Here is a 40,944-nt window from a genome sequence, read left to right on the forward strand (position 1 = left end):
CGGCCGGGGCGGCCTCGTCGACGGCTGCGGGTCCGCCCGCCCGCGCGGGCGCGCCGGCGGGCGCCGGTCCACCGTCCGGAGGCTGGTCGGTGGATCCGATGACCACGCAGAGTGAGGTCGTCCACGCCCGTCGACGTGTGCATCCCCTCAGGCCCGGTCGGATGCGGATGGGCCGCTCCCGCGACAACGAGATCATGGTCGGTGACCTGCTCTCGTCCCGCCATCACGCCGAGCTGCGGATCTCCCTCGGCGCGGTGGAGGTCGTCGACCTCGACTCGGCGAACGGCACCTTCGTCAACGGTCTGCGGGTCGGGCGCGCACCGGTGCTGCAACGCGACGTCCTTGCGATCGGCCACCACCTGTTCCAGCTCGAGGGCGACAGCCTCGTCGAGTACGTCGACTCCGGCGACGTCGCCTTCGAGGTGCAGGACCTGTCGGTGTTTGCCGGCAGCAAGCAGCTCATGCACGACCTGACCTTCCGGCTGCCCGGCCGTTCGCTGCTCGGTGTCGTCGGGCCCAGCGGCGCGGGCAAGTCGACCCTGCTCAACGCCCTCACCGGTTTCCGCCCGGCCGACCGCGGCGCGGTCCGCTACGCCGGACGTGACCTCTACGCCGAGTACGACGAACTGCGCCGCCGCATCGGCTACGTGCCGCAGGCCGACCCCCTGCACGACCAGCTCACCGTGCGCGAGGCGCTGCTGTACGGCTCGGAACTGCGCTTCCCCAAGGACACCACCGCGCAGGAACGACGTGACCGAGTCGAGGAAGTGATCGGCCAGCTCGGGCTCACCGCCCACGCCGACACCCGCGTCAACCGGCTCTCCGGCGGTCAGAAGAAGCGCACCAGCGTCGCGTTGGAGCTGCTCACCCGTCCGTCACTGCTGTTCCTGGACGAGCCGACCTCCGGGCTCGATCCGGCCAACGACCAGTCGGTCATGGAGACCCTGCGGGGGCTGGCCAAGGGCGGCGGCGAGGGATCGACCGACGAGACCGGGCGCACCGTCATCGTCGTCACGCACAGCGTGCTCTTCCTGGACCTGTGTGACTTCATCCTCGTGCTGGCGCCCGGCGGCCACGTCGCCTATTTCGGGCCGGCCGACGGTGCGCTGCGGTTCTTCGGCAAGAAGGACTTCCGCGAGTTCGCCGCGGTCTTCCGGGAGCTCGAGGCCACCCCCGGCGCCGAGATGGCCCGCCGTTTCCGCGACTCGGAGTTCTTCGTACCCTCGGCCGTGGTGGCGCCCGCGGTGCGCCGCGCCCCACCGGAGCTGCCGAGCATCCGCCAACAGCCGGTCTTCTCCCAGCTGTACACCCTGACCCGGCGGTACTGGCGGGTCGTGCTCGCCGACCGGTCCTACCTACGCCTGATCATCGCCTATCCCTTCATCCTCGGCATCGTCCCGCGGGTGCTCAAAGCACCGGACGGCCTGGGCCCTCTGCCCCAGGCCCCCAACACCGACGCGACGAAGGTGCTCGTCGTACTGGTGCTGTGCGCCTGCTTCATGGGAATGGCGAACGCCGTCCGGGAAATCGTCAAAGAACGGCCGATCTATCGACGAGAACGCACGATCGGCCTGTCCCGCACGGCCTATCTCGGTTCGAAAATCATCCTGTTGACGGCGATCACCACCGCGCAGTGTGTCGTGTTCACCCTCATCGCGGTGACCGGCCGCACGCCGCCGGAGGCCGTCGTGCTCGGCTCGCCCCTGGCGGAATGTCTGATCGCCGTCATCGTCGCGGCGCTCGCCTCGATGATGATCGGCCTGTTCGTGTCCAGCCTGATCGACAACGCTGACAAGGCGATGCCGATTTTGGTCCTGGTCACCATGGGCCAGCTGGTGTTCTCCGGCGGTCTGACCTCGATGAGCAACCGCCTCGTCTTCGAACAGCTCAGCTTCCTCGCCCCGGCCCGGTGGGGATTCGCGGCCCTGGCCAGCACCGACGACCTCAACGTCGTCGCCAAGCTCGGCAATCCCGCCCTGCGCAGCGACCCGCCCGACGAGCTCTGGAAGCACACCGCCGCGACCTGGACCGCCGACGTCGTCCTCGGCATCATGATCGGCGTGGTCGCCCTGGCCCTGACCGCCCTCATGCTGCGCCGCATCGAACCCAAGGTCACCCGTGTCGGCGCTGCCCCCGTACCCCCCGCCGCCACCGGTGGCGGCGCCGGTGGTCCGGATGCCTCCTCCCCGCACCGCAACCGTCCCCAGCCGCCCACCGGTCGCCTGGCCCGCCGCTGACGGCGGAGCTCCCGCTCCCTGCTCCCTGCGGCGCGCTCCACGGCGCGGCTGGCGCGAGGATGAGAGTCGCTACCAAGCACGCTTGGATTAATTCAGTCTGTTACTTTTTTATTGCATCTCTCCTTTTTTGGTCCGATTTTTTCGTGGCCCATAAAGGGAGTGAACCTCTCGGTCGCGCATACAGCCGACGAAAGTCGTAAATCGCCCGCGATCGGATCGGCGGGTTGTGGCGGTCGAGATCATGGCGGTGGAGATCGTGGCGGTGGAGATCGTGGCGGTCTAGGGGGTGGCGGCCGGAAGGCCGCGGCCGGCGAGCAGATCGGCGACCTCCTCGCACCAGAACGCCAGCCCGCACAGTTGGTAGATGATCGGCCCGCGGGTGAGCGCCGGACGGTTGTGCTCGAACAGCACATGCCCGAGGACCTGCAGGGCCCAGCTTGCCGTGAACAGCGGTACACCGACGCTCGGTCGGGCGACCAGGAGCGGCAGGGACAGGGCGGCCCCGGGGATTCCGATCAGATGGGTCAGGCGAATGCCCCGAGTGCGATGTTCGGACCGGTAGTAGGCCATTGTGGTTGCGAAGGACGCGTCTCGGGTCGGCGCCGCGTCCGGTCTGGCCGAGGTGAGGCTTCTGGACGGAACGTTCTCCATGGTCATCACATGTCCCTCCGCAGAGGCGCTGTCGCGGGTTCCAGGCCGCGATCCGCCTGGACGCACTGCCGGGTGCGGGCTCGCACCCGGAACACCCGGATTGCCTGGCCTTCCTGGGCAGGATAGGACCGATTCGTGGACGGTGTGGGCACCACGGCGTCGGGGGAGCCGGCCAGAGCGGGCGATGACGGTGCGTCGCGCCAGCTGCTGGGAGTGCTGGCCGGGTCGACGCTGTTGCAGTGGCTCGGTGGCTTTGCCATCGCACCGATTCTTCCGTTGTACCTGGCTGACAACGATGTCTCCGCGGCCGGCGTCGGGGTGGTGATGTCGGCGTTCTTTCTCGGCGCGCTGCTGTCCCAGTACGTGGCCGGGTGGATGGCCGGCCGGCATGGCCACCGGCTGGTGCTGCTCGTCGGCCTGGCCACCTACGCCGCGGGCTGCGGTGGATTGTTCGTCGCCGAGGGGGTCATCGCGTCGTCGGCGCTGCGGGTGCTGCAGGGGGCCGGGGCCGGAGCGTTCGAGGTCGCCACGTTGACCGCGGTCGCGGTGACGGTCGCTCCGTCCGCACGAGGTCGGGCGTTCAGCGCGGTCTACACCGGTCAGCTGCTGGGGGTGACGATCGGACCGCTGCTGGGTGGCTTCGCGGGCGCGGAACACATGCGGGAGCTGTTTCTCGGCGGCGGCGCGGCGGCGGTGCTGGCGTCACTGCCCGTTCTGTGGATGCTTCCTTCCGTCACCGGTGTGCAGGGCGTGGCGGGTGCTGGAGGGATGGCCGGCGCGACGGGTGACCGTACGGGTCCGGTGCGGGTGTCCGCGGCCCAGGGCGCGACGTCGACGGCCAGCCCGAGCCGACCGGCGGGACGAGGCGGCCGGCGGTCACGGGCCGCGGGGTTGCTGACGCCAGGGGTGGTCGGGCTGCTGCTGATCGGGGCGGCCGGCGGGTTCGCGGCGGGGGTCTATGAGACCTGCTGGAGCCTGCTGATGCGTCGCGAGGGTGTGTCGGTGGAGGTCACCGGGCTCACGTTCACCCTGTTCGGCCTGCCGTATCTGCTGTTCGCGTGGCCGGCCGGGCAGCTTGCGGACCGGCTGGACCGGCGGTCGCTGATCGCGGTGTCCCTGGTGCTGCGGGCTGGCGCAGTGGCGAGCTATCCGCTCCTGCACTCGCTGCCGATCATCATCGTCGTCGGCTGTCTGGAGGCCGTCGTGCTTGCTGTGATCAATCCGGCCGAGCAGTCACTGCTGGCCCAGGAGGGCGCGGCGAGCGGAGCCACCGGACGTGCCCAGGGCCTGTTCGCGACGGTTCGGACGGGGACCACCGTGCTGGCCGCTCTGGTCTCGGGTGCGATCTTCGCTGTCGATCACCGGCTGCCGTTCGTGCTGGCCGGGTTCCTGGTTGTCGCCGCGACGATGACGCTGCCGGTGCTGTGGCGCGACCTGGTCGGCGTGGCGCGGCCCACGAGCGCTGCCGACGTCGCCTGAACCAGGCGGTCAGGACGGGATCACCGGACGTCGACGGCGGGGTGGGTGGGGCCGTCGCGCAGGGCTCGGGCAAGCAGGGCGACGGCGGCCGGGACGTCCTCGGCGCGCAGGCCGGCGTAGGACAGTCGCAGGTGAGCGGCCTCCTGCTCGCCGATGGTGTAGTACCGACCGGGGCTGACCACGACGCCGAGGCGGGCCGCCGCGGCCACGGCCGTGCGCTCGTCCACGCCGGCGGGCAGTCGGACGAACATGCTGATACCGCCGAGCGGCGGGACGAAGACACAGTCGGGCAGCTCATGGCTGACCGCTGTGACCAGCGCCGTCGCCCGTTCGCGCAACGCGGCGCCCACGGCCCGCAGCTGGGCCGCCCACCCGGGACCACTGACAAGTTCGATCACGGTGTGCTGCAGGGGGCGGGAGACGAAGAAGTCGTCGACGATCCGCATGGCGGCGATCCGGCTCATCACCGGGCCGCGGGCGATCACGGCGCTGACCCGCAGGCTCGGCGCGAGGATCTTGGTCAGGGAGACGATCGTGATGACCTGGCCGCGCTCGTCGTCGACGAACAGAGGCGGCGGGGTCTGCTCGCCGGCGAAACCGAGCCAGCGGGCGTAGTCGTCCTCGATGACGAAGGCGCCGGCGACCCGGCAGATGTCGAGGACCTCACCGCGGCGGTCCGCGGCGAGCACCCGCCCGCCCGGGTTCGCGTAGGTGGGCTGGATGACCAGCAGCCGGGCGGACGTCCGGGTGAAGGCGTCGCGCAGCAGGTCCGGGCGGATGCCGCCCGCGTCGCAGGGAACGGAGATCGGGGTGAGCCCGGCGCTGCGGGCCACGGCGAGCGCTCCCGGATAGGTCGGCGTCGCGAACAGCACCGGATGGCCGGCCGGCAGAATCGCCCGCATCGTCGCCGACAGCGCGCTCTGGCTGCCCGAGGTGATCAGAACGTGGTCGGGGTCGGCGCCGAGCTGGCGGCCGAACCAGCTGCGCAGCTCCGGCAGGCCGGCCGCGGGCGGACTCGCCCAGGCATCCGGACGACGGGCGGCGCGGCTGATGGCGGCGGCCAGCCGGGTGTCGGCGCGCAGTCCGGCGTCGAGGTAACCGGCGCCGAGCTGAAACCCGGGCGCATCGGCGAGGTGCACCACCCGGTCGATTCCGGACGGGTGCACCGGGCTCGGCCCGAGCGCGACCTGCTGCCAGTCGGTGTCGCCGGGGTGGGTCGTGCGCCGGGACGCGATGAACGTGCCCGACCCGGGCCGGGTGACCAGCCGCCCCTCGGCGACCAGCCGGCCGAGGGCGCGTTGCACCGTCACCGGGCCGACGCCAAGGCGTGCCTGCAGCGCACGGGTGCTCGGCAGCCGCTGCCCGACGGTGCCGGCGTCGGCGAGCTGTTGAAGCTCATCCACCACCCGGTCGACACTGCTATCGTTGAGCATGAGACATTATGATAGCGCTATCGGGATGGCGGGTGTGCCGCTTCCCGGCCCCGCCAGGACCGTCCGGCCGGCCGGGGCCGCTGTTGCGCGGTCGGCTGTGACGGGTGTCGGCCGCGGGGTGGTGCGGGGTGGCTGAGTTCGTGCTGCTGGCCGCGTTCGTGGTGGTGGTCGGCCTCGCTGCCGTGTTCGGTCCGGATACCCGGGACACCGGTTACTCCCTGTTCGGGGGTAAAGAGTTCGGGGGCACAGTGTTCGGGGGTGCGGGATTCGGGAGTGCCGGGCGGATCCAGCGGCGGGCGGTGCAGGAAATGCCACAGGAAGGCAACGGTGTGTGGCGCCTGACCCGGAAGGTGTCGTCCGGGTGTGCGGAGGCGGAAGCAGTGCTCGACGCAGGGATGACAGGATCCGCCCGGATGGCGGTGGTACCCCTGATCCCACAGCAGATTCACAGTTCGGGGAACTAGCGTCCGGTTCCCAGCATCCGACGCAACCAGCCCCGGGCGGGGTGCTCGGGCACAAACCCGGTGACTACCGCCGATCGACTGGCGTTAGGGTGAGCCGACCGGAGTTCGCCGCCGTGGGGGATGGGTATGGAGATCGTCTTTTTGTGCGAGCAGTATCCCCCGATCATCTGGGACGGGGCGGGTGTCTACACCCACGACATCGCGCATGCACTGGTCGCGCTTGGCCATCGGGTGCACATCGTGTGCGCCCAGGGCCGTCGGCGCACGGACGAGGACCACGACGGAGTGCTCGTCCACCGACGACCGCTCCTGCGTCTGCCGGTCAGCCGCTATCTGGGCAAGGTCGGCCGCTCGGTGCAGGGTGTGGACCATCCGCGGGACTCGATCGCGCTGCGGATCTCCCTCGCCGTGTCCTACGCCTTCTGGTTGCGCCGGTTGAACCTGCATCCGGATGTCGTCGAGACCCAGGACGGTGAGACCCGGGGCCTGCGCACCGCGCTGCGCCGGGACGCCCCGCTGGTGATCCACCTGCACACCCCGACGATGATGGACGTCCGGCTGCGGCAGGGTAAGCTGCACGGCCGCGGTGCGCTGGCCGACCGGATCGACCGCTTCTCCGCGCTGCGCGCCGACGTGCGGACGGCGCCGTCCGAGCTGATCGTCACGACGCTGCGCGACTTCGGCTGGCTGAAGAAGAAGCACGACGCCGACGTCATTCCCTATCCGTTCGATCGCAGCCCGTACACCGGGGTGATCGGGCCGCAGCAGACCGACCCGGTGCTGTTCGTCGTCGGCCGCCTGGAGTGGCGCAAGGGCCTGGATGTGCTCCTGACGGCGGCCGAGTTGCTCAAGGAGCGGGGCATGGCGCCGATCGTGGTGCTCGCCGGGCAGTCCTCGGGCGTCATCGACGGCGTGCCGACGGGTGCCTGGCTGGAACGACGCGCGGCCGAGCTGGGCGTGACCTGCCGGTTCGCGGGGCATCTGAGCCGTCCCGAGCTCGTCAAGGCCTATGAGGAGGCGCGGGTGGTGGTCGTTCCGAGCCGGTTCGAGAGCTTCTCCATCGCCGGTCTGGAAGGCATGGCCTCGGGACGCCCGGTCGTCGCGACCGCCACGACCGGCGTCGCGACCTGGGTGGCGAAGTGGGAGGGCGGGACGGTCGTACCGCCGGAGGACCCCGCGGCACTCGCGGACGCGCTCGAACCGTTCCTGCGCGACCCGGAACTCGCCGCCGCCGTCGGCGCGCGGGGCCGGGCGGGAACCGCGGAGCTCGAACCGCGTCGTATCGCCGCGGTCCGGGTGCAGGCCTACCAGAAGGCGATCGATCGCCATGGCGCTCGGCGCCGGCTGCGTCGGCCCCGCCCCGCCCAGGCCTGAGCCGACATGCGTGCCCGCGGACGCGCCCGACGGACGAGGACAGCGCAACGACGCCGGTGCCACGGTGACGCCGGTGCCACGGTGACGGCGGTGCCACGGTGACGGCGGTGCCACGGTGACGGCGACGGCCGGCCTGGCCGGCGTCGAGCTGGAACATCCGGTGCTCAACGCCGCAGGGACCTGCAAGTCGCTGCGCGATGTCGAGGCGTTCGCCCGCAGCGCGGTGGCGGCCATCGTGGTCGGGTCGATCACGCTGGCCCCGCGGGCCGGTAACGCGGGCACCGTCTACTGGCCCGGCGCGGGCTTCGCCCTCAACGCCCTGGGCCTGCCCAACCGGGGGCTCGATGTCTACGCCGGGCAGTTGGGCCAGATGGTCGAGATCGCGCACGACGCCGGTAAGCCACTGATCGTCAGCATCGCCGGCTTCGACGTGGCCGAGTACCGGCGGCTGGCCGAGGTGGTCGCCACGACCGGGGTCGACCTGATCGAGGTGAACCTGGCCTGCCCCAACGTCTGGGACGGCGGATCGCAAAAGCGCATCGCCTGCTTCGACCCCGGGCAGACGGCGGCGGTGTGCGCGCAGGTCGGGGCGGCGCTGGACGCACTGGCCGCCGACACGGGCCGCGGTGTGCCGTACGGGGTGAAGATCTCGCCGTTTTCCGACCCGGTCGCGCTCGCCGCGCTCGCCCGCGTACTCGGCGAGGCCGCGGTGGGGCCCGGTCCGAGTGGCCCGTCGTTCGTGACGGCGGTGAACACGTTCCCGAACGCGCTGGCCGTCGATGCGGCGCACCGTCCCGTCCTGACCGTCGAACTGGCCGGGCTCAGCGGCCCGGCGCTCAAACCCATCGGCCTCGGTCAGGTCCGTCAGCTGCGCCGACTGCTGCCCGATCCGGTCGCGATCGTGGGTGCCGGCGGGGTCGTCACCGGACGGGACGTCGCCGAGTACCTCCAGGCCGGCGCCGTCGCGGTGCAGGCGGCGACGGCGTTCTGGAACCGGGGTGAGGACCCGTCGGTGTTCGGCGAGATCCTGTCCGGTTGGATCGACGAGGCGGACCCCGCCTAGCCCACGGCGCTGGCCGGCGGTGGTGACGGTGGTGACGATGGCTGTGGTGACGACGGTGGCGGGAAGGCCAGCCGCAGGGTGAAGGCGGTCGCGGTGGCGCCGTGCGCGCGCAGGTGACGCACCCGGTCCTCGGCCTCCGCCGGATCCGGTCGGTGCCCGGCGAGCACCCACCACAGGGCGTTGGTCGACCGGTCGGTGGGACGGAACCAGTCCCGGCGCCGGCGTAGAAAGGCACTCCCGTCACTGCGCAGCACGGCGGAGCACAGCGCCTCCACCGACTCCCACACGGTCAGGTTCACCACGGCGGCAAGCTGCTCGGCGCAACCCAGCCGAAAGGTGTGCAGGGCGCTGGCCGGCTGCGCCGCGGCCAGGGACCAGACGAACCCGGGCTGCTCGGTGACGGCCTCGGCCGGTATCGCCAGATCGGCGGCCAGCTCGCTCGGAGACAGGGGTGCAGGGGGCTCGCGGACGCGGGCGATGTTCACCTGAGCCAGGTGATATCCCGTCATGGGGGCAGCCTAAAGATGTTGCCCCGGGTGCGCCAGCGACGCCGCCCGGTCCTCCACCGCTCGTGGGGTCAACCGCGGATGGAGATCGGCGTGCCGACCGGGATCAGGCTCGCCAGCCTCTCGATGTCGGTGTTGCGCAGGCGGATGCAGCCCATGCTGGCATCGGTGCCGACCAGGTCGGGACGGTTCGTGCCGTGCAGGCCGATGATGCCGTCGGCACCGTTGAAGTTGGTGATCACGTCGGAGAAACCGGACAGCCCGAAGGCGTACGGTCCCCATGGCCCGTTCGGGTCACCCGGCTGCAGCAGTTCGGTCAGGTAGAACGTGCCGGATGGCGTCGGGGTGTTTCCGGTGCCGATGCCCACCGGCAGCCGGGCGATCTGCCGGCCGTCGCGGATGATCGTCAGACTGTGCGCCGTGCGGTCGACCGCCAGCGCGTACGGTGTCGTGCTCAGCCGGACATCGGCGGCCCGCACCCAGCCCTGCGTCCCGTTGGGCCGCACCGGCAGCATGACCCGCAGCCAGCCGTCGGCGCGCCGTTGCCGGACCGCGAACACCAGCGGAGCGCCCTGCGGGTTCGGGTTCGTGAGCTGTCCGCCGACGCCCTCCTGGTCCGGCGCCGGATACCAGGTGATCACCGGACCGGTGGCATGGGCGACGAACCGCCGGTCCGCCTCGGCCGTCGCCGTCCCGCCCGTCGATCCAGGTCGGGCTGGCGGGCGGGACGTCACCGCGGGTGACGGGTGTGCCGGCGCCGAACGGTCGTCGACCGTGGAACCCCCACATCCCGCCAGAACGCCCAGCAACCCGAGCACCGCCAGTCTTCGAGCAGACCTCGCCACGAGTCCCTCCCTCACCCGGAGATTACTCTGAGTAATCGTCTGGTCGAGGGTGTGCGTGCCGCGCCGACGGACCCTGTCGCTCGGGAGTCCGGCTAGCGGCGACGAGCCAGGATGCGGTAGGCGTTCGCTCTGGTCCCGCGGGTCAGGTAGGGACGGGTGAGGCCGTCGAGCACCAGGCCCGCGGCGAAGGCGGGGGCGAGCGCCGCGGCGAACGCCTGCCGGCGCAGCCGCAGCCTCCTGGACCCCTCGTCGGCGGTCCCCCACGGGTTCGAGGGCGCGGGGGTACATGTCTGCAGCAGCCCGAACGGCACGGACAGTGGGTCGCCTGGCTGGTGCACCTCGCCGAAGATCGGCTCGGAGGCCTCGAACCCACGTTCGTCCAGGGCCTGGACGACGTTCGCCGCCGGCATCAGATGCTGGTGCTGGGGGATCAGCCAGCCGGGCCACGTCCGCCCGTACCAGCGGGCCGCGGGGCTCTCCGGGTTGGGCAGCTCGATGAGCAGATGGGCCCCGGGCGTAAGCACGTCGGCGGCCGCGTCCAGCTCGGCCAGTGGATCACGGGTGTGTTCCAGGTAGTGGAACATGCTCAGGACGTCGTACCGCCCCTTGAGCGTGCCGACCAGCTCGGGGAACTGGCCCCGGTAGACCTCGTCCGCCCAGCCCCGTCGGGCCGCCGCCTCGACGCCGGCGCCCATGTCCAGAAGGTCGAACGCGGTGGACGGCCACACGGTGCGGGCCGAGTTGCAGAAGTGCCCGTGGCCGCCACCGACGTCCAGCCAGCGTCGCGGAGTCGGGATGGGCTGGCGGGCCCGCTCCAGGTACACCCGGTCGTCGAACCCGAACAGCTCCTCCATGACCGACGCCCCGAGGCCGTCGTAGTAGTCGCGGTAGTAGAAGTCCAGGCCGTCGAGGGACAGTCGCGGATTCTGGAAGATGTGGCCGCAGGCGGTGCAGCGGTCCAGGCGGAACGTCCCGGGTTTGCCCTGGGTGACGTCCCGGCCCTGCCGGTGACTGACGAGATCGCCGGCGCCGCACCAGGGACACCGCGCCTGCGCGGGTTCGCGGAACCGGTCGAGGCCGCCGGCGAGATCGGCCTGGTAGGCGCGCCGGCTGCGGGCGAGCAGCGCCGGATCCGGCCGTACCGACGCGGTGAGCAGCTCCCGGCGCAGCCCGCCGAGAGATCCCGGCGCGGTCCGGGGAGGCGCTGCCGCTGCCGGTCGGTCGCTGACCGTCCGTTCCCGCAGCTGCCGCGCGCCGTCCCGGCGCCGGCGCCGGGGACTACCCGCAAGATCGGCCATCGGCACCCGGATCCGCTGACCGCCGACCAGGACGGGCTGCAGCCACGACAGGGCGAGCGCGGCGAGCGCGGCCGGGGGACAACCGCCCGCCGCCAGCAGGATCGCCCCGTCGCGCAGCACCGGAAACGCCAGCTTCGCGGGTTCCCAGACATAGGCGGCCCGCTGGGTCGCGAAGCGGTCGGTCCCGCCCTCGTCCACGACGGCCAGTCCGGGCAGGACGGCGAGGTCGGTGGTGACCGGCGCGTGCCGCTTGCCGATCCGCATCAACGTCACCAGCTCCGCCGCCGTCAGCCCGCTGACATCGGCCGTCCCGGCGTCACCGGCCGGGCCGGGGATGTCGGCCGGGCCGCGCACCGACTCCGTGGCGGCCAGGAGGCCGGCCCGGACCAGCACCTCCCGCCGGGCCAGTACGGCCACCCCGGCGCCTCGTCCGCGGGCGAGGCGCCGGGACGGAAAGGTCGCCGGATCCACCGCGCGCGCGAGATCCAGCAGCCGGTGGGCGGCAAACGTGGACGGGACGAGGTCGAGCACGTCCAGCCCGCGCCGGGCGGCGTAGGCCTGCGCGGCCTGCCGCTGCGCACCGGTGAGCCGCACGCCGGAGCACGTCAGCAGCAGGTAGGGCGATCCGTCCGGCTGTGCCGACGGGTCCACCCCGAGGTCGGCCGGATCGGTGTCGCCGGTGGTGGTCTCGATGGTCTCGAGGGTGCGCACCCGGGAATGCAGCCGGGCGGTGTTCACCCCGATCCCGATCCCGACGGCCACCGGAAGCCAGCCCCGACGTTGTGATGACACTTGGACCCTTTCCTGGCGATAGTGATAGATATGTCCGTCTATGGCGCTGGAGCTATCGCCCCGATGTGAGACAAGGCACGTGCACCGCGGGTGCGGCATCGTCGGATGTCGATGTCGATGTCGCCGCGCGCCGCGACACGCGCGAGTGCCGGACATGCCGAACTGTCATGCCGACCGTCGGGCCGGGCCGGGCCATGCTGCCCGCGCGGTCCGTGCTGCCAGCGCGGTCCATGCCGCCCGGGGGGTCGCCGTCGCTGTCGCCATCGTCGCCTCCGTCGGGGTAGCCGTCTTCACCCGGATGGACGTGGATGCGGCCCGACGGGAACTCTAAGTCAGGAAGAGCTCTCTCTCTGTAGAGAGATGGGTGGATGGGTGCCCCAGGAAGCCGGATAGCCCAGTGGCCCCAATGTGGTCTGTCGATGATCGGACCCTGTGCGGGCCGGCGTCACGGGCGGGACGACGTTGCCGGAGCCACCACAAGCCGGTTGGTCTGCGACGAGACCGTGCTCCTCGGAGGGCTGTGGGGAGGTCCGGCCGCCGGCGCTGAAACGCCGACGGTTGGGACATCGGTACTGGAGCGGGTGACCGGGATCGAACCGGCATGGCCAGCTTGGAAGGCTGGGGCTCTGCCATTGAGCTACACCCGCGAGGTGATCGATGCGAGCTTACCCCGTACTATGAGGATGCGACGCCTCGGGGCGTAGCGTAGTGGCTAGCGCGCCTGCTTTGGGTGCAGGAGATCGGGAGTTCGAGTCTCCCCGCCCCGACCGATAGCCCGATAGCCTCGGCGTGTCATCCCGTCCGACGTCGTACCAGGAGACAGCCGCGCCGTGAAGGCCACCAAGGAGACCCTCAGCCCGACCCGGGTCAAGCTCACCGTCGAGGTGCCCTTCGACGAGCTCAAGCCCTCGCTCGATGCCACCTACCGCAAGCTCGCCCGCCAGGTGCGGGTCTCGGGCTTCCGGCCGGGCAAGGTTCCGCCGCGCATCCTCGACCAGCGGCTCGGTCGCGGCGTCATTCTCGACGAGGCCGTCCAGGAGGCGCTGCCGCAGCTGTACTCCGAGGCCGTGCAGGCCGAAGAGGTCGACGTGCTGTCCCGGCCCGAGGTCGACATCACCGAGTTCGCCGATGGCGGCCAGCTGGTGTTCACCGCCGAGGTGGACGTGCGACCCGAGCTGACGTTGCCCGAGTTTTCCGACCTGTCCATCACGGTGGATGCGGCCGAGGTGACCGACGAGCAGGTCGAGGAGCAGCTCTCCGGGCTGCGTGACCGGTTCGCCCAGCTCACCCCGGTGGAGCGCCCGGTGCAGGACGGCGACTTCGTCTCGCTGGACCTGTCCGCCGAGGTGGACGGCAAGCCCGTCGAGGGCGCCGAGGCGACCGGGCTGTCCTATGAGGTCGGCAGCGGGAACCTGGTTGCCGGCATCGACGAGGCGATCATCGGTGCCGCCGACGGCGAGGCCCGCACCTTCACCACCGAGCTGCTCGGTGGTGACCAGGTCGGTCAGTCGGCGCAGGTCACCGCGACCGTCCGCGGGGTCAAGGAGAAGGAACTCCCGGCCCTCGACGACGAGTTCGCCACCATCGCCAGCGAGTTCGACACGCTCGACGAGCTGCGCGCGGACGTGGCCCGTCGGCTCGAGCAGACCCGTCGGGCCGAGCAGGTCGGGCAGGCCCGGGAGAAGCTCCTGGAGGCGCTGTTGGAGCGGGTCGAGGTGCCTGTGCCCGACTCGCTGCTGACCAGCGAGCTCGAGGCGCGCGAGCACCGGTTGACCCACGAGCTGGAGCACCTGGGCACCGATCGGGCCGGTTACCTGGCCACGCTGGAGAAGTCGGCCGAGGAGTTCGACGCCGAGGTGCGGGAGAACGCCGGCAAGGCGATCCGCTCACAGTTCATCCTCGACGCGGTCATCGACGCCGAGTCGATCGGGATCGATCAGAGCGAACTGATGGAGCAGGTCATCCTGCGTGCCCAGCGTTCCGGGGTGCAGCCGGACGTGTTCGCCCAGCAGCTCGCCCAGGGCGAGGGCCTGCAGGCCCTGATGGCCGACGTGCTGCGGACCAAGGCACTGTTCCTGCTGCTGGAGAACGTCACGGTCGTGGACGGCGAGGGCGGCCCGGTGGAGCTCGCGCTGCCGAGCCGGGCGGCCGTCGAGGGTGACGAGCCGGACGACGACGCCGCCGAGGGCAACCAGCCCGCGGACGACCCGGCCCAGGCCGCCGAGGGCGACGAGACCGCCACCGCGGCGGCGGAGGCCGACAGCGGCGCACCGGCCGGCGCCACGGCCACCGCAGAGGCCCGCGACCGCGACGTCTGACCCCTTCGCGCCGGGCACCCGCCGGGCGCCGAACGGACCCCGATCACCTCGATGGCCCCTGGACGTGTTCCAGGGGCCATCGTCGTTGTATCCCTCGACATCGTCGTTGTGCCGCTGGGCATCGTCGGTGCGTCTGGCGAGCATCGCGGTGGCGGTGTTCGCGGAGGTCGACGGGCTGCGCGCCCGGTCGGCCGACCGGTGCAGGACAGGGCAGGGCCGAACGTCGCCGAACGTCGCCAGGCGTCGCGGGGTGTTGCCGGCCGGGCGGCTGGACTGGCCGGTCCTCACGCCCAGCGCGAACATCGAGCCGGAAGAGCCGGAACTCGCGCGTGTCACAGATAGTGTCGAGCCGGTCAATCAGCCGCCCCATGTGAGGAAGCCGAGGAGCTGACCGTGAGTAACCTCGCAGTTCCGCGCCTGCCCGTCCCGGGTTCGGAGCTCCGTTCACCCGGCCAGGGTGGACCCGCCTTCGATGACCAGGTCTTCAACCGACTGCTGGCCAACCGGATCGTCTTCCTCGGCTCGGTTGTCGAGGACTCGATCGCGAACACGATCTGCGCGCAGCTGTTGCTGCTCAACGCGGAGGACCCGACCCGCGACATCTTCCTCTACATCAACTCGCCGGGCGGCTCGGTGAGCGCCGGGATGGCGATCTACGACACGATGCAGTTCGTCGAGAACGACGTCGCCACCGTGTCGCTGGGTCTTGCGGCGTCGATGGGCCAGTTCCTGCTGTGTGCCGGAGCCGCGGGCAAGCGTTACTCCCTGCCGCACGCGCGGATCATGATGCACCAGCCGTCCGGTGGGATCGGTGGCACCGCCTCTGACATCGCCATTCAGGCGGAGCAGATGCTCTACACGAAGCGGATGATGCAGGAGCGCATCGCGTTCCACACCGGCCAGCCGATCGAGCAGATCGAGCGCGACTCCGACCGCGACCGCTGGTTCACCGCCGATGAGGCCAAGGACTACGGCTTCGTCGATCACGTCGTCCAGCAGGCCCGTCAGGTCCCCAGCGAAGGCCCGGTGAGCTGAGCGGGCCCCACCGCCGCTCGAGGCCGTCGTACGCCACTCACCCGGACCGCATGTCGTCATCCGTTTCCCGGAGGCATCCACCATGTTCCACGAGACGCTCTACCAGCAGATGCGGTCCGAACAGGTCCGCCAGGGCGCCGTGGCGGCCCCGCAGGGCCGCTACGTCCTGCCGAACATCATCGAGAAGACGTCGCGCGGCGAGTACGGTATGGACCCGTACTCGAAGCTGCTCAAGGAGCGGATCGTCTTCCTCGGCGTGCAGATCGACGACGTCTCGGCGAACGACGTGATGGCGCAGCTGCTGTTCCTCGAGTCCGAGGACCCGGACCGCGACATCTCGATCTACATCAACTCGCCCGGTGGCTCGTTCACGTCGCTGACCGCGATCTACGACACGATGCAGTTCGTGCGGCCCGACATCTCGACGATCTGCATGGGCCAGGCCGCGTCGGCCGCCGCGGTGCTGCTCGCCGCCGGTACCCCCGGCAAGCGGTTCGCTCTGGAGAACAGCCGGATCCTGATCCACCAGCCGTCCGCACAGGGCGAGGGTCAGTCCAGCGACATCGAGATCCAGGCGCGCGAGATCCTGCGGATGCGGTCGCTGCTCGAGCGGATGCTCGCCGTGCACACGGGCCGCAAGGAAGAGGCCATCCGCAAGGACATCGAGCGGGACAAGATCTTCAGTGCCACCGAGGCCAAGGAGTACGGCCTCATCGACGAGGTCATCAAGACCCGTAAGTCCTCCCGGCTCGCCACGACGAGCTGAACGGAGCACCAGGAGTGTCCCGGCGTGGGGGTCCACCACGCCGGGACACGGGTGAGCGCACATGTGGTCAGCGGGTCCAGTCCGTGACGCCTTGGCCTAACCGGACGGTGTGGACGCGCGAGGTCGGCCCAGATGACCGTAGGCTGACCGGTACGAGCCGAGCGATAGGGCACTCACCGGGTCGCTCGGCGGGGTACCGTCCCCACGGGGATGGTTGCAGGCAGACACGCGACGACCGGGCGGTGTCAACCGCCCCTGACACGCAGGCGACACCATCGTCTGGACGAAGGGACTGAGTCCTCGGTGGCACGCATCGGTGATGGCGGTGACCTGCTCAAGTGCTCCTTCTGTGGCAAATCGCAGAAGCAGGTGAAAAAGCTCATCGCCGGCCCTGGCGTCTATATCTGCGACGAGTGCATCGATCTGTGCAACGAGATCATCGAAGAGGAACTGTCGGAGTCCTCCGAGCTCAAGTGGGACGAGCTTCCCAAGCCGCGTGAGATCTACGAGTTCCTCGACGGCTACGTCGTGGGCCAGGAGACGGCGAAGAAGACCCTGTCGGTCGCGGTCTACAACCACTACAAGCGGGTGCAGGCCAGTGGATCCGCGGCCGGTGACGGGACCAAGGGCGAGGTCGAGCTCGCCAAGAGCAACATCCTGCTGCTCGGCCCGACCGGCTGCGGCAAGACGCTGCTCGCGCAGACCCTTGCCCGGATGCTCAACGTCCCGTTCGCCATTGCCGACGCGACCGCGCTGACCGAGGCCGGCTATGTCGGCGAGGATGTCGAGAACATCCTGCTCAAGCTCATCCAGGCGGCCGATTATGACGTCAAGAAGGCCGAGACCGGCATCATCTATATCGATGAGGTCGACAAGATTGCGCGCAAGTCCGAAAACCCCAGTATCACCCGGGACGTATCGGGCGAAGGCGTGCAGCAGGCGCTGCTGAAGATTCTCGAGGGCACCACCGCGAGCGTGCCGCCCCAGGGGGGGCGTAAGCACCCGCACCAGGAGTTCATCCAGATCGACACCACAAACGTCCTGTTCATCGTGGGTGGCGCGTTCGCCGGGCTGGACCGGATCATCGAATCCCGGATCGGCAAGAAGTCCCTCGGCTTCCGCGCGGTGCTGCACGGCAAGGACGACCCGGACGCCGCCGACGTCTTCGGCGACATCATGCCCGAGGACCTGCTCAAGTACGGCATGATCCCGGAGTTCATCGGCCGCCTTCCGGTGCTCACCAGCGTGTCGAACCTTGATCGCGAGGCGCTGATCTGCATCCTCACCGAGCCGAAGAACGCGTTGGTCCGCCAGTACAAGCGGCTGTTCGAGCTGGACAACGTCGATCTCGACTTCACCTCCGACGCCCTGGAGGCCATCGCCGACCAGGCGATCCTGCGTGGCACCGGTGCCCGTGGCCTGCGGGCGATCCTGGAGGAGGTGCTGCTGTCGGTCATGTACGACATCCCCAGCCGCAAGGACGTGGCCCGGGTGGTCGTCACCCGCGAGGTCGTCCTCGAGCACGTCAACCCGACGCTGGTGCCCCGCGACGTCGCCTCCAAGCGCGCCCCGCGGCAGGAGAAGTCCGCCTGACTGGGGGATGGACTCGGCGAGGTGCGTCGCGTCGCGTTGCACTAGGCCGAGCCGGGCCGGTCTCGTCAGGTCAGGTCGGGTCACGTCGGGGCACGACGCTCAGGATCCGACGAGCCTCGGTGAGGTGGTAGAAGGAGCCGGTCACCAGGATCGCCCCGGTTGGTCCGGCGTGGTGCAGGGCCTGCCGTACGGCGGTGGTGACCTTCGGCTGGGCTCGCGCGGGCAGACCGAGGCGTTGTGCCGCGGCGGCCAGCTGCTCGGCCGGGATCGCCCGTGGAGACGCGGGTTCACAGCACAGCACCATGTCGACCAGCGTGCCGTCCAGCTCCGCGAGCGTGGCCTCGAAGTCGTGGCCGCGCAGCGCTCCGTAGACGACGGTCCACCGCCGTGCCGGGAACTCCTCGGTCAGCGATCGGACGAGCGCCGCGGTCGCCGCCGGATTGTGCGCGCCGTCGAGGACCCGTAGCGGGGCCGCGCCGACGATCTCCAGCCGGCCCGGCGCCCGGACCGCGGCCAGACCCGCCTCGACCACCTCGGCGGGCAGGGCCGCACCGACGAACGCCTCCACCGCCGCGAGCGCACAGGCCGCGTTGGCCTCCTGGTAGGTACCGTGCAGCGCAAGCAGCACATCGTCGTATCGGGCGAGCGCCGTGCGCAGGCTCCCGCGGCGTCCGGTGGGGTCCGGGCGGCCGTCAAGGAAGGCGAACTCCGTGCCGAGCCGCTGGATGCCGGCAGCCGGCGTGCGGGTGAACACCGGGTCGAAGCGGGCCTCGACCTCCCCGAGGACGAGCTGGGCACCGGGCTTGACGATGCCGGCCTTCTCCTGGGCCACGCCGTCGAGGCTGCCGGCATAGTCCAGATGGTCCGCCCCCACGCTGGTGACCACCGCAACCCGTCCATCGGCGATGTTGGTGGCGTCCCACCGACCGAGCAGCCCGACCTCGATCACCGCCACGTCCGCGGCGGACTCGGCGAACCAACCGAAGGCGGCGGCGGTGAGCAGCTCGAAGAACGTCGGACGCTCGGCCATCGGCGCGGCCGCGTCCACCGCGGCGCCGACGCAGCGGGCGAACACGTCGTCGTCCACGGGACGCCCGGACAGCACGAGCCGCTCGTTGACCCGTTCCAGGTGTGGGCTGGTGTAAAGGCCGACGCGCCGGCCGGCCGCGCCGAGCAGCGCCGCGGTGATCCGGGCCGTGGACGTCTTGCCGTTCGTGCCGGTCAGGTGGATCACCGGGAAACGGCGCTGCGGGTCGCCGAGGCGCCGGGCCAGCTCCCGCATCCGGTCCAGGCTCGGCACCGGTGACTGCGCGGTGATCGCCTGCTTTTCCAGGTCGACCGATCTGTCCAGCGCCGCACGCGCCGCCTCGTAAGTCCACGTCACCGGCTGACTCCGCCTCCCTGACCAGGTCGGCTCCCGCCGCCCGGACTCCGCAGACCGGCCTCGACAGTAGCGACTCGCGCAACACGGATGAACCCGTTCACACCGCCACCGGGGCGAACGTGCCGCAGCACACCCGCCCGGACCGGTCCCCGTAGGATCGGCGGTGTGACAGGCGCCGCTGCGAACGCCGGCACCACGGCCGGCTCAGGTTCCACCGCATCCTCGGAGGATCAGGACTGGTCGGGTCCGGCCCGCTTCGCTGCCGCCCACGCCCGGCGGGCCACCGTCGTGGCGCAGCCCGGGCTGGACCGGCTGCGTCGCCTGCTCGACCTGCTCGGCCAGCCCCAGCGGGCGTTTCCGAGCATCGTCGTCGCGGGTTCGGTGGGCAAGAGTTCGACCCTCGCGGTGATCACCGCGCTGCTCGAGGGGTTCGGCGTCCGTGCCGGCAGCCTGCGCGCTCCCGAGTGGATGGGGCCCGCTGAGCAGGTGGGGCTCGTGGGTGCCGCGATCCCGGCCGAGGTGCTCGAGCGGGCCTATGCCGACATCGCGCCCTACCTGCCCCTGGTGGAGGACGACGGTTGGCTGAGCGCGGGTGAACTGCTGGTGGCGGTCGCCGTCGCGGCTTTCGCCGACTCCCCGGTTGACCTCGCCGTGGTCGAGTCCGGCGGCCCGGGTTCCGAACGGCCCGGTGCGGGCGGATTCGGTGATCTGGCCGATCTGCTGGACGTGCCGGTCGCCGCGGTGACTCCGGTGGCCACAGCCTGGTCCGAGGACGGCTGGTCCGAGGACGGCTGGTCGCCGGACGGGGACCCGGGGGATGGCTGGTCCGAACAGGGGCGGTTCGCGGCCGGCCGGCCCGCGGAGCTCGACGTCGAGTCCACCGGGGGCGATGACCCGGAGCTGGACCGGATCGCCGCGCCGGTGGGCGCCGTGATCCGGTCCGGCACGCTGGTCGTGCTGGCCCAGCAGGCGTTGCCGGCGGCCCGGGCGCTGCTGCGGCGGGCGGCGCTGGCCGGGAGCACGGTGGCGCGGGAGGGCATGGAGTTCGGGGTGCTGGGCCGCCGGGTCGCCGTCGGCGGCCAGATGATCACGTTGAAGGGTCTCGGCGGAACCTACGAGGAGCTGTTCCTGCCGCTGCACGGCGCGCACCAGGCGCACGACGCCGCTGTCGCCCTGGCCACGGTCGAGGCGTTCCTCGGTGGCGGGCAGAACCAGCTTGACCTCGATGTCGTGCGGGCCGCGCTCGCCCAGGTCGACGGCCGCGGCCGGCTCGAGGTGGTGCGGCGCAGCCCGACCATCGTGCTCGACGTCGCCGACAGCCCGCTCGCGACCGCCGCCGTCGTGGACGCCCTGCAGGAGGCCTTCAGCTTCGAGTCCCTGGTCGGCGTCGTCGCCGTGGAGGGCGACGAGTCGCAGGCGGCCCGGATTCTTGCCGCGCTCGAGCCGGCGCTTGCCGCGGTGGTGCTCACCAGCGGGGCGACGGCGGGTGCCCTGCCCGTGGACGATCTTGCCGCGGTCGCCGCCGGCGTGTTCGGGGCGGACCGCATCGAGGTCACCCCCCACCTCGACGACGCCCTGGATGACGCCGTCCGCCTTGCCGAGGCCGAATCCGACCTCGGGGGAGCGGGCGTGCTGGTGACGGGTTCGGCACCTGTTGTGGGTCGGGCGAGGGTGTTGCTGCGGTCCTGAGTCGGCCCGGTTCGGCCATGGTGATGGGTCAGGCACCCTGTAAGTTGACGTGGGGCCCACGGGTTCCCGCTGACGACGACGTCGATGATCGAGAAGGAGAACCGTGTCCGCCGAGCGCACCCTCATCCTGGTCAAGCCGGACGGCGTCAGCCGTGGTCTCGTCGGTGAGGTGGTCGGCCGGCTCGAACGCAAGGGGCTCACCCTGGTGGCCCTCGAGCTGCGCACGCTTGCCCGCTCGGTCGCCGAGACGCACTATGGCGAGCACTCGAGCAAGCCTTTCTTCGGCGAGCTCGTCGACTTCATCACCTCCGGTCCGCTGGTGGCGCTCGTCGCCGAGGGTCCCCGGGCCGTTGAGGCCTCCCGTGGCCTGATCGGCGCGACCGACCCGGTCAAGGCCGCCCCCGGTTCGCTGCGTGGCGACTACGCGCTGGAGATCGGCCAGAACCTCGTGCACGGGTCCGACTCGCCGGAGTCGGCCAAGCGGGAGATCGACCTGTTCTTCCCCGGCCTGAGCTGACGTCGGCGCCCGGTCGGGCCGGCTCGGTCGGCCTCGACCGGCAGGCCTGGCCGGCTGGCCGCCGGGCGCGACCTGCCTGTTCGGACAACTGCGCTGTGTAGCTCCTATGTGACGCCTCTGGGTATCCAGCGGGTCGATCCGGCGTAACCATGACACGAGTGGCTCCACCGCCGTCCAAGGCAGCGGTGGACTGCGTGGCGGTCTACCCTTCTGGTACTCGCCCGGAGCGTGTCCGGTGGGTGGCACGGGCCGGCGGTGCCGGTCGGTCGCACGCATCGTCCAGGCGCTTCGGCCAGCCCTGCCCGAGCAACGAACCCTGTACGTGTTCCACGCGGTGTCCGGTTCCGGTGGCCACCGGCGTCGCCGCGCCGGAGGCGGCCAGGACCGCATCCCCCCGGGAAGGTCGGTACCGACGATGTCCAGCTCACTGTCGTTTCTCGGTCGTGACATGGCCGTTGATCTCGGTACCGCCAACACCCTGGTGTACGTACGGGGGCGCGGAATCGTCCTGAACGAGCCGAGTGTGGTCGCGATCAACACCACGACGTCGGGCATTCTCGCCGTCGGGACGGACGCGAAGCGGATGATCGGCCGCACCCCGGGCAACGTCGTGGCGGTGCGCCCGCTCAAGGACGGCGTCATCGCCGACTTCGAGACCACCGAGCGGATGCTGCGCTACTTCATCCAGAAGGTGCATCGCCGGCGCCACTTCGCCAAGCCACGCCTGGTCGTCTGCGTGCCGTCGGGCATCACCGGCGTCGAGCAGCGAGCGGTCAAGGACGCGGGTTACGAGGCCGGCGCCCGCCGGGTGTTCATCATCGAGGAGCCGATGGCCGCGGCGATCGGCGCGGGCCTGCCCGTGCACGAGCCGACCGGCAACATGGTGGTCGACATCGGCGGGGGCACCACCGAGGTCGCGGTGATCTCGCTCGGCGGCATCGTCACCAGTCAGTCGATCCGCACCGCCGGCGACGAACTCGACGTCGCGATCATCTCCTACGTGAAGAAGGAGTACTCGCTGATGCTCGGCGAGCGCACCGCGGAGGAGATCAAGATGGCGATCGGGTCGGCGTACAAGGTTCCCGACGAGCCCAGCGCCGAGATCCGCGGGCGCGACCTGGTCACCGGTCTGCCCAAAACGATCGTGGTGTCCGCCGAGGAGATCCGCAAGGCGATCGAGGAGCCGGTCAACGCCGTGATCGACGCGGTGAAGGTGACCCTGGACCGCTGCCCGCCGGAACTGTCCGGCGACATCATGGACCGCGGCATCGTCCTCACCGGTGGCGGGGCGCTGCTGCGCGGCCTGGACGAACGGCTGCGGCACGAGACCGGCATGCCGATCCACATCGCCGAGAACCCGCTGCATTCGGTGGCGATGGGCTCGGGCAAGTGCGTCGAGGAGTTCGAGGCGCTGCAGCAGGTGCTCATCTCCGAGCCACGGCGCTGAGGCGCCCGTTCGGGGGGACCACCTCCGGGCGGGCTCCGGGTAAGTCCGACTGCTGTTCCCGTCCCGGCGGGGAACCACACGGGGGATCCGGGAACATCGCGGCGAGGTCGATCGTCCGATGGGAGCGATGGGCGGTGTCCCGGTGCGCGCCCGGTCGCGGTGCGGGATCTGAGAGCTCGTTCGGAGGCTGCTGTGGGGCGTGACACGAGGCGATCCCGCCTGGTGATCGTTGCTCTGCTCATTGCGGCGTTCACGCTGATCACCCTCGACTACCGGACGGGCCGGTCGGCGACCGGCGCGCGTGGCGTCGTGCACAGCGCCCTCGGCGGCGTCGAGAGCGGGGTGAGTGACGTGGTCCGCCCGATCGGCCGAACCGTCTCGTCGTTGACCCACCCGAACCGTTATCACGACCGGGCCGACCGGCTCGCCCAGGAGAACGCCCGGCTGCGCCGCGACCTCGCCGACAACGATGTGATCACCCGGACCGGCAAGGAGCTGGCCGCGCTGCGGCTGCTCGCGGACAAGGGACAGTACACCGTGGTCCCGGCCAAGGTGATCGCAATCGGTGACGTCACCGGGACGGACTGGACCGTCACCATCAACGCCGGCAAGGACGACGGCGTGGCCGCCGACAAGACGGTCCTCAACGCCGATGGTCTGGTCGGCACGGTCGCCTCGGTCACCGCGCACACCGCCGTCGTGCGGCTGGCCTGTGATCCGAACAGCCGGATCGGCGCCCGCCTCGAGCGCACCCAGCTGCTCGGCGCCGTGGCCGGCGGCCAGGGCCCGTCCACGCTGGTCTTCACCGTGTACGACGCGTCCTTCCGGGTGCAGAAGGGTGACCGGCTCACGACCTTCGGCAGCATGGACTACGTCGCCGGCGTGCCCATCGGCGAGGTCACCAAGGTCACCGACGTCGGCGGGCTGTCCCGTACGGCGGAGGTGAAGCCGTACGTGTCGGTCGGTACGCTCGATGTCGTCGGTGTGGTCGTCGGGCGCCCGCCGGCCGACCCGGGCGACCGCCTGCTGCCCCCGCAGCCCGCCCCGGCACAGCCCTCCGCCCCGGCGGTTGCCCCCATCCCCGCCGACGGCGCCCCCACCGCCCCCACCGCTGCCACCAGCCCCGGTCCTACCCCGGCAGCCGGGGCGACGGTCGATCCGGCCGGGGCTGGCTGAACCGGTATGTGGGAGATTTTCGACTCCGACGAGTCCGTGCGGGTACGCAGTGTGGCTGCCGCGGTCGCGGTGCTGCTGGTCGCGATCGTTGCGCAGGTGTCGGTGGTGGCCCGCCTCGATCTGCCCGGCGGGCGCCTCGATCTGGTCCTGGTACTGCTGGCGTCGATCGCGTTGCTCGAGGGTCCGCTGGTCGGGGCGATCAGCGGCTTTGTCGCCGGCCTGGTCGGCGATCTGGCATCCACGCATGTTCTCGGGCAGTCTGCTCTCGTTATGTGTCTGATCGGCTACGCTGTGGGTCTGGTGATGGATGCGGCGGAACGGTCGGTAGTGGTGCCTCTGGCGGTGGTCGGCGGAGCCAGCGTGCTGGGCACTCTGGGCTATGCGGCCATGACGTCGCTGCTCGGTGAGGCGGCGATGACCGGCGGTGAGGCTCTTGGGCGGGCCGTGGTCGCCGGCCTCTACGCGGTGATCGTCACGCCGTTCGTGTTCCCGTTGCTGCTGCGGGGTGGCCGCCGGCTCGCCGGTGACCGCGGCCGGGGCGGCCGATGAACGACCGGATGCGGATCCGCGTCACGCTGCTGCGCGTCGTGGTGCTCTCGCTGCTGGTCACCCTCGGCGCCCGGCTGTGGGTGCTGCAGATCCTCGACGGCGACCACTACCGGCAGGTCGCGGAGACAAACCGGGTCCGCGAGGTGGTCACCCCGGCCACCCGCGGCATGATCCTCGACGACCACGGCCAGCCCCTCGTGCGCAACCGCACGTCCCTGGTGATCTCGGTGAACCGGTCGGCGACCGACCGGCAGACCGACCACGGCAAGGCCGTTCTGACCCGACTGGCCGGCGTGATCGGCACCCCGGCCGATGATCTGCTCAAACGGATCCGGTTCTGCACCGCGCAGGTCAAGCCGCCCTGTTGGAACGGTTCGCCCTACCAGCCGGTTCCCGTCGCCAAGGACGTCTCCGCGCAGCAGGCCCTCGCGGTGATCGAACATCCCGACCGCTTCCCCGGCGTGTCCGCCGACCTGCAGGCCGTCCGGGAGTACCCGCACGGGGCGCTCGCCGCGCACGAACTCGGTTACCTCGCCCCCGTCACCCAGGATCAGCTCGACAAGCAGGGCGACGAGAAGGGCTACCACCTCAACAGCCTGATCGGCGTCGCCGGCCTGGAAAGCACCTATGACGACGAGCTGCGCGGCGCCGACGGCGTCCAGCGCCTCGAGGTCGACCGGTTCGGCCGGGTTGCCGGCACCGCGTCCACCACCGCGCCGGCCAGCGGCGACCATCTGGTGCTCAACCTCGACCTCGGTGTGCAGCAGGCCGCCGAGCAGGCCCTGCAGGACACGATCAACTCCCTCGGCGGGGGAGCGCGGACCGGGTCGGCGGTCGTGTTGAACGCCCGCACCGGCGGCGTGGTCGCGATGGCGAGCCTGCCGTCCTACGACCCGTCGGTGTTCGTCGGCGGGGTGTCCGATGCGGACTACCGGGCGCTGTCCGATCCGGCCAACGGCATTCCGTTGCTGTCCCGGGTGTACCAGGGCTCGGGCGCGGCCGGCTCGACGTTCAAGCCGGTCTCGACCGCCGTCGCCATGGCGAACCTCGGCGCCGGCGGCGACCAGCGTTTCCCCTGCTCGCAGACGCTGCAGATCGGCGACCAGGTCTTCCACAACTTCGACGGTGAGTCCGCCGGGCCCATCACGCTGCACCAGGCGCTGGTCATCTCCTGCGACGTCATCTTCGACCAGTTCGCCTATGACTCCTGGCTCGGAGACGGTGGCCTGCGCAACGGACGCGGGCCGTACGCGCCACCGAAGGAGTACTTCGTCCGGATGGCCGAGGCCCTGGGGTTCGGTCGCAGCACCGGGATCGACCTGCCGGGGGAGGCGAAGGGCTCGGTCGTCGACCGGGCCGACGCCAAGGCCATCTGGGAGGAGCTCAAGGACTCCTACTGCCGGCGGGCGAAAAACGGCTACCCGGAGGAGAAGGACCCGGCAAAGGCGGAACGTTTCCGCAAGTACGCCGCCGAGGCCTGCGTCGACGGCTACCTCTACAACGCCGGTGCCGCCACCCAGTTCGCCATCGGCCAGGGGCAGTACCTGTCGGTGAGTCCGCTGCAGCTCGCCAACGCCTACGCGGCGATCGCCAACGGCGGCACCCTCTACAGGCCGACCCTGGCCAAGGCCGCGATCTCGCCGGAGGGCAAGGTCGTCCAGACCTTTCAGCCGACCAAGGTCGCTGCCCTACCGGTCAGCCCGCAGATCCTCGCCTACATCCGCGACAGCCTGCGGGGCGTGACCAGCGAGCCCGGTGGCACCGCGACCGGCGTGTTCGCCGACTGGCCGAGCGCGACGATCCCGATCGCCGGCAAGACCGGCACCGCCGAGGTCGAGGGCAAGGGCGACACCTCGTGGTTCGCCTCCTTCGCGCCGGCGAACGACCCGCAGTACGTCGTCGTGGTCTCCATTCCCGACTCGGGTACCGGCGCCGAGTACGCCGCGCCGGTCGCCAAGCGGATCTACCAGGCGATCTACGGCGTCGGCCAGCCGGCCGCGCAGCCCGGCGGTCGGCCCCCGGCGGCGCTACCCAAGATCAATCGGGATGGCACCATCGCTGCTGCCACCACCAGCGCCCCGTTCCAGTCGGCGGGGCCGGGCGGAACGTCCAGCGCCGTGACGGCGCTTCCGACGGCCCGGTCGACGCCCCCGAACTCCGCTGGCGCTCTGGTCCCGGCTCTGGTCACGGCGCCCACCAAGGCCGCTGGGACCGAGACGACGTCGACCTCGCCAGCACCACCGGCGTTGACGTCCAGATCGGCACCGGTATCGACACCGACATCGCTGTCCGTGCCGAGTCGCGCCCCGCCCGCGTCGCCGCCGCCGTCCGCGCCGAGTCGGAGTCCGCCCTAGGGTCCCCGCCGAGCCGGGCTCCGCCCCAGGAGCCCGGCTCGGCGGGGCACCCCGTCCGACGCCAGTCGTCACGATGTGTGACTGAAGTCTGGGTTTGGGTAGATCTTGTTCGATGGTCGGCTGCGGGCGGGGCGACGACGGCGGCGGCGGTCATGGGCTGGGTGGGCTCGCTGCCGGCGACACGTGTGCAGACGGACCTGACGGGTCCACCAGGTACCACAGGGATGAGGGAGGCGGTGGGGATGAACCAGGAGGCGGGGCCGACGGCGCTGCGGTCGTCCCCGGTGGCGGTGCGAGGGCGGATCGGGCAGCTGCGGGATCGGGCGTCCGGGCGGCACTCGCCGGTACGCCGGCTGGACTGGACGTTGCAGCTGTGCGTCATCGCCCTGTCGGGCATCGGCGCCCTGCTGGTGTGGTCGGCCACCCGGCAGCGTCTCGACGAGGCCCACGGCGACCCACAGACCTTCCTCAAGCGGCATCTGCTGAACCTGGTCATCGGCCTGCTGCTCGGCGCGGTCGCCACGGTCGTCGACTACCGGGTGATCCGGGCCTACGCCCCGTTCGTCTACCTGGGGTCGCTCGTCGGTCTGGTCGCGGTGCTGGTGCTCGGGTCGACGATCAACGGCGCCCACTCGTGGATCGTGCTGCCCGCGGGCTTCCAACTGCAGCCGTCGGAGTTCGCCAAGGTGGCCCTCGTCGTCGGCGCGGCGATGATCCTGGGGGAGAAACACGAGGACCGGCACACCGGCATCCAGCACAGCGCCCCCGGGCATGCCGACGTGCTGCTAGTCCTCGGCCTGACCATCGTGCCGATCGGTCTGATCATGCTGCAGCCGGACTTCGGCACCGTGATGGTGCTGGTGTTCACCGTGCTGGGCATGCTGGCGGTCAGTGGTGCCCCGCGGCGCTGGGTGCTCGGGCTCGTCCTGTGCGGGGTGCTCTTCGGCACCGCGATCCTGCAGTTCCACCTGCTGGCGCCCTACCAGGAGGCCCGGCTGACCTCCTTCGTCTCGGAGAACAAGGCGGCCAGCGGTACCGGGTACAACGTCAACCAGGCGATGATCGCCATCGCCAACGGCGGGATCTTCGGTCGCGGTCTGCTGCACGGCCAGCAGACCCAGGGCCAGTTCGTCCCCGAGCAGCAGACCGACTTCGTGTTCAGCGTCGCGGGGGAGGAGCTCGGCTACCTGGGCGCCGCCGGGATCGTCGTGCTGCTCGGGGTGGTGCTGTGGCGGGCGCTGTCGATCGGCTTCGGCTCGCAGGACTCCTTCGGGGCGCTGATCGCCACCGGCGTGGTCTGCTGGTTCACGTTCCAGTCGTTCGTGAACATCGGGATGTGCCTGGGCATCATGCCCGTCACCGGGCTGCCGCTGCCATTCCTGTCCTATGGCGGTTCGTCCATGTTTGCGAACATGACCGCCGTCGGACTGCTGCAGAACGTCCGGCTCCGGTCGCGGTCGGACCCGTACGCCCTGTAGGACCCGAGGCGGTGACCGGTCGGCGCCGGTCGTGGCGTGCCGTAGGCTCGCGTGCATGTCCGGACAGTCGCTGTTCGCTCGCCTGGAGCCGCTGCTCCCGCGGGTGCGCCGGCCCGTGCAGTATGTCGGTGGCGAGGGGAACTCCGTCGTCAAACCGTGGGAGTCCGCCGCCGTCCGCTGGTGCCTGATGTATCCGGACGCCTACGAGGTCGGCCTGCCCAACCAGGGCCTGCAGATCCTCTACGAGATTCTCAACGAGCAGCCCGACGTGCTGGCCGAACGCACCTACTCGGTGTGGCCGGATCTCGAGGAACTCCTGCGCGAGTACGAGCTGCCCCAGTTCACCGTGGACGCCCACCGCGCCGTCGGCGACTTCGACCTGCTCGGCGTGAGCTTCTCCACCGAACTCGGCTACACCAACCTGCTCACCGCGCTCGACCTCGCCGGCATCGGGCTGCACGCGGCCGAGCGCGGCGAGGACGATCCGCTGGTCATCGCGGGCGGGCACGCCGCGTTCAACCCGGAGCCGATCGCCACCTTCGTCGACGCCGTCGTCCTCGGTGACGGCGAGCAGGCGGTGCTCGGGATCACCGACGTCGTGCGTGCCTGGAAGGCGGCCGGGCGCCCCGGTGGACGGGTCGAGCTGCTGGCCCGCCTCGCCCGGCGGCGGCTGGTGTACGTACCGGCGTTCTTCGACGTCACCTATCGTGCGGACGGGCGGATCGAGGCGGTTCGGCCGAACCGGGACGACGTTCCCGCCCGGCCGAGCAAGCACACCCTGTCCGACCTGGACGCGTGGCCCTACCCGAAGGCACCGCTGGTGCCGCTCGCGGAGACCGTGCACGAGCGGATGAGCGTGGAGATCTTCCGCGGCTGCACCCGTGGCTGCCGGTTCTGCCAGGCCGGGATGATCACTCGTCCGGTGCGCGAGCGCAACATCGAGACCGTCGGCGCGATGGTGGACGCCGGGCTGCGGGCGACCGGCTTCAACGAGGTCGGGCTGTTGTCGCTGTCCAGCGCCGACCACACCGAGATCGGCCGGATCGCCACCGGTCTTGCCGATCGGTACGCCGAGAGCAAGGTGTCGCTCAGTCTGCCCTCGACCCGGGTAGACGCGTTCAACGTCACCCTGGCCAACGAGTTCTCCCGCAACGGCCGGCGCAGTGGGCTCACCTTCGCCCCCGAGGGCGGCTCCGAGCGGCTGCGCAGGGTCATCAACAAGATGGTCAGCGCCGAGGATCTGGTCCGCACGGTCAGCACCGCCTACGCGCACGGCTGGCGTCAGGTGAAGCTGTACTTCATGTGCGGCCTGCCCACCGAGACCGACGAGGACGTGCTCGAGATCGCCGACCTCGTCCGCGAGGTCATCCGGGCCGGCCGGGTCGCCAGCGGCCATCGGGACATCCGCGCGACGGTGTCGATCGGCGGCTTCGTGCCCAAGGCGCACACCCCGTTCCAGTGGGCCGGGCAGGCCGCCCACGAGGTGACCGACGCCCGGCTGAAGCTGCTGCGTGACCGGGTGCGGGCCGATCGGGAGATCGCCCGGGCGGTCGGATTCCGCTACCACGACGGGCGCCCCGGCATCATCGAGGGTCTGCTGGCCCGCGGGGACCGCCGGGTCGGCGCGGTGATCGAACGGGTCTGGCGCGAGGGTGGCCGCTTCGACGGCTGGAACGAGCACTTCTCCTTCGGCCGGTGGGCCGCGGCCTGCGCCGCCGAGCTCGAGCCGCTGGACGTCTCGTTGGACTGGTACACCACCCGGGAGCGGGCCGAACGCGAGGTGCTCCCCTGGGACCACCTCGACGCCGGCCTCGACCGGGACTGGCTGTGGGCCGACTGGCAGGAGGCCCTGCGCGGAACCGAACTCGACGACTGCCGCTGGACGCCCTGCTACGACTGCGGGGTGTGCCCGACCATGGGAACCGACACGCAGATCGGCCCGACCGGCCGTACCCTGCTGCCGATCGCGGGCGTCTCCGCCGGCAGCGAGGCGGTGGTGCGCGGTGGCGCGTCGACCTGAGGGTCCGCCGCCGCCGCCCGTCGTGGGCCGGGTCCGGCTGCGGTTCGCCAAGCGCGGGCGACTGAGATTTCTGTCACACCGGGACGTCGCCCGTGCGTTCGAGCGTGGCCTGCGGCGGGCCGAGGTGCCGATGGCCTACTCGGCCGGGTTCAGCCCGCATCCGCGGATCTCCTGGGTGGGCGCGGCGCCGACCGGGGCTGCCAGCGAGGCCGAGTACGTCGAACTGGCGCTCGCCACCGTGGTCGACCCGGCCTGGTTGCGGGCCGCACTGGACGCCGCGCTGCCGCCCGGTCTGGACGTGCTCGACGCCGTCCTGGTCAGCGGGTCGGGCGGCCTGGCCGATCGGATCGACGCCTCCCGCTGGCTGATCAGGCTGCCGACGGTCACCGAACCGGACCTGTCCGCCGCGGTGGCCGAGCTGCTGGGTCGGGACGAGGTGCAGGTGGAGCGGGCGACCAAGGACGGTCGACGGCGCTTCGACGCCCGGGCAGCTGTGGTCTTGGCTGTTTGCCGTGCGGAGAACGACACATGTGCGATACTGGAGTTGGTCGCGCGGCACACGACGCCCGCTGTGCGACCAGACGATGTGCTGACCGCCCTGTACGTGGTAGCCGGTCTGCGCCCGTCGGCTCCTCCCGAGCCCACCCGGCTTTACCAGGGCCGGTTGCTCGACGATGGAACGCTGGCGGATCCGCTGGCGCCGGACCGCAACGACGCTGGCCGGCTGGTGGGTCGCTCCTCAGCGTGATGCAGGGCGTCGCAGGATTTCCCGGCGCTGTTCGCGCCGGACCGAGACAGTGGCTTCTGCGCGGTCGCGACTGCACCTGCAGCGCGCCCGGGAGCCCGAGAGGCTTCTTAACCCGTGCCCGACGATGACCTGACCACCCAGACAGACCCCGAGTCCCCTCGCCCTGCGCCGCGTCGGCGCCGAGCGGCGGGACGTGCCGCCGGTGCGCCCAGCGAGCCACCCGCCGCCACGGAGTCGACCACCCCGTCCGAGGCCGCACCCGTCAGGGACGGGGGGCCGGCGACCCCGCCACCCGCCCCGGCCGGCGAGATCGCGGCCAGCCCCCCCGCCGAGTCGGCTGACGGGGGCGACGCCGCCCCGGCACCAGCCGCCAGGCGACGTACCCGCAGCGCCGGTGCCACGACACCGCGCGCCCGATCCAGCCGTGCCTCCCGGGCGAAGGCGACCGAGGCCGGCTCGGAGCCATCCGGAACATCCGAGCCATCCGGAACATCCGAGCCATCCGGAGCATCCGAGCCATCCGGAGCATCCGAGCCATCCGGAGCATCCGCCGCCCCGGCCGCGCAGACCGTGAGCGCCGAGGCACTGATCCCGCAGACACCGAGCGCGGTGTCCCCGAGTACCGAGCCGGCGAGCCCGGCCACCGAGTCGCCCGCCGTCGAGGCGCCGGCCGCCCCCGCGCGGCGTACCCGGAGCCGTCGTGCGGTGCGCGAGGCGGCACCCGTCACCACCCCGGCCGGCTCCGAGCCCGTCCCCAACGCCGATGCCGTCCCCAACACCGACCTGGCGACCAACACCGTCGCCGTCCCCGACACCGGCCCGGCGACCAACACCGACGTGGGGGCCGACACGTCGGTCGCCGCTTCGCCGACGACGGCGAGGCCGTCCGTCGAGGTGCCGGCCGAGCCGACCGCTGCGGACGTGTCCCTGGCGCCTGCGCCGGAGGTTCCCAAGGCGACCCGTCGCACTCGTGCCCGTCGGGCCACCTCCGGTCCCGTCAGCCCTTCGGTGGAACCCGACGCGGCACCGTTCGTCGCCGGCGCTGAGGGATCCGCCGGTGTGTCCGTCGCGGAAAGCGCCGCCGCTGCCGGTGTCGGCGAACCGGTGGCGGGCGACGGCGCCGCTGCGCAACCCCGTGCCCGTACCCGGCCCCGCAGCACGCGGCGTCGAGCTTCCAGCGAAAGCACCGGCACCACCGAGAACACCGGCACCACCGAGAACACCGCCGCGGCCGCGTCGCCTGCCGCAGAGGTGGCCGACCCGGCGTTGGCCGACTCCGCGCCGACGGGCGACGGTGCCGCACCGGCCGTGGTCGTCCTGGCACCTGAGACCGAAGCCGCGACCGTGCCGGCCGAGCCGGTCGTCGTCGTCGAGGCCGCATCGCCGACTGTTCCCGCGCCGCCGGCCGGGAGCCTCGCTCCAGACGCGTCCGACACCGCTCCCAGACCTCCCACGGCCGAGGTGAACGCCGAGGTCGTCCCCGAGACCGATGCGGACGACCCGGCTGGTGTGGACGACCCGGCTGGTGTGGACACCGCGGCTACGGCGGAAGGTGAATCGACCGGCGGCGAGCCGGCCAGGACACCGGGGACCCGCAGCCGCTCCAGGTCCCGGCGGGTCACCGCTCCGACCTGGACCGATGCCGCCACCGAGCCGGCACCACCGGCACCGGCCCGACCCGTGACGCGCCGTCCCGTCGCGATGGTGACCTTCCAGGCGCCGGTACCGGCGGTCGAGCCCCGCTGGCGCCGCGAGGTCCCACCGGCCACGCCGATTTCCGACGACATGGACGTCCCCCCGGCGGCAGCAGCCTTCGCCGAACCGAGCGACACCGCCGTCGCCAGGCCGGACACCCGCGGGCCCGCCCTCGACGAGGACGACGAGGAGATCACGCCCGGCGAGGCTGAGTCCGGGGAGTTCACCGAGATCGACGACGGCGATTTCGACGACGACGACGAGCAGGGCACGGGCTCCGGCTCGACGCGGCGACGTCGGCGTGGTCGTCGCGGTCGCGGCCGGGCTCGCGGCGACGAGGACGGTTCCGACCTTCCCGGCGATGAGACTGCCACCGTCGGTGCGCCGGGCGACCCGTCGTCCGGCGCGGCCGACGACCCGGCCGTCTCCGTCACCGTGGCCGGGCGTTCGTCCGAGGTGACGGAATGGGACGGCGAGACGGCACAGGCCGCCGAGGCCTCGGACGACGTCGAGGACGCGGCCGACGGAGACGGTGACGAGGTCGACGGAGACGATGATCGCGCCAGCGGTTCGCGGCGTCGGCGGCGTCGGCGGCGGCGCACCGGCGGCGAGGAGGCGACCACTCCCGATGACCCGCCGAACACGGTCGTCCATGTGCGCGAGATCCGCCGCGACGAGGTCCGCCGCGACGAGGACCAGGTCCGCGGGCTCAGCGGCTCGACCCGGCTCGAGGCCAAGCGCCAGCGGCGTCGCGAAGGCCGTGACAACGGACGGCGCCGCCCGCCGATCGTCACCGAGGCCGAGTTCCTCGCCCGCCGCGAGGCCGTCGAACGGCGGATGATCGTCCGTCATGCCGGCGACCGCACCCAGATCGCCGTGCTGGAGGACGGGGTGCTCGTCGAGCACTTCGTCACCCGGGCCAGTTCCGCCTCGTACGCGGGCAACGTGTACCTCGGCCGGGTGCAGAACGTGCTGGCCAGCATGGAAGCGGCGTTCGTCGACATCGGCAAGGGCCGCAACGCCGTGCTCTACGCCGGTGAGGTCAACTACGACGCGTCCGGGCTTGACGGTCGTCCCCGCAAGATCGAGCAGGTGCTCAAGTCGGGGCAGTCGGTGCTTGTCCAGGTGTCCAAGGACCCCATCGGCCACAAGGGCGCCCGGCTCACCAGCCAGATCAGCCTGCCGGGCCGGTACCTCGTGTACGTGCCGGACGGCCAGAACGCCGGCATCAGCCGCAAGCTGCCCGACACCGAGCGGTCTCGACTCAAGAGCATTCTCAAGAAGATCACGCCCGAGGACGGCGGCGTGATCGTGCGCACCGCGGCCGAGGGAGCGAGCGAGGCCGAACTGGCCCGCGACGTGGAACGCCTCGCCGCGCAGTGGGAGGACATCCAGCGCCGCTCGAAGAAGGCGTCCGCGCCGTCGCTGCTCTACGGCGAGCCCGACCTCGTCGTGCGGGTCATCCGCGACATCTTCAACGAGGACTTCACCGAGCTCGTCGTGCAGGGCTCCGGCGAGGCCCGCACCATCGAGGAGTACATCGACACCGTCGCGCCCGATCTTCGCCCGCGGATCCGTCGCTACACCGGCACGGGCGACGTCTTCACCGACTACCGGGTCGACGAGCAGCTCGCCAAGGCCCTCGACCGCAAGGTCTGGCTGCCCTCGGGCGGCTCGCTCGTCATCGACCGCACCGAGGCGATGACGGTGGTCGACGTCAACACCGGGAAGTTCACCGGTAAGGGCGGCAACCTCGAGGAGACGGTCACCAAGAACAACCTCGAAGCCGCCGAGGAGATCGTCCGCCAGCTCCGGCTGCGCGACATCGGCGGGATCATCGTCATCGACTTCATCGACATGGTCCTGGAAAGCAACCGGGAGCTGGTACTACGCCGGCTCACCGAATGCCTCGGTCGCGATCGCACCCGCCACCAGGTCGCCGAAGTCACCAGCCTCGGCCTGGTCCAGATGACCCGTAAGCGGGTCGGCCAGGGCCTGCTCGAGGCCTACAGCGAGCAGTGCGTGCACTGCAACGGCCGTGGCGTGACCATTCATCTCAACGGCGGTGGTAGCGGCGGCCACGACCAGTCGGTCCACGGCCACAACGGCCATGGCCACGGTCCGAACGGTCAGAGTCAGAACGGTCACGCTCCCCAGGGTCAGGGCCAGGGCCACAACGGTCACGGGCAGCCGGCCACGGCCGCCCCGCTGGAATCGGCTGCCCCGGAAGGATCGGCCGCCCCGGCGGCCCCGGGTGGCCAGTCCGAGTCGGCCGCGGCTGGCGGGACCGGCTCGACGTCCGGTGGCAGCAGCCGGCGCTCCCGCTCCGCGGCAACACGGGCGGCGGGCGGTCCGGCGCTGGTCGCGGCCGTCACGCAGGCAGCATCCTCACCCGTCGTTGTGCCGGCGGACGCGGCGCAGGTCGGATCCGTGGACGCCGACCTACCCGACGCCGGGCAGGACGATGGCGTCGTGGCGATCAACGGTAACGGGCACCGTCTCGCGTCGAGCGCGGTGACCGCGCCCGCGGCGGGTGACGTGACCCCACCCGTCTACGCGAACTCCGACGATCCCGACAGCCTCGCCGGCGGGGACGCGGGTGTGGACAAGCCGGCCCGTCGACGGCGCCGGGCGTCCCGACCCGCATCGAAGCCGTCCGCGGAAGAAGCTCCGTCGCCGGCGGTCTCCTCGTCCGCCACGGCCACGGCCACAGCGCCGGAACCAGCGGAGCACCTCGACAGCTGAAGCGTCCGTTGGCGGGCCCACCGTGTCAGTGGGCCCGCCAACGGGCCAGATGCCTGACCGAGAAATGCCGCCTCGTGTCCTGGTCGGGGGCCCCGCCCCCATGGACGAGGGCGTTACGCGGCGGTGGGGCCGGCCGGACGGCTCTGGGACACCGGATGGCCCGGATGGTTCGGCGTGGCCATCCGGCCCGGTGCCGAGGTACGGCCTGGCGGGGTCGGGCGGCTCGCGGGGGTTGTGCGGTTCGGCGAGGTCGGACGGGACGCGGCGGCGGGAGCGGCGCGCACGAACCGGCGGCCCGGATCCTCCCGCAACAGGACATCGAGAGTCGCCCGTGATCGGCTCAGGGCTGCCTCGACGGCCTGGTGGGCACGCCGGGCATCGCCCATCTGCAGCGCGTAGGAGGCGATGGTCAGCGACTGGACGAGATCGTCCTGAGCGGCAAGATCCGGGCGCATCCGCGGCGGCGGCTCCGCCTCGGCCGCTGGCCCCGGGACCGCCGCCGACGCCGGCACTGGTAGCGGCTCGACCACAAGGCCCCAGACAGCCGGATCCTGACGCCGAAGGGCGATCCAGCCCGCCGCGCCGGCGGTGGCCGACAGCCAGCAGGCGCCGGCCCAGGCCGGCACGCTGCCGAGGGCACTCAGTGCCAGCCCGGTGACGGCCAACACAACCAGCGCGCCGGTCGCCGCCGCCGCGGTGCCGGGGGCGACGACATGACGGCGTGCCGCTGCCGCGGCCGGACGGCAGGCGGCGGCGAGTGCCCCCGCGGTTGCGGCGGCGGTGCCCCAGACCAGCAGCTGCCAGACCATCCTCATCACCCCCGACGTGACCAGGCCGGCGTGCACGACCAAGCCGGCGTGCATGACCAGGCCGGTGTGCATGTCCGCGATCCCCGCAGACGGCCCCCCATGTGGACGATCTATGCTTCTCCTCGTGGTCGGAGGTCGCCATGGCCCGTCCGAGTCATCCTCGGCATGACCCGTGGCGGGGCTGGTGGGCCCCCGCTCATCGCCTGCCCGGCTCCCGGCCGTCACCCTTGTGCGGAGGACCTGTAAGGTGGAGGTCGCGTGTCCCACCGGGTCGGGGTCCTCCCCCCGGGGAGCTGAAGCCCGGCCATGGTGCGGTTCGGGCGTTCGTGCGGTCCGGGCGTTCGTGCGGATCCGGCATGCGGTGAGGTACGCACCCAAGCTCCGTAGGGCCTGTGCTGCAGGTGGGCACGGCGTCATGCGGTCACAGCGGAATGACAACAGCAGGGAGATCTGGTGTACGCGGTCGTTGCCAGCGGCGGCAAGCAGCACAGGGTCGCCGTCGGCGATGTCGTCGACGTCGAGCTCCTTTCGGGAAAGCCGGGCGCGGCCGTGAACCTTCCGGCGCTCCTGCTCGTCGACGGTGAGTCGGTCACCCACGCCGCGGACGCACTCGCGTCCGTCGCGGTGACCGCCGAGGTGGTCGGCGTCGTCAAGGGTCCGAAGATTCGGATCCACAAGTTCAAGAACAAGACCGGCTACCACAAGCGTCAGGGGCACCGCCAGAAGCTGACGCGGCTCAAGGTGACCGGCATCGAGACCGGGAAGGCCTGACTCCGATGGCGCATAAGAAAGGCGCGAGCTCCTCGCGCAACGGTCGGGACTCCAACGCCCAGCGGCTCGGTGTGAAGCGGTTCGGCGGCCAGTTCGTCAAGGCCGGCGAGATCATCGTCCGCCAGCGGGGCACCCACTTCCACCCGGGCGAGCTGGTCGGGCGGGGCAAGGACGACACTCTGTTCGCCCTGTCCGCCGGGCACGTGCAGTTCGGGTACCGGCGGGGTCGCCGGGTCGTGGACATCGTCGCCGAAGTGGCGGTCGCCGCGGCCTGACCGGGCTGCCTGGTGGCTCCGGCCGGTGTGGCCGGCTGGGAGCACACCTCGACGTGAGTGCGTGAACCGCGCGTGTCCTCCTGTTGTGGTTTCGAGCCGCTACCGGATGGGCGCGCGCGGTTTGGCATGTACGGGGCTGGGCGCACGTCCGGCCCCGAGCGGGACGAGCAGGGGAGAGGAGGCGGGGTGTCGAACTTCGTCGACCGAGTGACACTGCATGCGGCGGCCGGGGACGGCGGGCACGGGTGTGCGTCCATCCACCGGGAGAAGTTCAAGCCGCTGGGCGGGCCGGACGGTGGCGACGGCGGCAACGGTGGCGACGTCCGCCTCGTGGTCGACCCGAGCGTGACGACGCTGCTCGACTTCCACTTCCACCCGCATCAGCGGGCCACCCGTGGACGTCCCGGCCAGGGATCCAACCGGCACGGCGCGGCCGGCGGGGATCTCGTGCTCTCCGTCCCCGACGGCACGGTGGTGCTCAGCGAGGACGGCGAGCAGCTCGTCGACCTGGTCGGCGCCGGCAGCGCGTACATCCTGGCCCGTGGTGGGCGTGGCGGGCGGGGTAACGCGGCGCTGGCCTCGGCCCGGCGTAAGGCGCCCGGCTTCGCCGAACTCGGGGAACCGGGCGAGCAGCTCGACGCGATCCTCGAGCTCAAGACGGTCGCCGACGTCGCGCTGGTCGGTTTCCCCAGCGCCGGCAAATCGTCGCTGGTGTCGGTGCTCAGCGCCGCCCGGCCGAAGATCGCCGACTATCCGTTCACCACTCTGGTCCCCAATCTCGGTGTCGCCCAGGCTGGTGACCACCCCCCGTACACGGTGGCGGACGTACCCGGGCTCATCCCCGGGGCGAGCGATGGCCGTGGCCTGGGTCTGGAGTTCCTGCGGCACATCGAGCGGTGCTCACTGATCGTGCACGTGCTCGACTGCGCCACGCTCGAGCCCGGCCGTGACCCACTGACCGACCTGGACGTGATCGAGTCCGAACTCGCCGCGTACTCGGCGGACCTGTCGAACCGGCCCCGGCTGGTCGTCCTGAACAAGATCGACGTCCCGGACGCGGCGGACCTTGCCGAGCTGGTGGCCCCGGATCTGCGCGCCCGCGGGCTCGACGTGTTCGCGATCAGCACGGCGACCCGCCAGGGCGTGCACGGGTTGTCCCTGGCGCTGGCCGCCCGGGTGGCCGAGCTTCGCGCGGCCGCGCCGGTCCAGACCGCGACCCGGATCGTGCTGCGTCCCCGGGCGGTGAACGAACCCGACTTCGTGGTGACGACGCAGGGCGAGGACGGTTTCCTCATCACCGGGTCGAAGCCGCAACGGTGGGTGCGCCAGACCGATTTCACCAACGACGAGGCCATCGGCTTCCTCGCCGACCGGCTCGCCCGGCTCGGCGTCGAAAAGGAACTGGCCCGCCTGGGGGCCACTCCCGGCGTCGAGGTCACGATCGGTGAGGTGACATTCGAGTGGGAGCCGACGCTCAGCGGCGGCGGCTACGTCACCGCCGCCGACGGCCAGCAGGCCGCGACCGCGCAGCCTGACCCGGCGGTCGACGACGAGATTCACCTCGGGCCGCGCGGCTCCGACGACCGGCTGCGTTCCTCGGTCCGGCTCACCCGGTCCGAACGGATGGCCCGCGCCGAGCGCGCCCGCACCTACGACCCGGCAGATCCGGCTGCCCCGGCTGCCCCGGCTGACCCGGCTGACCCGGCAGATCCGGCAGATCCGGCAGATCCGGCAGATCCGGTCGACCCGGCCGACCCGAGGCGGGCGGCGGAGCTCGCCCTGTCGGACGTGGCCGGTTCCGCGGAACCGGGCGGTTCGGGGCCGGCGTAGCGCGTCCGGCCAGGAGTTGGTCCCGGTCGACGACCGGGCGGGATGCCCACGGATGGTGGAGGGTGCTGGACGTGCGCGGGTTCGTCACCGGTGCGCAGCGGGTGGTGGTGAAGGTCGGTTCGTCCTCGTTGACCACCGCCGCTGGGGGCCTCGACGTCGGACGTCTTGATGCTCTGGTCAGCGCGCTGGTGCCGCGGGCGGCCGAAGGCGGACATCTGGTGCTGGTCTCCTCCGGCGCGATCGCCGCAGGCCTGGCTCCGCTCGGACTTGCCCGCCGCCCCCGCGACCTCGCCACCCAGCAGGCGGCGGCGAGTGTCGGGCAGAGCTCGCTGGTGCACAGTTACGCCGAGGCGTTCGGACGGGCCGGCGTCCACGTCGGGCAGGTGCTGCTGACCGCCACCGACGTCATCCGCCGTACCCACTACCGCAACGCCCGCACCACCCTCGACCGTCTGCTCGAGCTCGGCGTCGTCCCGATCATCAACGAGAACGACGCGGTGGCCACCCAGGAGATCCGCTTTGGTGACAACGACCGGCTGGCCGCCATCGTCGCCCATCTCGTCTCGGCCGACCTGCTGGTGCTGCTCTCCGACGTGGACGGCCTGTACGACGCCAATCCGCGGCACGGGCCGGCGAACCTGGTCCGCGAGGTGCGCTCCGACGCCGACCTCGCCGGCCTGACCGCCCGCGGCACCGGTACCGCCGGGGTCGGCAGCGGCGGCATGGCCACCAAGATCGAGGCGGCCCGGATGGCGGCGTCCGGCGGGTTGCACGCGATCATCACCTCGGCGGCGAACGCGGCCGCCGCCCTGCGCGGCGACGAGGTCGGCACGGTCTTCCATCCGACCGGACCACGCCGCGCCTCCCGCCTGCTGTGGCTCGCGCACGCCACCGCTCCCGAGGGACGGCTGCGTCTGGACGCCGGCGCGGTCGCGGCCGTGGTGCGCCGCCGGGCGTCCCTGCTGCCCGCCGGCATCCTCGCCGTCGACGGCGACTTCGCCGCCGGTGACCCGGTGGACCTCGTCGACCCCGACGGCCAGCCCGTTGCCCGCGGTCTGGTCGCCTTCGACGCCGCCGAACTACCGCAGATGCTCGGCCGCTCCACCGCCGAACTCGCCGCCGAGCTGGGCCCCACCTACGAGCGCGAGATCATCCACCGCGACGACCTCGTCCTGCTCCTGCCCACCCGCTGAGATGATCCTCACGCGTGCCTGCCGGCCTGTCTCGTGGCAAGGGCCGCGCTCAGGGGGTGGTTTCGACGCGGCTGCCGGTGGTCTCCTTGAGGATGCGGATCTGGTTGGGGATGCGGGTGCGCAGTTCGATGACATGACTGACCAGGCCGACGAGACGACCGCCGGAGCGTAGTTCGTCGAGGACGGCCATCACCTCGTCGAGGCTGTCGGCATCCAGAGTGCCAAATCCTTCGTCGATGAACAGGGCGTCGAGACGGCGACCGCCGACCTCGGCGGTGACCACGTCCGCCAGGCCCAGGGCCAGGGACAACGCCGCCTGGAAGGTCTCGCCGCCGGACAGGGTGCGGGGGTGGCGGCGCCGGCCCGTCCAGGCGTCGTCGACGAGCAGGCCGAGGCCGGCGCGGCGGCGG

32 protein-coding genes and 2 tRNA genes are annotated in these 40,944 nt (G+C 71.5%); 24 read left to right on the forward strand and 10 right to left on the reverse strand.

Annotation, left to right across the window (positions count from 1 at the left end; translation table 11 throughout):
* Window positions 1–2,237: ATP-binding cassette domain-containing protein (locus tag ND747_RS08980; RefSeq protein ID WP_251733031.1), on the forward strand; the 2,237-nt coding region annotated here is incomplete at its 5' end.
* A gap of 279 nt (window positions 2,238–2,516) precedes the next feature.
* On the opposite strand, the gene ND747_RS08985 is transcribed toward ND747_RS08980, so the two are convergent.
* On the reverse strand, window positions 2,517–2,894 hold the full coding sequence (locus ND747_RS08985; protein ID WP_251733032.1) for a DUF962 domain-containing protein: 378 nt from the start codon (window positions 2,892–2,894) through the stop codon (window positions 2,517–2,519).
* A 129-nt stretch (window positions 2,895–3,023) separates the two neighbouring features.
* Here ND747_RS08985 and ND747_RS08990 point away from each other — a divergent pair, with 129 nt between their 5' ends.
* Window positions 3,024–4,367, forward strand: a complete 1,344-nt coding sequence (locus tag ND747_RS08990) for an MFS transporter (RefSeq protein WP_251733033.1) — start codon at window positions 3,024–3,026, stop codon at window positions 4,365–4,367.
* Window positions 4,368–4,387: 20 nt separating this feature from the next.
* Here the strand turns inward: ND747_RS08990 and ND747_RS08995 are convergent, their stop codons facing one another.
* Window positions 4,388–5,800, reverse strand: a complete 1,413-nt coding sequence (locus ND747_RS08995; RefSeq protein WP_251733034.1) for a PLP-dependent aminotransferase family protein — start codon at window positions 5,798–5,800, stop codon at window positions 4,388–4,390.
* Window positions 5,801–5,940: 140 nt separating this feature from the next.
* Between ND747_RS08995 and ND747_RS09000 the strand changes: the two genes are divergently transcribed.
* From ND747_RS09000 to ND747_RS09010, 3 genes are all read left to right on the forward strand, one after another.
* Window positions 5,941–6,264, forward strand: a complete 324-nt coding sequence (locus ND747_RS09000; RefSeq protein WP_251733035.1) for a hypothetical protein — start codon at window positions 5,941–5,943, stop codon at window positions 6,262–6,264.
* Between the two features lie 126 nt (window positions 6,265–6,390).
* Window positions 6,391–7,638, forward strand: a complete 1,248-nt coding sequence (locus tag ND747_RS09005; protein ID WP_251733036.1) for a glycosyltransferase family 4 protein — start codon at window positions 6,391–6,393, stop codon at window positions 7,636–7,638.
* Window positions 7,639–7,753: 115 nt separating this feature from the next.
* Window positions 7,754–8,701, forward strand: coding sequence for a dihydroorotate dehydrogenase (locus ND747_RS09010; protein ID WP_251733037.1), 948 nt, complete (start codon window positions 7,754–7,756; stop codon window positions 8,699–8,701).
* Here the strand turns inward: ND747_RS09010 and ND747_RS09015 are convergent.
* From ND747_RS09015 to ND747_RS09030, 4 genes are all read right to left on the reverse strand, one after another.
* Window positions 8,698–9,210, reverse strand: a complete 513-nt coding sequence (locus ND747_RS09015) for a DUF3291 domain-containing protein (RefSeq protein WP_251733038.1) — start codon at window positions 9,208–9,210, stop codon at window positions 8,698–8,700. The two genes, ND747_RS09010 and ND747_RS09015, sit on opposite strands and share 4 nt — an antisense overlap.
* A gap of 68 nt (window positions 9,211–9,278) precedes the next feature.
* The gene (locus tag ND747_RS09020; protein WP_251733039.1) at window positions 9,279–10,052 is read right to left on the reverse strand and encodes a L,D-transpeptidase; all 774 of its coding nucleotides are present in this window, start codon (window positions 10,050–10,052) and stop codon (window positions 9,279–9,281) included.
* Window positions 10,053–10,144: 92 nt separating this feature from the next.
* Window positions 10,145–12,112, reverse strand: coding sequence for a class I SAM-dependent methyltransferase (locus ND747_RS09025; RefSeq protein ID WP_251733040.1), 1,968 nt, complete (start codon window positions 12,110–12,112; stop codon window positions 10,145–10,147).
* A gap of 603 nt (window positions 12,113–12,715) precedes the next feature.
* A tRNA-Gly gene (locus ND747_RS09030) sits at window positions 12,716–12,789 on the reverse strand.
* 47 nt (window positions 12,790–12,836) lie between these two features.
* Here ND747_RS09030 and ND747_RS09035 point away from each other — a divergent pair.
* The 5 genes from ND747_RS09035 to clpX all read left to right on the forward strand — a co-directional run bounded on the left by ND747_RS09035 (window position 12,837) and on the right by clpX (window position 17,854).
* Window positions 12,837–12,909, forward strand: a tRNA-Pro gene (locus ND747_RS09035).
* A gap of 63 nt (window positions 12,910–12,972) precedes the next feature.
* Window positions 12,973–14,460 carry a trigger factor gene (tig, locus tag ND747_RS09040; RefSeq protein WP_251733041.1) on the forward strand — a complete coding sequence of 496 codons (1,488 nt, stop codon included), beginning with the start codon at window positions 12,973–12,975 and terminating at the stop codon, window positions 14,458–14,460.
* A 393-nt stretch (window positions 14,461–14,853) separates the two neighbouring features.
* On the forward strand, window positions 14,854–15,495 hold the full coding sequence (locus ND747_RS09045; RefSeq protein ID WP_251733042.1) for an ATP-dependent Clp protease proteolytic subunit: 642 nt from the start codon (window positions 14,854–14,856) through the stop codon (window positions 15,493–15,495).
* A 109-nt stretch (window positions 15,496–15,604) separates the two neighbouring features.
* Window positions 15,605–16,261, forward strand: a complete 657-nt coding sequence (locus ND747_RS09050; RefSeq protein WP_251733057.1) for an ATP-dependent Clp protease proteolytic subunit — start codon at window positions 15,605–15,607, stop codon at window positions 16,259–16,261.
* A 303-nt stretch (window positions 16,262–16,564) separates the two neighbouring features.
* Complete coding sequence (clpX, locus tag ND747_RS09055) at window positions 16,565–17,854, forward strand: ATP-dependent Clp protease ATP-binding subunit ClpX (RefSeq protein WP_251733043.1); 1,290 nt, start codon at window positions 16,565–16,567, stop codon at window positions 17,852–17,854.
* Window positions 17,855–17,924: 70 nt separating this feature from the next.
* Here clpX and ND747_RS09060 read toward each other — a convergent pair whose 3' ends face one another.
* Window positions 17,925–19,238, reverse strand: a complete 1,314-nt coding sequence (locus ND747_RS09060; RefSeq protein ID WP_251733044.1) for a glutamate ligase domain-containing protein — start codon at window positions 19,236–19,238, stop codon at window positions 17,925–17,927.
* Window positions 19,239–19,403: 165 nt separating this feature from the next.
* Here ND747_RS09060 and ND747_RS09065 point away from each other — a divergent pair, with 165 nt between their 5' ends.
* The 9 genes from ND747_RS09065 to ND747_RS09105 all read left to right on the forward strand — a co-directional run bounded on the left by ND747_RS09065 (window position 19,404) and on the right by ND747_RS09105 (window position 31,216).
* The gene (locus ND747_RS09065) at window positions 19,404–20,927 is read left to right on the forward strand and encodes a glutamate ligase domain-containing protein (protein WP_251733045.1); all 1,524 of its coding nucleotides are present in this window, start codon (window positions 19,404–19,406) and stop codon (window positions 20,925–20,927) included.
* A gap of 103 nt (window positions 20,928–21,030) precedes the next feature.
* A complete protein-coding gene (gene ndk / locus ND747_RS09070) occupies window positions 21,031–21,444 on the forward strand; it encodes a nucleoside-diphosphate kinase (protein ID WP_251733046.1) in 414 nt (137 codons plus the stop codon).
* 415 nt (window positions 21,445–21,859) lie between these two features.
* Window positions 21,860–22,891: a rod shape-determining protein gene (locus ND747_RS09075; RefSeq protein WP_251733047.1), complete on the forward strand. Its 1,032-nt coding sequence runs from the start codon at window positions 21,860–21,862 to the stop codon at window positions 22,889–22,891.
* Between the two features lie 192 nt (window positions 22,892–23,083).
* Entirely contained in the window at window positions 23,084–24,067 is a 984-nt protein-coding gene (gene mreC / locus ND747_RS09080; protein ID WP_251733048.1) for a rod shape-determining protein MreC, read from the forward strand.
* Window positions 24,068–24,073: 6 nt separating this feature from the next.
* On the forward strand, window positions 24,074–24,616 hold the full coding sequence (gene mreD / locus ND747_RS09085; RefSeq protein WP_251733049.1) for a rod shape-determining protein MreD: 543 nt from the start codon (window positions 24,074–24,076) through the stop codon (window positions 24,614–24,616).
* The gene (gene mrdA / locus ND747_RS09090) at window positions 24,613–26,970 is read left to right on the forward strand and encodes a penicillin-binding protein 2 (RefSeq protein WP_251733050.1); all 2,358 of its coding nucleotides are present in this window, start codon (window positions 24,613–24,615) and stop codon (window positions 26,968–26,970) included. Before mreD ends, mrdA begins: the two co-directional genes overlap by 4 nt.
* 242 nt (window positions 26,971–27,212) lie before the next feature.
* Entirely contained in the window at window positions 27,213–28,448 is a 1,236-nt protein-coding gene (gene rodA, locus ND747_RS09095; protein WP_251733051.1) for a rod shape-determining protein RodA, read from the forward strand.
* A 55-nt stretch (window positions 28,449–28,503) separates the two neighbouring features.
* Entirely contained in the window at window positions 28,504–30,468 is a 1,965-nt protein-coding gene (locus ND747_RS09100; protein WP_251733052.1) for a TIGR03960 family B12-binding radical SAM protein, read from the forward strand.
* Window positions 30,452–31,216 carry a TIGR03936 family radical SAM-associated protein gene (locus tag ND747_RS09105; protein WP_251733053.1) on the forward strand — a complete coding sequence of 255 codons (765 nt, stop codon included), beginning with the start codon at window positions 30,452–30,454 and terminating at the stop codon, window positions 31,214–31,216. Before ND747_RS09100 ends, ND747_RS09105 begins: the two co-directional genes overlap by 17 nt.
* A 107-nt stretch (window positions 31,217–31,323) precedes the next feature.
* Here ND747_RS09105 and ND747_RS29740 read toward each other — a convergent pair whose 3' ends face one another.
* Window positions 31,324–31,947, reverse strand: a complete 624-nt coding sequence (locus ND747_RS29740) for a hypothetical protein (protein WP_251733054.1) — start codon at window positions 31,945–31,947, stop codon at window positions 31,324–31,326.
* Here ND747_RS29740 and ND747_RS09115 point away from each other — a divergent pair.
* Entirely contained in the window at window positions 31,922–35,656 is a 3,735-nt protein-coding gene (locus tag ND747_RS09115) for an Rne/Rng family ribonuclease (RefSeq protein WP_308204590.1), read from the forward strand. The two genes, ND747_RS29740 and ND747_RS09115, sit on opposite strands and share 26 nt — an antisense overlap.
* Window positions 35,657–35,769: 113 nt before the next feature.
* On the opposite strand, the gene ND747_RS09120 is transcribed toward ND747_RS09115, so the two are convergent.
* A complete protein-coding gene (locus tag ND747_RS09120; RefSeq protein ID WP_251733055.1) occupies window positions 35,770–36,537 on the reverse strand; it encodes an MFS transporter in 768 nt (255 codons plus the stop codon).
* A 381-nt stretch (window positions 36,538–36,918) separates the two neighbouring features.
* On the opposite strand from ND747_RS09120, the gene rplU reads away from it, so the two are divergent.
* The 4 genes from rplU (at window position 36,919) to proB (ending at window position 40,534) form a co-directional block, all read left to right on the forward strand.
* Window positions 36,919–37,236 (forward strand): 50S ribosomal protein L21, encoded by a 318-nt coding sequence (gene rplU, locus ND747_RS09125; RefSeq protein WP_163548120.1) that lies wholly within the window; start codon window positions 36,919–36,921, stop codon window positions 37,234–37,236.
* A 5-nt stretch (window positions 37,237–37,241) separates the two neighbouring features.
* Window positions 37,242–37,511 carry a 50S ribosomal protein L27 gene (gene rpmA / locus ND747_RS09130; RefSeq protein WP_251733056.1) on the forward strand — a complete coding sequence of 90 codons (270 nt, stop codon included), beginning with the start codon at window positions 37,242–37,244 and terminating at the stop codon, window positions 37,509–37,511.
* Window positions 37,512–37,697: 186 nt separating this feature from the next.
* Window positions 37,698–39,341 (forward strand): GTPase ObgE, encoded by a 1,644-nt coding sequence (gene obgE / locus ND747_RS09135; protein WP_251733059.1) that lies wholly within the window; start codon window positions 37,698–37,700, stop codon window positions 39,339–39,341.
* A 71-nt stretch (window positions 39,342–39,412) separates the two neighbouring features.
* The gene (gene proB, locus ND747_RS09140) at window positions 39,413–40,534 is read left to right on the forward strand and encodes a glutamate 5-kinase (RefSeq protein ID WP_251733060.1); all 1,122 of its coding nucleotides are present in this window, start codon (window positions 39,413–39,415) and stop codon (window positions 40,532–40,534) included.
* Window positions 40,535–40,583: 49 nt separating this feature from the next.
* Here the strand turns inward: proB and ND747_RS09145 are convergent.
* The coding region (locus ND747_RS09145) for an SbcC/MukB-like Walker B domain-containing protein (protein WP_285900228.1) at window positions 40,584–40,944 on the reverse strand (361 nt) is incomplete at its 5' end.

The sequence above is a fragment of the Frankia sp. R82 genome (assembly GCF_023716925.1).
Classification (GTDB): domain Bacteria; phylum Actinomycetota; class Actinomycetes; order Frankiales; family Frankiaceae; genus Frankia.

What these genes read in the sequence shown, in the direction of transcription:
- ND747_RS08985 (WP_251733032.1), bottom strand. Translation starts at nt 2,894, where the DNA reads ATGACCATGGAGAACGTTCCGTCCAGAAGCCTCACCTCGGCCAGACCG.
- ND747_RS08995 (WP_251733034.1), bottom strand. Translation starts at nt 5,800, where the DNA reads ATGCTCAACGATAGCAGTGTCGACCGGGTGGTGGATGAGCTTCAACAG.
- ND747_RS09005 (WP_251733036.1), top strand. Translation starts at nt 6,391, where the DNA reads ATGGAGATCGTCTTTTTGTGCGAGCAGTATCCCCCGATCATCTGGGAC.
- ND747_RS09015 (WP_251733038.1), bottom strand. Translation starts at nt 9,210, where the DNA reads ATGACGGGATATCACCTGGCTCAGGTGAACATCGCCCGCGTCCGCGAG.
- ND747_RS09050 (WP_251733057.1), top strand. Translation starts at nt 15,605, where the DNA reads ATGCGGTCCGAACAGGTCCGCCAGGGCGCCGTGGCGGCCCCGCAGGGC.
- ND747_RS09075 (WP_251733047.1), top strand. Translation starts at nt 21,860, where the DNA reads ATGTCCAGCTCACTGTCGTTTCTCGGTCGTGACATGGCCGTTGATCTC.
- mreD (WP_251733049.1), top strand. Translation starts at nt 24,074, where the DNA reads ATGTGGGAGATTTTCGACTCCGACGAGTCCGTGCGGGTACGCAGTGTG.
- mrdA (WP_251733050.1), top strand. Translation starts at nt 24,613, where the DNA reads ATGAACGACCGGATGCGGATCCGCGTCACGCTGCTGCGCGTCGTGGTG.
- rodA (WP_251733051.1), top strand. Translation starts at nt 27,213, where the DNA reads ATGAACCAGGAGGCGGGGCCGACGGCGCTGCGGTCGTCCCCGGTGGCG.
- ND747_RS09100 (WP_251733052.1), top strand. Translation starts at nt 28,504, where the DNA reads ATGTCCGGACAGTCGCTGTTCGCTCGCCTGGAGCCGCTGCTCCCGCGG.
- ND747_RS09120 (WP_251733055.1), bottom strand. Translation starts at nt 36,537, where the DNA reads ATGCACACCGGCCTGGTCATGCACGCCGGCTTGGTCGTGCACGCCGGC.
- rpmA (WP_251733056.1), top strand. Translation starts at nt 37,242, where the DNA reads ATGGCGCATAAGAAAGGCGCGAGCTCCTCGCGCAACGGTCGGGACTCC.